The sequence below is a fragment of the Paenibacillus sp. N3.4 genome (genome assembly GCF_008017805.1).
Taxonomy (GTDB): domain Bacteria; phylum Bacillota; class Bacilli; order Paenibacillales; family NBRC-103111; genus Paenibacillus_E.
This window is the reverse complement of record NZ_VRTT01000017.1, coordinates 57672-111547: the sequence shown is the minus strand read 5'-3', so window position 1 is coordinate 111547 and position 53876 is coordinate 57672. Positions and strand designations below refer to the sequence as shown.

The following is a 53876-nucleotide window of genomic DNA, read 5'->3' as shown; positions in this document are numbered from 1 at the left end:
CCTCCTTGATGTATTGGGTTAAAACCCTTCGACAAATCCATCATACCGAGGCGCTCCTTTTTTGACAAAGCCCAAATCTTAGGCCTTACAGGAATGTTTAGTCTAATAATACACCTAAGTATACAGAGACATTAAAATTAATGCATTTGAGCGATACTGTCACATCTCATTTTCGAACCATCAATATTAAGCACTCCACATGCCCCGTATGCGGGAAGCGACCGCTTTGCCGCGCCATCTGTTACAATCGCTTAATATCGCATCGAATCAACGTTCTTACAGCCAATTATCTTTGTAATCTTTTTCTTTGGTATGCTTTATCTCGAGCACGAACTTAAAGTTTTCTTTGAGTTTCATTAATGGGCTAATCTATCATGATAATATACATGGAGGAAAAACTCTATGAAAAGGCGAATGGTCAGCTTGTTTTTAGCGTTGCTACTGAGCTTGCCCCTCCCTGCTGCCCATACAGCAAGCGAGAATACAAAGTCAGACTCTCATTAAGGGTTATGAGGATGGCTCATTTAAGCCCGATGGAGCGATTACAAGAGCAGCATTCGTGGTTCTGGTGAACCGGTCGTTCGGGTTAAATGACAAGTCAGAAGTGAAAGTTAAACGTTAAGGTGGGTGGAGATACTCTCGTTCGAGGCGGAGGCTTGCATCCTTTCTATATCGTAGGATCGACTCATGGCGAGGTTGAAGTAAATAAGTCTTCTGGCGATGTTAGAGTCGCGCTTGATGACCAGAGTGAAATAGATCATATTGTTACGTACTGCATACTGCAACACGACTTACATCGACAACCGCAGCAGAAGCGAAGGCAGCAGTATCACCACAAATCGCTAAGGAGCCAGTATTAAAAATATCAGCTAAAAAAGGAAATGGGCAACTTGCCCTAAAAGTATACAACCAATAGTTACAAATAAGAAAGTTACTGCTGCAGGAAGCAATTTGGAAACTTCAATTGAATGAATGATAATTCTCGTAAAATATGTTCAAATCACATAAAGGTCCTTCACGGTAAAGGAGTGAGTCTGATGCTGGTTCTTGGAAGAAAACCCGGACAATACATAGTAATCAACGAAAAAATTATCATAAAGGTAATTAAAAGTGAAGAGGGGCACTTACGCTTGGCTATTGAAGCGCCAAAAGATATCTCTATCGTTCGCGGAGAATTACTTTCAGAATTTTCTGACTAAATGATTCTGAAGATTTATGCAACACTAGTGACCCTTCTATTTACTTGCAGCTTTCCTTAGATATTGAAGGTATTAATTTCAACATTTTATTTATTTCAAATATGAATTGAATGGATTTGTAAGCCGAAGCGTCAGTCGATTCCTCTGGGATAGAATATAGATATTTTCCGGGTTTAAATTGTGGTGAATAAACCCGTTTTAATGCCGCTTTCTAAGCAACTTTACTAATTCCAATGCGATGGAGAAAAAAACGAAGATCGATTTCATTCGTTTTCATGAACGTATTTAAAGTCATCTCTTTGTTTTCTTCCAAAGCTTTTAAACCTCCATCTGGCATGGGTTGCTCATAGGTAATTCGGACAGTATTCATTATCTACGAATTTTACGGGCTTACTTCAGGTTCGATTTATAAAAAATTATTAATCTTGAATTACGAAAGTGCGACCTCATAAAAACATAAAAAAGTACCCTGATCTTTGGTACAATGGTGTTTGCGAAGACAACATCACAACAAATTTTGCAGGCAGTAAAGTCATCCTGGGCTTGATTGAAACCATCCGTTTCAATCAAGCCCTTCGGACCTTGGGACTAGCCAAAGCGGCAAACGCCATTTCCCCCACGCATTGCATCTTACAGTACCTGATCATCGGCTGGCTTTTGGGCTGCGAACGTCTTTTTCACTATCGGTCGCTGCAAGGCGATGCCTTAGTAGCCCATGCGCTTGGCGATAGGGTGCCTCATCACACGTTGTTAAACAAGGACTTGCTTCGTCTGGGCAAAGCCCGCCAATGAAATCGACCTGTTCTTAAAGCTGCTTGCCTACAATCTGTTTGAACGATTTAAGCAGCATTGCTGTGAGCCGATCCAACAATCCTATACCGTTCAGCGGTTCCCACGAGTGTTTTTCCGTTGTGCAGGCGCGTTTGTAAGTCACGCTCGTCAGATGACCTTAAAGCTGTCTGCATCATTCCAAAACCAGAGGGTCTGGCGGCGGATGGAACAAAAAAGTATTTTATTGGGATGAAAGAGTTTAATTCCAAAATTAGTCTTGGAAATCCCGTTGCCCCTTCATTTGGAGCGGCAACGGGACGGCTTATTTCATCCACTCTGGATTGAATCGCAAATATCGCCTCCATAACTGGATGAGATGCCCAAGCCTATTTTTCTCAAACTACTGATTCTATAAGCTTTCGTAATTTAGGTTAATAACTTTCAAAAAATTTTTTCGCAAAAAGACTAAACATTTCAAATAAATTGTCGATATATATATTAATCACATATTCGATTACTCATGGACGAGTAAATACGCATGTAGTTTCAAGGAGGAACATTTGAAACAGATGCCTATTTATTCGTCTTTTTGCTGTTTAAATGTAGTTTTTTACAATTGAATAATTATTAAATAATTACGAGACTTAGGATGAGCAAATGAGTCGCCGTCATTCTTCAGGAGGAAGAATGCCAGCGGTTTGTTTGCTCATTTTTTTATGTCAATTTACTAAGCGGGATAAGGGGATGAGCTAATGCTCGTGTTAGGGAGAAAACCCGGAGAATATGTACTGATCGACAACAACATTATGGTAAAGGTCATTAAGAGCGATGAAGGCCATTTACGTTTGGCGATTGAAGCACCAAAGCATATTTCTATTGTTCGTGGAGAGTTATGGGAAGAAAACAATATAGCCTTAGAAACGGCAAAAAAGGTCGAAGCTCCTGCCACTTAAGGACGAGTGGTGAAGTCAAGGAAGATAACAGTTTGACTTACAAATCCTTGTTTTGGATTAGCGCGCAATCCATCAATGACTTGTGAGTACAGGGTAGCGCTTCAAAGGATGCCAACGGATAGGCATTCAAAAACACACCACATGGAGGTAATGAGAAATGAGAATTAACCACAACATTGCAGCACAGAACACGCACCGCCAATTAGCAGGTAACACAGGAGCAGCAGGAAAATCTTTAGAGAAATTGTCTTCCGGTCTTCGTATCAACCGTGCGGGCGACGACGCTGCAGGTCTTGCGATTTCCGAAAAAATGCGAGCACAAATCCGCGGATTGGATCAAGCACAGCGCAATGCGCAAGATTCGATATCCCTGATTCAGACGGCAGAAGGCGCGTTGACCGAAACACATAGTATCCTTCAACGTATGAAAGAACTCGCAACGCAAGCTGCCAACGATACGAACACTGCCGATGACCGCGGCGAGATTCAGAAGGAAATTAACCAATTGACGGCTGAAATTAACCGTATTGGCAATAGACCGAGTTCAACACGAAAAAACTGTTAAATGGGGACATTTCAGAAAAATCCGGTGTTGTAACGATTGATAAAACAACTAATCCTTTCAATGCGGGAACGACGACTATTTCGAATCCGGATTTAGATAAGAACAGTTCTCTGAAGGCAGGAAATTATTCAATAGATGTTATAGACACTGTAACGAAATCCGCAACCCACACTGCTGATAATTCAATTAAAAACGTTAGCGTTGGGGCAAACTCAACTCTGAACGCCGGCGATTATGAAATTCGTATTGGCCAAACGCAAACGAAGAATGCATCGCTTACAACTCCAGCCGGCTCTGTAACAGGCGTTTCGATTGCTCCTACTTCTACTTTGGCTAACGGTACACATGAAGTAACAATTACAAGAACAGATTCTGTTGCAACCGGCGTATTCACCGGTGCCAATACAGGTCTTACGGCTGATGGTATTACGGTTACAGGTAACAACACAGTGTCTGGAAGCTATGATGTAAAAACTGTAGGCGTTTTAGGTGCGGTAAACAATGGTACTGTTGGCGCAGGTGCGGCTGGTGCCCTTACTTTGAGTTTGGATAATCCTTCGGCACTGAGCAATGGAGTAGGATATCAACTTGCTTATGCAGATGAAGGCAACGGTATTTTTAGTGTTCAATTAATGGCTACCGACGGTACTACAGCTTTAACAGACAAAGTTATTCTGGATAATAACGTACAAAATTATCAATTCAAGGCATTGGGAACATCTAATGACTTCGGTGTGAGCTTTAAAACCGCTACTGGGGTTAACACCACATTAACTGGAGCTAACGCAGCCGGAAATCACCAAACATTTGATGTAAGCAGCACGGTTACATTAAGTCAAGGCGGCAGCACTGTAGGTACTACATCTATTGCTGCAGGTGCTGCTGCAGGTAGTATAACGATTGGAAATTTCACGATTGCCCACGGCGTTGGTAACACAATTATAAATGGAACTGATAGCTTTACTGTCACTAATGAGCTTGCAGCATCATTTGACGGCGGACCTGCAGTAACCTTTACTGCCGGCAGCACAGTTACCTTCGCAAACGGAGTAAGCATTGATACACGTGCTGATAGTACAACGTATAGCGCTTCTAACACTTATGACCTTACCGTTGGTACCGCAAATGCTTATACTGCAACAGTCCACGATGCCAATGGCGGCGTTGTGGTTGGCACGCAAACCTTAACGTTTGAGAATGGCGGCACTTATAACCTGGGTAATGGCGTAGATCTTACTATCGGTACACTTACTGGCCCTACCACACATGGATTCAGCGTTACTGCCGCAACAACGAAAACCGCTAAGCTGACAAACACAACAACTGGTGATACGACTACGAAATCTGATATTGCAGCCAACTCCACGATCGATTTTGGAAATGGCCTCAAAGTAAATATTGGCGCAAACACGAATGGTCAAGCCGCTTTTACAGTTGAAGGTGGCGTTGAGGACAGATCCTTGTCGATGCAAGTCGGAGCAAACCAAGGTCAATCCTTGTCCATGAATGTTGCAGACATGCGTGCAAGTGCTCTCGGGTTAACTTCTTCTGATGCATCTGCAGTAATTAAAGATAAAAGTGGAAATGTGATTACGGGTGCTGCTTGGACAACTACGAAACAAACCAATAATGGCACTGATAACGTAAATGTTGAATACTCTCTTGATGTTTCGGATGCTACTAAGGCTTCTGCAGCAATCAAGGTACTAGACAATTCCATTAATGCTGTATCTGCCGAACGTTCCAAATTAGGTGCATACCAAAATCGTTTGGAGCACACCATTAACAACCTTGGAGCTGCTTCTGAAAACCTTACAGCCGCTGAGTCGCGTATCCGTGATGTGGACATGGCGAAGGAAATGATGGAGTTCACTAAGAACAACATTCTTACTCAAGCAGCACAATCTATGTTGGCTCAAGCCAACCAACAGCCGCAAGGGGTACTGCAATTGCTCCGTTAATTTCCCAAAATCCCGAAGGGGTTTTCCCAAAGGCCCATTTATAACTTTTCGGTTTCCACTTATTACTAATTTTTCATGTAAAAACAACCTCCATCCCCACTTTATCATAGGTGGAATTGGAGGTTGTTTTGCATGAAGTCTGGGATCCTCTCTCTCATACGAACACTTATAAACAGCCGTTTACGTTACAATACCCCTTAATACGAACGAAGTATTCATCGCTGCGATTGCGTATAAAGGCTCTCTGGTATCAACAGTGTGGATGCTTCACATTTAGATGCTGTCGTAGATGAACTTAGTTGGGCCTATCAGGATGCCAAGAACAATCCTTTTGGAACGCCTATGTCTACTAAACAAGATACCCAGAACGCCTGCCACGGATTTCGCTCTATTTATGATACGGTTCAGCTCACTACACGTAAGGCAGCTTGGTTCTAACCCTTCTAGCTGTACTGTGTTAGCGGCAGTCGTGGTCACACTCCCAACCTTAACGCTATGTTCTCGCTTGCAACGCACTTCTGGCAACCAGCATATATCCGGCCCCCCGAATCGTAATGATTCTCTCAGGATTGACAGGGTCAGCCTCGATTTTTTTACGTAAATTACTGATGTGTACAGCGACCGTTCTCGTATCCTCCAGACTCTCCATTCCCCAGATGAGCTGAAACAACGTATCGACAGTGACGACACGATTAACGTTTTGTGCCAAATAGGACAGTAGACTGAACTCTTTTTTCGTTAAAAAAATGGTTTCGCTACCCATGATGACGGACTGTGCGTAGTAATCCAGCGTCAAACCCGGTAACTCCAGCAGTTGTTCCCTTCTGCCCGTCGACACTCTGCGAAGGTGAGCCTTGATCTTGGCCATGAGTACTCCTGGACTAAACGGCTTGGTCACATAATCGTCGCCGCCATAGGATAATGCGCTGATTTTGACCTCGTCCTCCTCACGGCTGCTCAGAAACACGATCGGCGCATTCGTGTAGATACGTGCGTTCCTGCACCAATCAATGCCGTTTTCATTAGCCAACAATACATCCAGTACAATCAAATCCGGCTCGAACGACGCAAGCAGTTTCATGGCTTCTGCCCCGCTGTAGCTGTAGGAGCATATGAAGCCCTCACGCTCGCAATACACCTGAACAATCTCGCATATATTGGGATCATCATCGACGATCATAATTTTGTGCATGTCCATCACGCTGTCACCTTCTTTCTTCTACAATACAAGAATACAAGGAAGCGATACATAGAATATCGACCCCGTCTTGCCGTCGCTCTCCGCTCGAATCGTCCCTCCATGCGCTTGTACGATTTCCCTGCAAATCGCCAGCCCGAGCCCGCTGCCCTCTATACCCTTCTCCAGGCCCGGTCGATCATACCTGTAATTACGATCGAAGATTTGCTCGAGCTGCTCTGGGGGAATACCTGTGCCTGAATCTTGCACGCTAATGATTGCACAGCGGGTATGATCCTCTTCTTCAACAGCTAGTGCAATACGCACCGCCCCACTGCTAGAAGTGAACTTCATCGCGTTCGACACTAGATTAAACAATGCCTGCTCTAATCTTTGCGCATCCATTTCGACAACAGGCACGTTAGGGCGTTGATCTTCCAAATCTCTGAAATCCAGCGTGAAATCCAACCCTGCGTCACGCACAACTAGCTCATATTGTTCATAGAACCGGCGCAAGAAGTGAACCACATGAACCTGCTCCATTCGGTACGAGACTTGTCCCGTCTCCAAATGCGACAAGAAGGACAACTCCTCGATCATGCGGTTAACCCTTATCGTGTTATCCCGGATATACTTCAAGTACTGTTCATTACGTTCCGGCTTGACCCTGTCCTGCACAGCTTCTACATAACCAAGCATACTGGACAGCGGCATACGCAGATCGTGCGTTATATAGGCAAGGAGCTTCTTCCTCCCTTCCTCGGAGTGAAGCAACCGGTCATACGACGTGCGGAGATCATCATGAGCTGCGGATAAGGCCTGTGTGCGTTCCTGCACGGTTCGTTCCAAATTCATATTCATTTCGGTCAGCTTGTTGTTAGCGTCCTGCAGTTCACGTGCAATCCTCTCCTCGTTCGATGCCGCCCTCGTAAATCTCGAAGAAAGCAGAATCATCTGTGCGATCGTAAACACCAACAAACCAAGCGGAGATGTATTTCCGATAAGCGACCATTCGTTGTAATATAAAAAATCGTTGATGACAGTAACCAAAGCAACCACCGACACCAGCAGGAAAATCAGCGCTCCCTCCATACGCCGCACGGCTGCGTGGGCCAGCCCAACCATCAGATAAATCATATGGAGAACAACCATCACACCGATCATCAGTAATAATTTTGTATATATAAGTGCAGGGGTCACCACGACAACGATACAGAATGCGCCGGTTACGATCCGCGTACCAAGCTGAAACCAACGCGACACATAATTCGGAAAAATGCAATCAAAGTACATCGTGATGATGTATGTACTGCTGCAAAGAATCAGGTACTCGATCTTGAACTGCAAGCCCCATGGAAAAGCAGGCCACAATTGTGTGATCAAGAGTTCGCCGACCAGCAATGATCGGATACCGAACAACAAGGTGAACAGACCAAAATACAATGGAGCCCTGTCTTTGCGTCGCAGTATGAACAACAGTAGGTGATACACGCCAATCACCAGCAGGCTTGCGGTGATGAACATTTCAGCAGCGATTTTCAGATTTTTCCTGACCGTTAACACATCACTGCCGCCCAACTCGATATACTTGGTGATTCCGCCTCGCTTATGATGGAGGTTGGCAACTTGCATAACCAGCTCCACCTTGTCATTCTTGGGCTGGAAGAACACCAGCTTCGTTGCCAGATGCGGTGTCACGCTACTCTTGTCCTGACCAACCACACCAACTTCTGCCAGCAGCTCGCCATTAACCCATAATTTATACGCATGAAAGATGGTAGGCAGCCGCAGAGCAAGCCGCTCGTTCCGATCCTGCTCGCTAAGTTGGATGACCACCCGAAATGTTGCATAGCCTGTACCGTTCAGTTGCTGACCATCTAACCGATAGCCTAGCCAGGAGCTCGGGATGCTGATCCAGCGGTCATGATTTCCGTCCCTTGCCGAACGAGTCTGTATGTCCTCAGGCGACAGCAGCTCATGCCAGTAGAACGCCCACTCTCCTTTTAACTTTAGCGGATTCTCACTGACATGAACCTGCGTTAAATCCAGAAATCCTTCTTTACTTTGAAACTTAGGAGAGTCTGGTACAGAGATGACGGCATAGCTTGCAACCAAACCAACAACAACGGCAGCAATTATATGAAGCAAGATAGTACGAGAACCGAATCGGAGAATTCCCCTCATTATGAACCAAACCCCAATCTACAAGAGCACAATAAGTAAGTTGATTATCTAAATAATATCATCATTATAGGAAAATGTACCCTGCAAATATCTACGAGGCGTTGAACACAAACATCACGATGAGGTCCTTTTTTGAACGTAAGGAAAACCGTCCACCCCCGGACGGTTAATTAACGTGCAAACCCATGTTTTAAGCAAGAAGAATAGAAACGGGTAACGAAGCAGACTCAACGATGCAGATCATAGCGGTTAGATTCAAATACATTCGGACTTCAATATACAGGTAAATGCGGCTCTTAACTACTACTTCCTTACGAGCGACACACAGCACTCCACATGTGTTGAGTATTTACGCTCCCACTCGCGGACCTAACCAGCTTTTAAGACATATTCATGTATCGGACAACGTTTAACGTTGGCAAACCAAATTACACATTGCAAACCCCGTCGGTGCAGCTATCATCACCTTTTGATTGGCCCTTTAATTCCAGTTTTTGAAATTTCTTTTCTTCATCCCAGATCGAGTTCAGAGCATTTAAAAAAACTTCCTCAGACTGAGCACCTGAAATGGTATATTTGTTATTAAACGCGAAGGTAGGTACGCTTGAAATATTCAACTTTCTAGCCTCGGCGATGTCTGCTTTGACCGAATCTTTATAAGCGTCAGATTCAAGCATTTCCGCTACGTCCTGTTCATTAAGCCCCGCCTCTCTGCCTAAGGAAACAAGTACGTTGTGGTCGGCGATATTCATGGATTGCGAAAGGTAAGCGCGAATAAGGCGTTCTGTTAACTCAGCTCCCTTCCCCACTTTGGCTGCAAAATGAACCAAACGATGACCATCAAAGGTATTTGCAATAATAACTGAATCATAATTGACATCCAGTCCAGCTTCTTTTTTAATCATTTCAGCTACTTGTGCTTGTTTGGCTTTCAATTTCTCGACAGTCATTCCCTTTTCCTGGGCAAGTTGCTGGACACTAACCGTTCTGTTTTCTGCATAAGGATCAAGTTGGAAACTACGATATACAACTTCCACTTTATCCCCCATCGTAAACATGCCAAGAGCATTCTCAAGTTTTCTTTTACCTATCACACAAAAGGGACATCCAAAATCCGACCAAACATCTATTCTCATCGTCAATTCCCCCAATGATTTAATGATCTTTCAATTCTTGATTAAACGAATCCATCCATAGTAATCAAAAACAAAATTGATTTTCAAATCGGACTCGTCTTTCCACGCTTTTTCCCATATGGCTGCATTAAAAAAATCGTTCATGAGTATTCCCCACCCTTATGGTTTATGGATTTCCCTCAACGAACGGCCTGATTCGCCGCCTGTTCATGCTCCGGCGATTTCCCTTTACGGAGAAAGAGACCGAGTACGAGCGCAACGAGCGCGATGATGACACCGAACCAGAACGCATTGTTGATACCGGCGACGAGGCCTTTGACGATTTCCGCCGGAGCCTGCGGATCGCTCGCTCCACTCAAGTACTGCTTCTGACCGCCCGACATAATACTGATGTACAGGGCAGTACCGATTGCGCCAGACACCTGCTGCAGCGTATTCAAGATCGCTGTCCCGTGCGGGTGCAGATGGCTTGGCAGCTGGTTGAGCCCCGCTGTCTGTGCCGGCATCATGACTAGCGCGATGCCAATCATCAGCGAGATGTGAACGGCAACGAGGAAGCCGGTGCTCGTCGCTTCGTCGAATCGGGTGAATTGCCACAACGAGACGACGGCAGCGGCCAGTCCTGGGATGACCAGAACGCGAGGCCCAAACTTGTCAAACAGCTTGCCTGAGATCGGGGCCATGAACCCGTTCACAATCCCGCCAGGAAGGAGGATCAAACCGGACTTGAATGCCGTTACCATGAGCACGCCTTGCATAAACATCGGAAGCATGATCGCCGATGAGAAAAATGTCATCATAAGCACAAACATCAGCACTGCGACAAGCGCAAATGTCGGATACCGAAACGCACGTAAATCCATGATAGGCTGCTTTAACAATAGCTGCCTCCTGACGAACAGCAACAAGGAAACACCGCCCGCGGCGATCGTCCAGATGACTTCCGGTTCCGACCAACCGTGTTCGCCAGCACTGCTGAACCCATAGACGATTCCGCCGAAGCCGATCGTCGACAACACGATGGATAAGAGGTCCACTCGCGGTTTGGTGACTTCCGACACATTCTTCAGGACAGCGGCCCCTATAATAATAGAGAGCAGCGCAAACGGTATCACAAGGTAAAACAGCCAGCGCCATGAAAGCCCGTCAACGATTAAACCCGATATAGTCGGGCCAATCGCCGGCGCGAACATGACGACGAGCCCTAACATCCCCATTGCGCCTCCTCGCTTTTCCGGCGGATAAATGGTCATGATTACGTTCATTACAAGCGGCAGCAGCATTCCGGTTCCTATGGCTTGAATAATCCGCCCGACCAGCAGCACGCCGAATGCCGGCGACACCGCCGAGATGACCGTACCGACGAAGAACAGACTCATCGCTGACAGAAATATTTGCCGGGTCGTGAACCATTGCTGCAGGATTGCCGTCACCGGAACAAGCACGCCAACGACGAGCATGTAGGCGGTGGAAAGCCACTGGCCCGTTGCCGCAGACACGCCAAACGATTTCATCAATTCGGGAAGGGCATTGCCCATTAGTGTCTCGTTCAAAGCGGCGACGAACAGGCCGACAATTAGAGCAAGCATGATCGGACCGCGCTTAATATTATTTAAATCGATCATCCGTTTTTCCCCCAAGCCTCTGTATTCAGTTCATTGTTGATGACCGCGGCGGCAAATGCGCCCATAGAAGCCGCAGCTATGGCCTGATGCATTCGCGATGCTGCATCCCCGGCGCTATAGACGCCCGGAATGTTCGTTTTTCCGAATTCATCGACGACGATCGCCCCCCATTCCGTAATCTCGCATCCGATCGTTTGAGGCAAGTCCGATCCTGTAACCAGATCCGGTTTGAAAAAGATCCCCGTGCATGGAACGATCGTCTCGTCTTCAAGAATGACTTGCCGAACGGTCCCATCACTGGAGTCGATCTGCCGTATCGGCGAGTCGAATAGAGGCACATGATTCCGCTGGAGCTCTCGCGCTCGGCATCCGTCAGTTCATCAGGTCCATTCGTGCAGACGGTAAAACGGTTCGTCCATCCGGATATGAGTGGAGCGAAATGCATAAGCTCAGCCCCCTTCGTAATGATGACAAGCGGCTGATCCCTTAACTCCCAGCCGTCGCAATAGGGGCATACGAAAGCGCTTTTCCCGTATACTTCCGCCAGTCCCGGAATGCCCAGCGGCTGATCCTTCATGCCGACGGTAAACAATACTTTTTTGCTTGCAAAAGTTTGTCCCTGCTCCGTCTCAATTTGAAACTGACCGTCGGTTCCCACGATCGACACCGCCGTATCCGCCACGAATGATACGGAGGGATAGGCGCTGATTTCTTCCTTCGCAATTCGCCGAAACTCGCTCGGACTGATCCCGTCGCGGGTAAGAAACCCGTGGACCTCGCGAGTCACAGCGTTGCGGGGACGGCCTACATCGATCACCGCCACCTTTTTCCTTGCCCTACCAAGCACCAGGGCGCGTTCAACCCAGCTGGCCCACCGCCAATAATTGTCACATCGAAAAGTTGTTTTTCCATTACTAATATACACCTCCAAAGATCTATGATATCCATAATTAAGGCGCAAGAAGTGTATCACTTCTTGTTTGCCTCATGATTGCAACGCTTGAAAGCCTCATCCAGTAACGACTGGATCGTGTGTTCCCGCAAGTATTGGTGCAGATGCTGTTCCGCGCCCTCCATCACCTTCTCAACCAAACATTCGCTCTTTCCTGAACGCTCCTGATCCCGCTCCCGCTGGGCAGTCCCCTCTTCCGCTAACAACCGATGTTGTTGCGAATTCGAAGTGGAACATTCGAACAACTTCTGTCTTCCTTCAATCACTTGAATCACATCAAGAAACGTAATCTGTTCAGCCGGCCTGGCAAGCTCGTAACCGCCGTTCACCCCTGGCACAGCACGTACGATTCCATCCTGCCTCAGTTTGGACATGATTTTGGATAAATAGCTTTCGGAAACACCTAGTGCCCCAGATAATTCCTTGATCCCGACATTGTTGCAACGCTCCGAGTGTCCCAGATGAATTAAGGCATGTAGGGCATAATCTGTACTTTTAGAGAACTGCAAGTTTCCAACCTCCCTTCTCAAGATCATCAATAATATAGACCTGTAGTATCCATAATGAATGATCCAACTCCAAATTGCAATGACATTCTTGATCCGAACTTCGCTTCCAGTGGCGACGAAACTGGAAATCTCATTAACGGTGGCTGTCTCGCTCTCCGCTTGTTGTGCATCACAAAAAAAGTAAAGATACTAGGTTTTACCTACGGTTGCAGATGACAAGATCACCGAGATCGACATGATCGCCGATCAGGCTCGCCTTCGCCAGCTCGACATAGCAGTTTTGAACGATTAATACGCTAACGAGTAGCTGCAACAACACTAAAATAGAATACAAAAACATAGAAACACGCACTGTCGCGGTCGCAGACAATGCGTTTTTTGGTGCCTTATCAGTAAGACAATGATGATTCCACTGCATATATCGTGACAATACTTGCTGAACAAATGGGTTGAGACATTGGCCGAGGAAATCTCTCAACCAAGCGTTGACGAAAAACTGTTGTTGCCGCCACTCAAAAAAGTTCTTTACTTTTAATTAAAAAAGCATATCGGTGTCAATCGCTTCAGCGATTATTTTATTCCCAACGTCACCCGGATGGAGGTGATCGCCTGAGTAAAAAACTGGAAAAAACCGCGCAGGGTGATCCGGATCTCTCGATAATGCATCGAGATCGAATACGGAATCGAACTCTCCGCTCCGAATCCACTCGTTTACATGTTGGCGCAGTTTTCCCTTGACCTCCGTGTAGTAAAATTCGAACGGCGGCAACGTCCCGCCAATGATTCGGACGTTGCGGGCATGAGCACGTGCAATGAGCTGCCGGTAGCCCGCAATAAGTTCGTCAACCATAGGTGAAAATTCCGTAGGGGCAAAGGCCATGCCTGGCATACCAATGAATGTCGTTACTGCCTATAATCACAATCACGGACTTAACATTAGGTTGGTTAAGTACGTGAGAGTCGAAACGTGCCAACACATTGGTTCCTTTTATGTTGCGGAGTAAGCGGCCTCCCGATATCCCTGCATTGAGGACAGACATGTTACGTGATACAAGACGCTCAGCCAAGAAGTTCGTCCAACGCGAATTGGCATCCACGGTAGCAGAAGCACCATCGGTAAGAGAGTCCCCTATCGCCACAATGGTGCCAGTATTCATCGGTACATCAACTAATATTCGGGTCCAGCGTGAATGTTTGCCCTGCTGCAAAGCTTGCTGCGGGAGAGGATAAGAAGACGACCATTTCTGCAATCTCTTCAGGTTTAGCAATTCACCCTGCCGGAACATTTCCAAGTACAGTTTGGCGGAATTCCGGGTCATCCAGCCAATTTTTAATCATGGGTGTTTCCGTTAGTCCGGGCGCAACCGCATTTACGCGAATAACTTGCGAAGCATATTCGATACCCGCCGCTTTGGTTAACCCTACCACCCCATGTTTGGATTAGGTAGGCTTCTAATATGATAAGACTACCAAGGTAATTCCCCCGTCCCAGGCTCTACAAAACTACCTGAATTATGAATACCGGCCCTTTTGCACCAATCAAAAACTTTTTTTGCTGCTTCATTTGGCTCCAAATTGGCATCATAGGATGCGCAATTTGTATTGATTTTCCCAGGATGAACCGAGCTCACATGAATGCCCTTGCTCCTTAGCTCTTGATCCAAACAGAGAGTTAACATATTTTGTGCGGCTTTGGCCATTCTATAGGAATAGCTAAACCCGCCTTCATTGAACTCTCCCGATGCTGTCTTTGTCAAAGAGGCTAGTCTAGACGAAACATTAATAATTCTTGGTTTAGCTGATCTTTCGAGAAAGCTGAGTGAAGCTTGTACCGTACGAATGACGCCTAAGTTATGCACATTAAATAACGCACCCGTCTCATGCGTCGTAACCGTTGTAATTTGGTAAGCAATTCCCGGTATCCCTGCATTGTTGATCAAAATATCCAGCACATCCGTATGGGCGCTTAAAGCTGATTTCAAAATGTCGGTACATGTATCCTCAGCTACATCAGCTATAATTGGATGGCAATTGGGCATTTCGTTGAGAAGATTTTCAGCCGAAGTGTTTGATCTTACCAATGGAAACACACAATAATGATGCGCGTAAAATAGTTTAGTTAGCTCATAGCCAAGACCTCTACTTGCGCCCGTAATACATACTGTTTCTTTCACACGCCTACCTCCTTTTCGAAGCAGATACAATTAGAATCGACTCCATAAGTGAAAAAAAAGAAGAGCCGCCCTTTCGGAGCAGCTTCTCATCTTACACTTACTCAAACATGACAACTGAGCGACCTACATTTACACAATTGCAATCATGGAAAGAGTCTAGCGCGTTATTGATTTCATCTAGACTAATTTTCTCCAATATAAGTTCATCAAGCAGCAGCTTACCGTCTAAATAAAGCTGCGCCAAAATCGCTATATCTCTCAGCGGGTTAATATTCCCGTAAAGACTGCCCTTGAGTGTTTTGGCTTGACGATGAAACGCTTTTGCAGGAATATTCACTTCTTTATTCGGGTTGAACCATCCGACAGCAACTGTAGTTCCCCCCCTGCGTGTCCCAAGCCAAGCGCTAACGGTGGCGTTCGTGTTACCCGTCGCATCAATCGCGAAATCGACCCCATACCCGCCTGTTAACTCTTTTAACGCTTCAACGACATCCTCTTTACCGACATTAATTGTATGAGTTGCACCGTACTTTCTGGCAATCTCCAGGTTCTGATCTTTGAGGTCACAGGCTATAATCTTCGACGCTCCGACGATTCGAGCTCCTTGAATCGCATTGACACCAACACCGCCTATACCAAAGACGGCTACGGAAGACCCCGCTGTTACCCCCGCTGCATATACGGCTGCACCATATCCGGTTGCGACACCGCATCCAAGCAAAGCTGCTTGTGCAAATGGCATTTGGTCTGGAATTTTCACACAGGACATTTCTGATACAACGGCATATTCAGCAAAAGTAGATAAGACCGAATCGTGATAGACCGTCTCGCCGTCTTTACTTAACCGTGATGTACCGTCAAGCAAGGTACCGTCGAATATAGGCCCGAACGCTGTTTCGCATAAATGGACCTGGCCGTTCTTACAAAACAAACATACGCCGCAATACGGAATCCAGCTTAAAGCGACTTTATCTCCCACTTTCACACTTTTTACATTGGCTCCAATTTCAACGACGATGCCCGATCCTTCGTGCCCGAGAATGTTCGGTAAGCGAAGTGTTGGATCGTTCAAACTGTTCAAATCACTATGACACACACCAGAGGCGCCAATTTTGACCAACACTTCATTAGCTTTAGGAGGAGCCAAATCAACATAATCAATGACAAGTGGTTTACCGAGTTCTGTGCGTATCGCTGCCTTAACTTTCATATTACACTCTCCATCATTCATTTAGTTTAAGTTGACCCAGATCGATTTTACTTTCGTATACGAATCAAGCGATTGAATGCCGCATTCTTTACCCCAACCGCTTTCTTTAAAGCCGCCGAACGGACTGGCCAAATCGTAACAACCGTATTTATTGATAAAGACTGCACCTGCATCTAGCCTCGCTGCGATCCGATGAGCGCGAGTGATGTCTTTCGTCCATAGCCCTGCGGCCAAACCGTAGATAGTATCGTTAGCCATCTCAATGACTTCCTCATCATCGTCGAAAGGGATCACAACAAGCACAGGTCCAAAAATTTCTTCTTGCGCAACTCTCATGCTATTTGTCACATCTGCTAAAATCGTAGGTCTAACGAAATAACCATTTGCGTTCGAACCAGTCACATCCCGTCCGCCTCCAGCTGCGACACGTGCGCCTTCGGCTTTTCCGATTTCGATATACTCCAATATTTTCTCCATGTGCGATTTCGTACATTGCGCTCCTTGATCACTCCTCGGATCAAACGGATCTCCAAGTACATAGCGATCCGCCAACTCAGCAAGGCGCGTAACTGTATAATCGTATAAGGACCTATGAACGAAAAGCCGAGTCGGTGAGGAGCATTTTTCACCCTTATGGGTAAATAGCCCAGTAAACGAACGTTCAATCGCATACTCCACATCGGGTGGATCATTGAAAATGATGTTTGGCGACTTGCCGCCAAGTTCGAGCGTTACCGTCTTCAAGTTCGAATCTGCCGAATCGTGAACAAGCTGTTTGCCGACGGCTGTGCTACCTGTAAAGGAGACTTTATTGACCTCTAAATGACTGGAAATATAGGAGCCGGTTTTTCCGCTTCCCAAAATTAAGTTAATAACGCCAGGTGGCAGCACTTGCTCATCGTGTAATATTTCGAATAAACGAACGACGGAAAACGGCGTTGCACTTGATGGTTTGAGTACAACGGTATTGCCCGTAGCAAGTGCCGGGGCCAGCTTCCAAGTAGACATCAGCATCGGGTAATTCCACGGCACAATCTGACCGCATACGCCAACTGGCACACGCAGCGTGTAGTTTAGAAACTCTCCTTCAACCGGCATCGTTTCACCATGAATTTTATCTGTCCAACCTGCGTAGTATTCAAAAATATCAGCCGATTCTCCCAAATCGTCGTAATAGGCTTCCTTATATAATTTCCCATTATCAAGAGCTTCAAGTGTCGCTAATTCTGCACGATGTATACGAATAACTTCAGCAATTCGGCGCATGACATTGGCACGTTCTTTGCGTCCCATAGACGGCCATGGACCTCTTTTAAAAGCGCTCTGAGCGGCTGTTACAGCTTGATCAACGTCATCTCTCGTCGCTTCTTGAATATGACCGAGCACCTGACCTGTTGCTGGGTTTATCGAATCGATTTGACGATTGCTCGAGCTATCTTTCCATTTACCGTTGATGTAGAGCTGCTTAGTCGTTTCTAGCCATTCTTTGGCCCATTCCAGTTTTGGATTTTCCACGCTTATTCTCCTCCTTGTTGAACTAGTTCTTTAATGCTGATACCTTTTTTTCCCGCTTCCTTAAGCATGTTCGAAACGGTCGAATATCCTTCTTTTACTTTAAGCTCAAGAACAAACGGGATTGTACTTTCCGCATATTGCTTACAGCGTTCTTCGTTCACCGTGATTCCGTTGACACAGTCCGAAACGAAATGGTCGACAGCTTCTGAACACATGCGCATCGATTCGTAAATGTTCCATGCGGCTAGCCCTTCCCACACGTTCAAGTTCAATTCGCCATGCTCGTATGCCGCTTGTACGGTTCGGTCGAAGCCGATCATCTGAAAACAGCAATGAATCATCGTCTCCGGGACAACAGGGTTGATTTTCCCTGGGAAGAAGGATGACCCCGGCTGCACAGCAGGCAATTGCAGCTCTGCAAACCCTGCTTCCGGACCTGAGGACAGCATGCGGAAATCATGTGCGATTTTGCTTAGCGTCGATGCCAGTAACGCGAGCCGAGAAGAAACTTCCGCCAGATCATCAAAATTTTGAGCGGCATCGAACAAATTATCGCGCAAGCGCAAATCGAAGGAACCGGTAACTTCACGCAGCTTATCGACGACAACCTTCCGGTATGCTTCAGGTGCACTAATTCCAGTTCCGACAACGGTTGCACCCAAGTTAATCATGTTTAGCCTGTCAGCCGCACGATCGATTTCTTTCCTTCGCCGTTCAATGACAGCTGAATAACCGCTGAACTGGTTACCCATTGTGATTGTTGTCGCATCTTGAAAGCAGGTGCGGGCGATCGTCCGGATCGGCATAAACTCGACAGCCTTTTGATCCAAAGAACAAACCAGTTTGTTTAAAGCTCCGTCCAACTTCTTCCATAGCTCTATAATCGTCATGCGCATGGCCGTATGACATACATCGGTTGAAGATTGTGAGGCGCTGACATGGTCAACCGGATGAACGAGGTCGTAGACGCCACGCTTCCCGCCGAGCTGCTCGTTGCTGACATTTGCAATCACTTCGTTCATATTCATGTTAATTCCTGTACCGCCGCCACCGCACAAAATATCAACGGGAAACTGATCCTCATACTCTCCTGAAATGATTTGGTTGCACGCCGCTTCAATGGCTTCATATATTCGCTCGTCAACTACTCCGGCTTCATAATTTGCTTCTGCAGCTGCCTTTTTCACAAGTGCGAGTGAACGAATATAGGTCGGATAGGCACCTAATAGCCGCCCCGAAAAAGATAAATTACGAACTGTTCTTACAGTATAAATACCATATAAGGCTTCTGCCGGAACTGACACTTTCCCTAAAAAATCCTCTTCCGTCCGCATCTTCTCCATAGTTGTCTACCACATGTGAACTTGATTGATTTCATATTTGGCTAACATTTCTGTATCCAATTCGAACCCTAATCCCGGCTTATCAGGCGCAGAGATGTAACCATCCTTATCGACCCTCATCTTGTCAGCTTGAATGAAATCCCGGCGCTCCGGTGTCCAAGTCGGTGGATCATAAGGTACCTCGAAATAAGGACATGTACTGATCGCGCAAGTAAGTTGCAGGTTGGCAAGCATGCCCACACCGTTGCTCCAGCTGTGAGGCGTAAACCAGTGCCCGTTGGCCTGCGCCATCTCGGCTACTTTCTTAATTTGTGTGAATCCGCCTGTTAAAGCTACATCCGGTTGGTAGACATCCAATGAGCCATGCCGTATCATTTCCCTAAAATCGTACCAATTCCGGTTCATTTCGCCTCCGGCAATGCGAATGCCAACCATTTGACGAAGCTGTGCCATACCTATAAAATCATGACATGGTAACGGCTCCTCCAACCAAAGGACACCGAGGTTTTCGAGTTCCTTAGCTACTTGATAGGCTTGCTTTAAATCCCACGTTCTTTCGACATCCCAAGGCATCTTCCAGCCTTGATTGGCGTCAACCATAATTTCCAGTTTGTTGCCAACAGCCTTGCGAACGGCTTCCACGATCTTAATATCATCTCTAGGGTTCGCATTATGAAAGCGAATTTTAATCGCTTTAAATCCTTCTTCCACCAGGCCGATTGCTCGTTCAGCACGGACTTCAGGCGCAAGCATTTCACCCGTAGACGCATAAGCGAGCATCTTATCTTGACGGCCCCCTAACAGCTTATAGATGGGCTGGCCGGTCGCTTTGCCCATAAGGTCCCATAAAGCGAGGTCAAGCGGCCAGTTTCGGCCGTAATGCAAATCGATATTATCAATGATTTGTGAATGCCGTTCGATTTGGAATGGATCTTGACCGATAAACAAATTTTCATGCCCGGCGAAACCGACCATTAAATCCCCGGATGCGACACCCGTAATACCTTCATCCGTATGAACGGAAACAACCGTGGAGCCGAACTGAGTACGCGGTTTAGGATCCCATGATGCTCTAAATGGAGGATCAAGCGGAATACGATAATGTTTAATGTCAATCGATGTTATTTTCATTTTTTATTTCCTCCTAATTGTCCGGCAAAAAAACCGCCACGATATTGTTTGATGTCATGCGTGACCACAAAGGCATGCGGATCGACGTTCTCAATCTCCTGAAGCAGCTGACTCTGGTTTCGCCTTTGCATCGTAATCGACAGCAAAACACGTTCACCGTCCATTCCCTCTCCCATCCACTGCGTAATGCCATACCCTTTCTCACGCAGAATGGAAGATAACGAAATCTCACGGCTGCTCGGAATTACTTGCACATTAATGTAGCCGAGCGCTAGTTTCTCTTCCAGCTTCATGCCAACGAGAATGCCTATTCCATAGCTCACACAATAAACGACTAAACTAATGGGCTTGCTCAAATTATCAAGTACGATTTTCAAACCGATCGTATAAACCATAATATCGACCATACTTAATAGAGCCGCAAAGTAGCGGTAGCCCCTTATTGTTAAAATCATTCTGGTTGTCAAACTGGAGACATAAATGACTTGTATGAAAAATATGGCAACTAACGTCCACAAGGCAACTCAGCTCCTTATTAGCACGGCAATTCGAAAGCTATTTATTCGGAATCAATCCGTTTTCGGTCAAAAATTCCTTGGCAACATCGGCAGCTGTTCTTTTTTCTACATCAGCTTTCGCATTCAGCTTAGACATCGTCTGATCATTAATTTTGCCGGCTAACTTGTTGATCACTTGAACGGCATCCGGATATTTTTTTGCAAAATCCAAGGTGACAATCGGTGCGGCGTAGTAAGGCGGGAAGTAATTTTTATCATCTTTTAACGCTGCCAATTTCAAAGCTGGTATCCGTCCGTCTGTGGAATAAGCGACAAGAACGTCGATCTTTTTCTCAGCAAGTGCCGGAAATGCTAGAGGAATTTCCATCTGCTTAATATCTTTAAATTTATATCCATATTTCTCCGATAAGCCCTTGAGTCCATCCTGCCGATCATAGAATGTATTGTCGATGCCGAGCACCAAATTAGGTGCATGTTTGACAAGGTCAGAGAAGGTCGAAATGTTTAATTCTTTCATTTTTTCTTCTCTTAAGAGAATAGTGAACGTGTTCGTAAATCCAAGGGGTTCAAGCCAAGTGAAGCCGAATTCCTTCTCATATCCCTCTTTGACTTTCTTATATACGGTTTCTTTCGTATCTTCGGGCGCAAGTTTACCTTTCAAAACATTCAAAAAACCGGTTCCTGTATAATCGACGAATACATCGACCTTCCCATCTTTCATGGCCTGATTAATAAAAGAGGATGCGGCAAAACCTGATTCATTGATAGAGACATCATAATCGGTATTTTTCTGCATCAATTGACCGACTAGTTGAGCTAGCAAGTATTGTTCTGAAAACCCTTTTCCGCCTACAACCATCTTGATTTTCTTTTTGTCTAGAGCCGCCTTGTCCGGAGCCGAAGATGGTTGAGCATTACCTGCTGCCGGCACCGCTTTGCTTCCGCATGCAGAGAGTAATAAGACGACCAAGGACATTGCTACGGCTAACCATTTCATTTTTTTCATTTGTCGTATCCTCCTCATATTTTTATACTCTAGCGATTCTTTCCACTTTCTTTTTCAAACGCTTTGATTTTTGGGGGTTAGATTGTTTGTTAGGCGTTACCTTGATCTCCAAACGCTTCAATAAAAATTCTGTTATAACAGCCAGCAACGCCGCAGGCAAACCACCTGCAATAATCAGCTCTGTTCGCATAAGTGCCACGCCTCTAAAAACGATTTCGCCGAGGCCTCCCGCGCCAATAAATGCAGCAATTGTCGTTACCCCGATCGTCAAAACTGCGGCTGTGCGTACGCCAGCCATTAATACAGGTAAAGCGAGCGGCAATTCAATATTCCAGAGAATTTGCCAATTCGTCATCCCCATCCCACGCCCAGCATCGACAACGGACTGATTCACCTCAAGAATACCGGTATAAACATTGCGTACGATTGGTAATAGTGAATAAAGAACTAATGCTATGAGGGTCGGCTTAACGCCAATACCGACGAACGGAAGCATGAAGCCAAATAGAGCAATACTTGGAATTGTTTGAAAAACTCCGGTAATTCCAATAGCAACCCCCGCGATATTCTTCCTTCTCGTTAAAAAAATGCCAAGCGGAATGGAAATGAGAAGTGAAATCACCAATGCGGTTAACGAAATGTAAATGTGCTGCCATAATGCAGTAAGAATGATGCTTTTGTTCGTAATAAATGTGTTTACGAATAAGTCCAAAGCATTTGTCGATTTGTCCATCAGAAACCAAACCTCCTTTCTTAACTAATCCTCATCTCTACGCCTGATAGACCGCCGAGAATACTTTCCTTCGTTACGTAACCAACGACTTCTCCACGCATAGCAACAGGAAGTGCGTTAACTTTATACTCAAGCATCCGTGCTGCTGCCTTCTCCCAGCATTCATCAGACTCAATCATAGGAGCATTCCTGACAGTAAGCGATTCCACTCGATCGTCTGCCTTATTCAATGGATGTTGAAGCGCTTCCAATCGAATCATGAACTGAGCGACCGTTGCTTTTGAGTCAACACGAGGTACATTCAATCGCTTTTCCCCGATAAACTCGCTAACGAAGCGATTGACTGGTCGGCTTAATATATGTTTTGGCGTGTCCAGCTGTACAATACTCCCTTTGTTCATAATTGCGATTCGATCGGATATTTTTAAGGCCTCATCCATATCATGTGTGACAAACAGAATTGTTTTATTAATTTCCTTCTGCAGTTTGCCAAGTTCATCTTGCAGCTGCTCCCGACTGATCGGATCGAGTGCGCTAAACGGCTCATCCATTAGCACAATAGGCGGTTCTGCTGCCAATGCTCGAATGACGCCAATACGTTGCTGTTGTCCTCCGCTTAACTCAGACGGATAACGATTTCGGAATACTTTCGGATCTAGTCCGACCATATCAAGCAAATCATCGATTCGTTGTGAATAGTCCTTCTCTTTCCACCCTTTCAGCTTGGGTACGAGTCCAATATTTTTGCCGATCGTCATATGCGGCAGCAGACCGACTTGCTGAATGACATAACCAATATTGCGTCTCAGTTCCACTGCGTCTAATTTTGAAATATCTTCATCCTGGACAAAAATTTTCCCGGATGATGGCTCGATCAGCCGGTTGACCATACGCAGCGTTGTTGTCTTGCCGCATCCGCTCGGTCCGATTAAGGAAACGATCTCGCCATTCTGAACTTCAAAGCTAATATCGACCAACGTCTGCACTTCTGCATAAGCTTTGCTAACGCTTTCAAACCGTATCATTGTATCCCCCCCTAGAAGTTATATATTATTCCTCATTATTTATATAGCAAAAACCGTGCCAATTATTTTGCATACAAAAATACGGCTCTTTTCAGGAGCCGTACTTCAATCTGTGTAAAAACTCTACAATTCAGTTGTAGCGTTTTCACACACTGTATGATTTTTCTACTTTTTCTTAATTAAACCTGAATCGATTAAGTATTGTCTAGCGAGTTCGGTTACATCCTCATGCAGAACGTCTGCCTTGTAAAGAAAAGACATAAACTTGTCATGATCTATTTTTTTCGAGAGACCTGTTAATAACGTCTCCACCTGCGGTTGCTGATTTAACATTCGAGCCGTAACAACTGGTGCCGGATTATACGGAGGAAAGAAATGGCGATCATCCTCTAGCTCGACCAAGCCATAAGCTTTGATCCGGCCATCCGAGGCGAAGCCAACTGCAGCTTGGACGCGTGATTCTTTTACAGCCTGCGCGAATAGCTTCGTATCGGAAACGATAATATTCTCACGTGGAATATCCAAATTATATACCTTTTGAAATTGTTCCATGCCGTCATCACGAATAAGAAATTCACTATTGGTAGCCATATTGAGCGGCTTTTGTTCCTTCGCATATTTGCTTAAGTCGCTAATTGTCTTGATGCCATACTGCTCCTTCAGATCTTTCTTGATCAGCAGCGTCCAGGTATTGTTAATTTCGGTGGACATGGGCAGCCAATGCAGGCCGATCTTCTTATCTTCCTCCGCGACCGTGCGAAATGCCTCACTGGCATCGATAATGACAGATTTATGATGATAAAAAGGTATCGCCGTATTGGGATAATCCCAATATTGATCAATGACTCCGGCTTCAATGGCAGAACGAATGCTCGTACTCCCTTTAAAAATAATTTCCTTTACGGCAAACCCGTTTTCTCTAAGTAAAATACCGGTCATTTTCGTGAGCAGGTATTGCTCTGTGAAGGATTTGGAACCAATGGTAATGACAGGCTTCATGCTTGAGGACAAATCTTCAGCGATACTAGCTTTATCTTTCTTCCACATGTCGCAGCAGACAGAGATAGAACAATCAACAGCGTTATGATAGTTGCTGACTTCTTTTTCATCGTGTACTCTCCCTCTCCGTTATGGGGAATTTACACCTCATCGTAGTCCCCTCATCCACACGACTTTGAATTTGAAGCTCCCCGCCGTGCTCCATAACGATATCTCTAGCAATCGTGAGCCCCAATCCAGAGCCCTCCTGTTTCGTCGTGAAAAAGGGGTTATATAGCCATTCCATCGTTTGGTCGGAAATACCCGCTCCGGTATCTTTCACTTCGACAACGAAGTACCTTTTACCATCCTCCGCGCTCACCAATGTCCTTATGCTTAATGTTCCTCCATTAGGCATCGCTTCAATACTATTGATGATCAAATTTAAAAATACTTGCATTAATTTATTATAGTTCCCAATCATTGTAGTCTGCTGAGGCGGGTAATCCTTAATTGTGAAGATTTTGGCATCGCGCAGCTTAATTCTCAATAAATGCAGCGCCTCATCCAGCAACTTGTCCATCCGGATTAATTCGTCTATTTCATTATTCATCTTGGAAAAAGACAGAAATTGAGTGACAATACCATTCATACGTCTTACCACACGGTAAATGTCGTTCACCAATTCATCTATACTTTCTCCCCTAGGTTCAGAATCGACTTCTTCTTTTAGCAGCTCAGATGCGCCGGAAAGAATAGCCAGCGGATTTTTGATTTCATGCGCTATACCTGTGCTGATTTGTCCGATTAAGGCAAGCTTCTCGCTTTGCTTAGCATGTTCTTCGAGGAGTTTCAATTGGGTAATATCCTGTAATACAGCGATACTGCCAATATTCCCACCTTGAATATTATATAGTTTTGAAGTCGCTATCTTTACAACATGCTTTTGTCCATTGGCGTTCATAATGTAGGTTTCCGCATCCTCTCCAATGCGGTCGGAATTTAAAGTGTTCAATAAAACAAAGTCGGCATCCTTGTTTTTTATCGGAATTTCAGATAAAAGTTTTCCTATGATGTCATTTCTGGGATATCCTGTAATTTTTTCGAACTGCCTATTGATATGCGTAATTATGCCTTCATTATCTACTGTCAATATGGCATAAGGAATGCCTTCAATCATATCGCGCAAATATCGTTCATTATCCTCGACCATTTTCTGCTTCTCACGTAAGCTTAACGCCGTTGCCATCATCGTTTGCCATAGAACCCCAATTTCATCCTTGGATTGGCTCGATACTTTGGGTGTAATTGTGAGCGGGTCGTTACGTTCGATACTTCTGGCAAATTGGGTCAACTTCACGATGGGTTGTAATATTTTTTGTACACCGAGTCCAATAAATAGAAATGTTAACAATAGAATACAAATAAAAGTGCCTGTGATTGCCCTTGTCAGATCAGTCAATGGTTTAAAGGCATATCGATCCGGCACACCGAGGACAAGCCCCCATCCATCCCACATCGTTTTGTAAGCCATAATACTCGGCTCGTTAAGATAGTTGCCTTTCATCGAGCCTGAGGTATAACGTGACAACTCCATTGTAGCCGGGTGAGTAGACGTATTTATACCAATTTCAGAGACAACGGTAGATGCAATAACCTCACCATTACTGTCTACCAGAAAACTAAATCCATTGTTGGGTACACTATTGACACTTAATACTTCCGAAAGATGATCACGACTTAGCTCTGCAACCATAACGCCTATAAACTGTTCATTAATGCCTATAACCGGGATCGAAATACTTACGACCCGCTCTCCGCGAGGGTTCTGGTGTACATCGGAAACCGCATAATTTCTGCTCCAACGAACAATATCGAAGTTAGGGAAATTATAGGTCGTCATGACTGTATGCAAGGCAAAGGGCGCCTCAAAAAGCATTTGCTTTTGAGCATCAACCATTGTGATTGACTGAATCATCGAGCTGCTGGCAATGGTTTGCTTGGCTCGTTCATACATTCTTTGGGTATTGAGCTTGTTTCTTTCATCCACCTCTGCGATCAATTGCACTTGCAGAACCGCATCTGAGATTTCAGTATTAAACCGTTTCACCAAAGCATCCGCGCTTAGCATATTTTTCCTAACAATATCCTCTTCAACTACCCTATGGGTATAGTCAAGAATAATCGTGTAGATAAGGAGAACAGGAACAATAATAATGACAGAATAGATCATCAGATATTTCATCTTAATACTGCTGGAGATGGATGTGATCGGATGGTTATAAAACTTCGATGCCATAATGTCTGCCCATCCTTATTTTATTTTTTTCATTTTGTAGATAAGCGTGTGCCTTGAAATACCTAACAGATCTGCTGCTCGGGTTTGATTGCCGCCAACTTCCTCAAGTGCCCGGGTGATTAAGTCTTCTTCTACTTCTTCCAACACCTTTTGCAAACTCAGCTGCCCGGTACTTTTTTTACTCGTTCCTTTAGATTCTTGTTCTTGTTCTTGTTCTTGTTCTTGTTGCTGAGATCTAAATATTTCATCGGATAGGTCCTGAATATGAATGACACCCTTTGAATGTATGATATGCAATCTTTCCAGCATGTTCAGCAACTCCCGGATATTACCGGGCCAATCGTGAGAGGTGAGCTTTGCAACCGTTTCATCGGATAATATGACTTGCTTGTTGTATTTATCATTTAGTTTATGAATGTAGTTGGCGATCATTTGAGGAATATCTTCTTTCCGCTCTCTTAGAGGGGGAATTTCAATCTCCACCAAGTTCAAACGGTAATACAAATCTTGACGGAATTTCCCTTCTTTCACCAGACTCTTAATGTCTTTATTCGTTGCAGTAATAATTCTTACATCTACACTCCGGTAAGAATTGCTCCCAAGCTTCATGAACGACTTTTCCTCAATGATATGAAGCAGCTTAGCTTGCATAGCAAGCGGCATCTCTCCAATTTCATCGAGAAAAATGGTTCCGCTGTCGGCTGCTTCGAATTTCCCTGCTCTTGTCTCCGTTGCTCCCGTAAAAGCACCCTTCTGATAGCCGAATAGTTCACTTTCTAATAGGGAATCTGGAATCGCTGCGCAATTGATGGATACAAATGGATTGTCTCTGCGATTGCTGTGCTTATGAACCCACTTAGAGAGAGCGGTTTTTCCTACACCGCTTTCCCCTAAAATTAATATGGAAGCATCAGTCTCTTTAACTTTATGGAAAAGCTCGCGGATTTCTTTCATTTTTGTGCTTTGAAACACCAACTCCTCATGATCGCTCGTTGATGCTAGCTCTTTCTTCAACATCTGATTTTCAAGCTGAAGCCGCTTGCTTTCACAAGCCTTTACAACCACATCTTTAATTAATTCAAGCTCACTCGGCTTATTCAAATAATCAAATGCACCCAGTCTCATGGCTTTGACTGCGTTTTCCACATTTCCGTATGCAGTTAGCATAATCACTTCGATATGTGGGAAATCAATCTTGATCTTTTGCAGCAACTCAAGTCCAGTAAGGTCAGGAAGCATATAGTCCAGAATAATAACATCAATATCCTTCTCTGTAATCGTATGCAATGCGGCTTCTCCTGTTAAGGCATGAAATGTTCGAAAGCCTGACTTTTTCAACTTATGGGAAATAATACGACACAGATTTTCTTCGTCATCTACGGTTAATATTCCAAATGAATATGACATTTTTATTACCCCCAAACTGCTTATATTAGCTCATCCTCGCAACCGCGAGGATAAAATATTCATTTCTTCCCTATACTTCATTACCGTTCTGCGGGAAATTGGAAGGTTCTCCTTGTTCATAATTTCGGTAAGCTGCTGGTCAGATAAAGGTTTGCTTTTATTCTCACCATCAATTAGTTCTTGAATCCGACATTTAATCCGTTCAGCAGAAGCTGCTTCTCCACCCGTTGTCGAAGGACCTTTTGCAAAGAAGAATTTTAATTCATATATACCTTGCGGCGTCTGTACGACTTTATTCTGAATGGCTCGACTTACGGTGGATTCGTGGAGCTGCAGCCTCTCTGCTATGGTTTTCAAATTCAATGGCTTCAAAAAGAACGACCCTTTATCCATAAACATCATCTGCTCTTCCGTAATCGCTTCCAATACTCTAAAAAGGGTATGCTGCCTATCCTCTAAGCTCTGGATTAACCCCATTGCTGTTTGAACATGCTTCTTCATATATTCTTCAGCTTCCTTGGAACCGCTTTCAAGTATAAGCTGCTGGACTTGTTTATTTAAAGAAACTTTTGGTATTCCAGCCTGATTTAACGAAACTATATAACGATTCAAAAACTTTTGAATGACAGCGTCCGGTTTTATATCCGAGTTCTGCTGGTGCTTGTAGGCAAGTCCTGGCTTGGGATTCAGAGTGCGAATATAAGCGAGAGATTGCTTTATCCTATCTAATGGAATATTCAATTCACGATCCAAATACTTCCATTTCCCGGCACCTAATTCATATAAGTAGCAGCTGACTAACTTTTCGGCATAGGGATCTGCGTTTTCATCCCGCCGAATTTGAATTTCCAAGCATTCTTGAAGTGTTCGTGCGGCAATTCCTGCAGGTTCCAGTGCTTGGACTTTGGCCAAGGCTTCTGTTACTTCTTCCTCCGAAACATGCAGGCATTGCGCTGCTTCCTTAGGAGTAATTGTTAAATAACCATTTTCACTTAAGTTTCCAGCTAAAAATTTCGCAATTTTGTATTGACGATCAGAATGATTAGCCAGTCGAAGCTGGCTTACCAGCATCATTTCCAGAGTATCCTCTAGGTTCGCTGTAAGCTCCAACAAAGAAACAACAGTGTTTGATGATACCCTATTTAACTTGTTCTTCGTTCTACGGCTGCTTATGTTATCGGTCCATATTACATCTAGCAAAGGGTTTTCAGACGATTGCTCCTGCAAATAACTAACTAAATCGACTGAAGATAACTGCAAAACATGAATCGATTGTAAGATTTTCGGGCTTATTGCAAGGCTTTGGCTTTGCTGCAGCAATATAGTAGGACTTAAGTTCAACATTCTCACCTGCCCTTCGATTGTATAAATATTATACAGTAGCAGCTGGCAAATAAGAAGAACAAGATTCTTGTTTTTAATAATTTTAATAAATTGTAGATAAAATCAACAGTATAGAAATTGTTATAAGCCATTACGCTTTAACCGTGTTTCAAGTGTTTTTGCTGCGTCTACTTTAAATTTTATATTGCCTTTTTAGTGAAAATATAAGAAAAACCGTCAGGGAAAAACATCCTGACGGTCCTTTTGTGTGTAAACCCATACTTTTGTCCATGGGGAGGAATGGATGTGGGGTTCCCCGCCGGTGCCGGTATATTTCTTGACCGACAACTTAAATCCATCTACATTATTGCTGTTAAAAGGAAACCTTTTATCTAAATAAAGAACATAAAGCGTCCCCTCGTATACGGTCATCGACGTACCGAGTTCATTGGCATCATTGCTTTGATAGGGGCCCACGGGATAATTAATGGCCATGCCCCGCCAAGCATTCGTGTCTTCTGCTCCTGCCTTCACCGGCGCTTTTCCTAAGCGTCCGATGACGAAAATCCCCGCATGAACATATGCCTCTGCCCGAAAAGATCGGACAACCTGCCGCCCAACAAGAACAAACCGTCGAAGAAAATGAAAAACCTTCCTCCGCATTGCTAGCAGAAGGAAGGTCTTCTCCGATAATAATTATTGGGATTGATCGTTATCAATCAAATTGGCTTTTATCAGCATTCTCTGAACGATAGCTGCCGTCTCTGCTCTGCTAATAAAACTTAACGGCATCAATCGTCCTGCCTCGTCGCCTCTTACCAGCTGCTGAGTCACTAACGATGCGGCAGCTTGCTCCGCCCATACGCTCACGGATTGACGATCTTCAAAAGCGGATAAAGCCTGCGCCGTATCCCCGCTCGCTTTCTTTAATCCGACATTCTTCATGGCTCTAGCCATCATGACCATCGTTTCTTCCCGGGTAATAGGATTCAGCGGCCGGAATGTCCCATCCTCATAGCCTTGAATGATCCCGTATTCATAAGCTTTAACCAGGGCCCCAGAATACCAGTCGTCCGCTTTTACATCATTGAACATCGCAGTTTGCCCGCGATCGGACAAACCAAGTGCACGAACAATTACCGCTGCCAGTTCTGCACGCGTAATAGGAGCGTCAGGCCGGTAACTCTTCTCATCCACGCCATTCAGCACAAGGCGTGATGCCATATCGTTCACGGCGTTCTTCGCCCAGTGAAGCTCAACGTCCGCGAACGTCATCGGATGCCAGATCAGTGAATACGTGCTGTTCGTCAAGCTGTTCACAACGGCATACGCTTTGCCGTCGCGTTTCGTTACATAGGTCGGTACATGCCGTACCGTGCCGTCCTGCTCCAAGACGATGGCAGTCGTAATTTTGTTTGGATCCGCACCTTCCGGAAGCGGAATTTCGCGCTGCACATAGATTTGGAATTTGTCTAAGTGAACGGTCTCTCCGTTATAAGCAGCAGTTACCGTAAAATCGACCGGCGGAACAACTACGGTGAATCGTCCTTCGTTCGAAACGTCCTCGAGTAGCTGCACTTTGGCAAAATCGCTCTTCTTAATCTCAATCTTTACCACAATATCCGTAAGCTTTACTTCCTTGCCAAACTTGCTGGACAAACTTTCGATTGCCACTTCGGCAGCCGGAAGCCTGTAAGAGCCACTCGGCGTTTGGAGCTCTACAATGGCTTGCTTGTTTTCCAGCGCCTTTACAGACTCGCCTGTCAGTGCCGTTATCACTTTGTCGAATGGTTCCATCACAGGTACGATGATGACCGGCTTATCTCCCTCATGGGCAAGGCGGTTATTCAGCTTGGCGTTGTCCACATTGACTTCAAGCACCGTTTTTCCATTTTCTTTTACAGGTGTGCCTACTGCAATTTGTTCATCCGTCTTACCGTTGACATAAACACGGAATCGAGATTGACTTTCCGGTTCGGGGATGACGGTTTCTGTCGGTCGTTCGGTGGTCGGTTCTGACTCTCTTGTCACAATGACCGTGTATGACCGGTTCGTAACGCCATCCTGGGCCGTCACCAAAACCGTGATCACATTCCGGCCTGCTTGAAGCGCGATAGGACGGCTGGCTTTTCCGCTTGCGGTAGCTAATCCGTTAATTTTTAATGTTGCATAGGTGTCATATACCAACGCTGTCACTGTCATACTGCTTACTCCGCTGCCGACTCTCGTCTCATAGTTCGTCATGTCCGAGCTGAAGCCCGGAGTCAACGTGCCGTGACTTAGCAGCAAATTGTCCAGCTCCGCGTTAGGGGATATTTCCGGTTCTCGGACAACCGTTATCGTATACAGCCGCGTCGTGTCATCTTGCGCGGTTACCAGCACAGTGATCGTATTATCGCCAACGATCAGTCCAATCGGTCCGGTCGCTTGACCGCTTGTCGCAGTCTTGCCGTTTATCGTCAATGTTGCATGTGAATCGTAAACGGACGCAGTAACGCTGACTTGATCGACAAAATGGCTTACAACCGTCGTATAATCCGTCACTTCTTTTGCAAATCCGGGAGTAAGCTCCCCGCTAGACAAGCTTAAAGCGACCAGGTAAGCATCACCGCTAAAAGCCTCCCATTTCGCAACTACTGTCACATTGCCTGTGATCGCAGTATTGAAATCGAACGCGGTGTCGTTTTCCGTGTACCAGCCTTTAAACGTATAGCCCGTCTTCATCGGGTCTGCCGGCTTCGTCGCCTTGCCGCCATGGTTCACGCTCTGGCTAAACGCCGTAGAGCCGTTGTTCGGATCGAAAGTGACCGTGTATTCGCTGGCCGTCCACTTCGCGTACAGCGTGGTCGCTGCCGTCACTTTGTCCGTGGCGAAGTTCCACGCGTTGGTTAATACTGCTTCCTTGTACCAGCCTCCGAAGAGGTAGCCCGTTTTGGTCGGGGCACTCGGCTCTGTGGCCGTCGTGTCATAGCTGGCGGTAATGTCCGACACCGCGCTGCCTCCGTTGGCATTAAAGCTCACCGTGTATTCGCTGGCGGTCCACTTCGCGTACAGCGTGGTCGCTGCCGTCACTTTGTCCGTGGCGAAGTTCCACGCGTTGGTTAACCCTGCTTCCTTGTACCAGCCTCCGAACGTATAGCCTGTCTTTGTCGGATCGGCCGGCTTCGTCGCATTGCCGCCATGGCTAACAGTTTGGGTAATCGCCGCAGAACCGTTGTTCGAGTCGAAAGTGACTGTGTAGCTGTTCGACACAGGACCAACGGGTATGCTTTCAACACGCCCCCCTACTAAATTACCGGTTGCCGCAACGGGCGAAACCTCAAAGCTGATATATTTGTCCAAATCATCCGTAGTCAACGTATACGTTTTACCAGTCGCATCCGCAATCGCGGATTTACCGTTGCCTGCTGCATCGTTGGAACGGAACCATTTATACACGCTGTTCCCTTCCGCATCACCTTCGGCGTCACTGTAAGTATACCCGCCGGTCAACGTTTGGCCGACTTTCGTCGTTCCCGAAATCGTGACGCCGGCTGCTATCGGCTTTTGATTGACTGTTACTTTCCCATTGGTATGATGTTTCACAAATTCTATATAATTTCCGTCATCGTCCATCAAATCTTCGTTAAGAAAGCTGTACTGATCATGGCCAGCATTGATGGTCACAGGCTTATCGCCCGGTGTTGCATTGTTCTTAATCGCGAATTTTATAGTGAATAGCTTCCCGCCTGTTTGAATCGGACCGTTCTCCATATCCGCCCAAGTCGCATTAATATACCCTTGATTGCTGTATAGTTTGTATAGAAATGACTCGCCAGCTTCCCCCTCAACGTCCACCACATCCAGGAAGTCCTTGTCATATTGGATTTGGATCCAATATGCGCTTATACCGGCTGAAGCTTGCTTGATCGAAACGGGTACCGAAACCGTTTCCCCTTTTTCTCCAATAACGCTTCCGACTTCGACCGTTACCTCAGGCGTTGTATCGAGTGCCGCAGCTGCTGCTATGTCTGCCCGAAATACGGAAAGCAGGAGACTAAGAACAAGTATTACCGATATCCTCGCCATATACTGAGATTGCATTATCTTCATAATCATCAAAAGGACCGCACCTTTACATCGAATTTTCTTGCAAAAGCTTCACATCTTCCGCATTCAACAGCCCGTCATTATTCATATCTGCCGCGCGCTTTTGTTCGTCCGACAGCTCGATCTTGTTTTTGATAAAATTGTTAAGCATAATAACATCCTGATTCGTTATTTTTCCGTCGCCATTAATGTCGCCTTTCACGCGCCAGGACAGCTCTACTGTGGCGGCTGCTGTTGAATATAGATTGTGATCGCTCCCTTGAAAGGTAAAGCTTGTCTTGCCGGTCCATTGCGCAGGCGGATAGAAGACCAGATCGGCCAAGTAGACAGCGTCGATTTCGTCGCCTGCCAACACCGCTGCGGAACCAAGCTTCAGAACGCCTTTATCCGGCAGCGAGACGATACGAATTCTGGCCATTCCCGAGCCGTTCGCCCCTAGAAAATGATCCCTGAAATCCTTAGCGGCGAACATCATTTTGCCGCTCCCGTCGCCGCTTCCGATCGCGAATTTGGTGAAATCCGAAACCGCCGGCGGTGCCGACTGTACTTCCGTCGTAAAGCTCCATGCTGTTGTTTCCTGTATGCCGGCATATACGTTATGCTCCGCATCTTCAAACGCGCCGCGGTCGATCAAGACATAATACCCCGTGCCGTAATCGAGCGCAGGCAGCGTAATCGTAACCGAAATGCCGGATACGTCGACTTTGGAAGTATCATTGCCAGCGCGGCAAACACTTCGCTATCGTCCGTAGCTTTTTTCACGACGATGGACTTACCGGTTGCCGTTACATTCCCTTTAAACCGGAGCGTCAGCTTCGAATTGACGGCGGCATCGGCAGTATCGTCGGACGGCGTCGAAGCTTCGGCCGCAAAACGGTAATACGCCCGGTAAACGATATTGCCTGTCACCTTAACAGCCATCACCTGATTGCCGGTCAGCTTAGTCACGCCTCCGTCGCTGCTCCAGCCCTCAAACGTATAGTCGCTTCCCGCCGTTATGGATGGAACGGATACGGGATAGCTGCCGGAGACAACGTTCTCCGTTCCAGCGCCGCCAAGCGAGCCGTTGGCGCCAGAATCGTACTTGACCGTATAGGTCGAAAGCGGCTCCCACACCGCGTACAGAGTAACGTTCTGGTTCCCCATTGCAAACGTATCTCCCTGAACGTATACCGTTCCGGTTCCATCCTGATTCTCGCTCCAGCCTTTAAATAGGTAGCCGATACGCTTAAGGCCTCCTGTATTGGCCAATACGGCAACCGGCTTTCCTTGCTGATAAGCTCCGTTGTCTGTTGGCACCGAACCTTCGGTGCTGCCGTTATCGTCGTAAATCACCTTATAGGTCGTACTGTCTTTAACAGTGACGGTAAGCATCTGGGTGTCGCCATCGTTGAATTTGAACTGCAGAGACGTCGTGCCGACCGGCTGTAAGGCGAGGTAACTTTTTTTGATCGTCACGACGCTGCCGGATACGGTATAGTCCGTTCCGGAATTCAACGACACTCCTCCATTGGAGATGCCCGCAAACGTGTTTCCGTTTAATGTCATCGTAATATTCAAGTCGGATTGGGCCGACGGTTTCTTGTCAAAGCTCGCTGTGGTCGGACTGATGGTCGGCGTCGTATTGCTAATTTGGATCGTAAGCGTCCGGGGCAGCGCGCCGACACTAAAGACGAAGACCAACTTCGTTGTTCCTACCGGTTGATTTGCCAAATAGCTTTTATTCACAACCACCGTGCTGCCGGATACGGTATAATCGATGCCCTGCACCAAAGCGATGCCGCCGTTATCGATCCGGGTCAGCGTATTGCCGTTTAACTGCATTGCGATCGTGAGGTCGCTCTGAGCCGAAGGCTTCTTGTCGAAGTTCGCCATTGCCGGGCTGATCGTACTGTTCGCGGGCACCGGATTGCTCTGGTAAATCGTTCCGCCTTGTCCGACAGCCACATAGGTGTTGTTTCCGTAGATCACCCCGTAGAATCCAAGTATGCCGCTATTTACGGGGATACGTCTGCTCCAGGTTACACCGTCTAAAGATGTGAGCACTTTTGCGTTGTCCATGCTGGAGGTATCAATACCGGAGACCACATACATACCGTTATCAAAAATAACATCCAAAAGTGTACCCGTTGAAATCCCGCTTTTTTGCTTTGTCCATGTTTTCCCGTCAGAGGATGTCATAATCGTAGGACCGTCCCCTACAACCACATAGCCGCTGTCGCCATAGGTCACGCCGTTAAAATATCTGTATTGTGGGAGAAGGCCCGTCGCTCGCGTACTCCATGTAACTCCATCGCTGGACGTCAGAATCGTGCCGTCTCTTCCAACCGCAACGAATTGGTTATTTCCGTATGTTATTCCTATCAAATCCACCGTTACGCCAGAAGAAGAGCTTGTCCAAGCACTCAAATTGCTTGAGGTGATAATCGTCCCTTTGTCTCCGACAGCCGCATAGATGCCCTTTCCGTTAGCCACATCCGAAAGAGCTTCCGTCTTTCCGGACGAGCGGCTCGTCCAACTGCTGCCATCGCCTGATGTCAGTATCGTTCCGCTTTCTCCAACCACCACGAAATTGTTATTGAGGAACCGGATGCGTTTGAGCCACTTGCTAGTTCCGGAGTTGACGAATGACCAATTCTTTCCATCAACAGACTTAACTAGGAGGCCGCAATAGCCAACGCCCACGAAATTACCTGCACCATAGCTTACTCCGTACAAATCGCTCGTAGGGCCTGTATTGCGCCTGATCCAGCTAACCCCGTCGGATGAGGAGAAAATGGCGCCGTACCATCCAACAGCTACATACACTCCCTTACCGTACGACACGCCGTATAGACGATCGCGCATGCCGTTACTCAGGCTCTGGCGCGCCGTCCAAGTGATACCGTCGGGGGAGGTAACGATGGTTTGATTACCTACCGCAACAAATTGATTTCCTGCATAAACGACGCTGCGCAATGCTTCCGTTGTACCCGACATTCGAACCGTCCAGTTGGTCCCATTGCTGGAAGTTTTGATGTTCCCTCTGTCTCCTACCGCCGCAATTATACTGCCGTTGGAAGCTGCGCCATACATGATTATTGAGTCTCCAAAGTAGTCTTGCGTCCAATTCGTCAGGTTGGAAGAGTACGAAAATGAATTATAGCCGACATTGACATAGTTGCCATTGGCATATGCGAACGCGTTGCCGTGCATAAAAGTCGTTACGGTTCCAGCGGATTTTGTCCAAGTTTTGCCGTCATCGGATGTAAGAATGTAAGTTACCCAATACACCTGAGCGATGTATTTCCCGTTCAGGTAGGACACCGCGCTAATCGTTGTCTGTGTGAGCGAATTGCTGTTGGTAAGTGTCCAGGTGATACCGTCGGTCGACGTTTTGATCACGCCGCTATTCCCTCCGGCTACAAAGAACCCATTTCCAAACGTAATCGTTTGGAAATACTGACCGCCATCATCCGTCACCGACCAAGTGATACCGTCAACAGATCTTCTGATTTTCCCGTCCCCAACAGCAACGAACACATTGTTCCCGAAGCTTATCGATTTGGCATCAATTCCGGTGGGCAGCGGACTCCTCACATTCCATTGATCCAAGGGATCGGCGGCGGCGCGCGCGGGAATTGTTTCCGCAAACAGCAGCAAGATGAGCAAACCGCAAGCAATCAGCTTCGCCATCCCGCCCGAAACGCGAAATATTTGCCGAATTGTCATCCACACCGTATGAAAGTCCGGGTTTCCGGCAGTAATTTTACTCTTTTTCAACATGTAACCTCCTGTCTATTCAAGTTCTGCGACAATAAATGCGCGATTCTGATACTATTCTACAAAACTGTTCTCTCAAAATACTCACAAACTATTGCTTGTCGAAGTTGATGGTATTGAAAAGGCAATAACAAGCATGAAAAAGCCGGCTAGATTTTGTTCAATCTAACCGGCTTTAACGTCATTATTTTATTGTGAGATGAAGGTGAACAAATTTGTTATTCGATATTAGTGGAAATAATATTATTTAAAAAGGAGCTGTTAATAATGACATTGCGTTTGCCCCCCCTACTTGATGATGAACGGAAATGCAAAGGAAGCCATTCAATTTTATGAAAAATTATTAAGAGCTCAAGTTCTCTTCATCCAATCTTTCGGAGAAATGCCTGAAGACCCTAACTTCACTTGGAAGATGAGCCTCCCATGACTGAAATGGATTCTTAGTGTTTATGCGTACCATTTCCAGTATAATATCCTACAGTTTATTCATGGCATCCACATCGGTAAGAGCAGGAAACAGCTTTTTGAGCCCAGGACTTTGAAGGAACAGAAATGGGATCATGCAGAGACACATCTTTGCGCGTTTTCTTCAATGAACGGAGATGCATAAGTATCTCATTCTCGATACAACGAGCAGCGAAAGTTGCAAGCTTCGTCCCTTTGTTCGGCGAGAATGATTCGATGGCTTTAATCAATCCGATCGTTCCGATCGAGATCAAATCCTCCAGATCTTCTCCGGTGTTGTCGAATTTTTTGACGATATGAACACGAAGCAACGTAATTTTCCTCTACAACACTACAAGATAAAGAAGAAGTATGTTACGGAAAGAAACTTGCATAGACAATGAATGCTAAGTAGCCTCAGTCCAGTGGAACACTTGACTCAGGCTACTTAGTGGGTTTTATTCTATATATTGTCTTTTAAAAAAAGGATTATCCTTGTATGATTAAGATGCAATGCTATTCAAATCTCAAGTGGGACTAGTTTCGTTTGTCTCATATAACACCCAAGCTCTAGGTCTACAAACACAAGATAACCTTTATACTAAATCTATTGTCGGTAGTTCATTAAGAGCCGTTGTCGACTGTATAGCTTGCCCATTGGCACGGACCAATGTGTAGTACTCATAGTTACCGATTACTGTGAAGTCTGCCTGCATGACGCCAGGGTAGGCCCGATTTAACGAGTACACCTGACTCTTATGTGCTTGTAAAGCCTGCCCCTTGTGGATTCGGTAATCGCTAATATCTACTTTACCTGTGATGAGGCATCTATTTTGGGGCCCCGAGTCCTGGCAATGGTCGTAATAGTGAGGAATAGACGTATAAAAAAACTTTGGAAGTTGAGATGAAGGATACTCATCTTCCGCGGAAATGACAGCCTTTTCTGTAGCCCGTGAAATCGCAATATGATCAGGGTGTCCAGTTACCCCATCCGGAGGGAACGTCAGGATCACATCAGGCTTTAGGTCTAAAATCGTCATTTTGATTCTATTCGCTAACAAATCAATGTCCTGTTCAATTAAAGTCCCATCAGCAAAACGATATAAAATTAAATTAGAAATTCTCAGAATTGAACTAGCTTCCCGTAATTCTTCTTCACGATGCATGATCAGTTGCTCTCGGGAGTTGAATTGAAACTCTCCAGATCTTCCCTTACATCCCGAAGTAGCACAAACCAGAGAGACCTCATGTCCAAGGTGGTGAAGCTTAGCTATGGTTCCACCCGCGGCAAATGATTCATCGTCAGGATGGGCAAATACGAATAATATTTTCTTCTTCAGTCACCCTCAACACCTTTCCTTCAATTTCTACCGAAGGCCTAAACAGTTGATTTGAGATAGGATATTCCCATTGCCATTACTCCGTAAATAGGTTCTTTCTTTGCTGTTTCCAATTGAACCAACGGGGTAAGTTCGATAAGTTTTTGGACTAACGTATCACCAACAAGGTCTTCGTTTTGCAAGACGCCACCCTGTAAGATTATTTTAAAAGGTTTATCTTCAAACTTCAATTGTTTTATTACTGCACGGACACAGAGAAATAATTCATGACCGGCAGCAGTAAGGATAGTTTCCGCTACGTTATCTCCCTCCAATGCGGCCAAGCTCACTAAACGAGAGAGTTCGCTTAATTTCTCCACAGAATAATCAGAACTATATATCCAATTAAATAATTCTTCCTCATTGTTCATACCCAAGTGGGGAAATATCCACTCCCCCATTCTTGTGGCTTCACTTCTTCCGTCATATGCCTTAAGGATAGCCATCACCGCTTGCTTGCCTATCCAATAGCCGCTTCCCTCATCACCGACCCGATGTCCCCATCCACCAGATCTCGTTGTTTCACCCTGCCCATTGATGCCGAACACGATAGACCCAGTTCCGGCAATGACGAGTATACCGGGTTCTCCAGCAGTTGCCCCTAATAATGCGGCAAATCCGTCATTATCCACAACTAAATGCTGCACTTGAATATGCAAGTACTCTAGAACCTCGCTCACCAAGCCCATAATAATTTGCCGATCATAAGCAGTATCCAATCCCGCAAGACCAAACACGGCGCACTCAATTTCAATGTTCGAATACTTCGTGAAATCTTCAGAATCTCGCCCTAAATCCACAATCGCCTCTTGAATTCCATGAATTAATTCCCTTACAGCTGCGTCCCTGCCAATTCCTTGATAGTTACATGAACCGCCTTTTCCTTGCCCTAGCATATTGCCCTCTAAATCCATGAATACAGCAAAGCATTTGGTGCCTCCACCATCAATTGCAAGTAAAGGAATTTTAAGGGTTTCCATCAGACATCGCCCCACTCATGAATCACTTTATCTAAATGTTCAAGAGCATGTTGATTCTTCTCACGAGCTTTTTGCAGCCATTGAAGATGAGACGCTCGCTGTTTATTCCGGTCTTCAATCATTCGCTTCATTTCTATAGGACTCGGCCCCCCAGGTAAAGAACGAATCGTAACAAAATGAACAGGATCCAGTGCCTTACGAAGCATATCCTCCTGTAAAGTTACATCCCGTGCAATAACTTGCTGAGCAATTTCATTAACTAAAGGCAAGGTAATCTCATTGGCAGACAGTCCTTCGGAAATCGCCTTTTTGACAACCCCACTGACAATATGATGTGCCTTTCTAAAAGATAAATCATCCGTTCTTACTAATGTATCCGCAAGCTCCGTAATGGTTGCAAAGCTTTTCTTTGTACGCTCGAGGAGAGCTTCTTTGTTTACTTCCATCGTTCCGATGACCGCAGCTAACAGACGATACATTTTATCCATAATTTCCATACTCTTCCATGCATACGGCTGCATATCGTCTTCGGTATCTACAATATCCCCAAATGGCGTATTATGGATCATCGTCAAAACAGTGTTGGTATTTCCTACGCAGCTAGATAATAACGCACGCATATGCTCTAATGAAACAGGGTTCCTTTTTTGAGGCATAATAGAGCTGATCTGAACGTAAGGAGCTGCTACCTTTAATACAGCAAATTCTTGCGTACACCATAATAAAAAATCCTGTACAACCCGTCCTAAATTAATGGCAGACAGTTGAATAGTCGTAGCCACTTCACCCAGATAATCGGCTCCCCCTATCGCATCATACGAATTCTCGATAAGCTCATCAAATGCCAACAACTCCATCATTTTTTCACGGCTAACGGCAAAACCCGATGTCGTCAGCGCCGCAGCGCCCATGCTGCTTCGATTACAATTATTGTAGGCCGCTATCATACGTCGAATATCCCTATTTAAGGAGTCTACTACTGCCATTATATAATGAGCCATTGTCGTAGGCTGGGCTTGTTGCGTATGGGTATATCCAATCATCAACGTCTCCACATGATCCTCAGCAAACAATAGCAGGTGTTCCTTTAAATAAAGGGCAGACGAAAGAGTAGTTAATAGCTTCTCTCTCAATACCATCCGATAGATAGAAATCCCCATGTCATTTCGGCTTCTAGCCAGATGTAAATTACCGGCAACATCACCTGCAAGTTCTAGCATATGATGTTCTACTTGAAAGAATAGGTCCTCAAATTGTCCTGTATAGCTGGAACTACGCAAATCCTCCAGATTTATCCCTAGGATCGCTTTAGCTATTTGCTTGGCATCCTCTTCAGTTATTAAACCTTGTTCCACCAGCATGATTAAATGAGCCTTATTGATTGCCATCATAGGGCCTAATAAATGTTCCTTCGCCTCATTGAATGCGGGCTCCAATACGACTTCTGTGTAGGTTTTGCCGGGAAAGGAGGTTCCTTCCGAACTCATCAAATTTTCACGATATCCCATGCTGTCTATCATCCTCTCCGTTTTTCCCTTTTCTCATTTCAAGCCAATTTTTTATTAAAAGATTCATATTTTTTACGGCTTCTTCCACAATGAAATGCCCCGCCTCCAGAGAAGTCTGCTGAATCCTCCCTGTATAGCCATCCCAATTGTCCGGCGTCCCTTCCACCAATACATAAGGCAAGGAAGATAAAGGAGGGCATGATTCTAACTCCAAATCTGATTCCTGTACGGAAACCAATTCTGGACAAAAGGCTTTTACGGCAGACATTTCGTAGGGACCACCGTGCCCTCTCCCCGTTGTTCCTTGAAAAATACCCACTTGCTCCGAAAATTGAATGGTTGCCATCTGCCACCAATTGATTAAAAGAAAGCTTGCATCTCTATATTTGCCAGTAACCGCCTCTGCAACCGTTCGGGAAGGACCTATATTGGCATCATGGGCATTTAACAAAACGATATTCCGTATACCCAACTGACAAATCCCCTCTACGATGTCTGACAAATAGTCAATAAAGACAGATGGACGAACAGAAACCGTACCTGAATAGTCTTGGGTTTTTCCGGGACAAGCAGTGAACGCAATTGTAGGATATATTAAGGGCCTGAGTACAGGATCAATCCGTTCTGCAAAACCATTTGCCAAAATAACATCCGTCCCCAATGGGGAGTGTGGACCGTGGTATTCCACAGAACCTAAAGGAACCACCGCAAATTGAATCTCACCCACAAGCTTGTCGATATCTCGCCCGTGAACGTTTATTACATTCATACCCTAAATCCCCCATCTAGGTAAATTTAGAGGACCCTTAGAGGGTCCTCTAAAAGACTTGGCTACTGCTTTTGACTAATCATATTGACGAACAACCTGATGGAGCCAGGAACAAGATTTGGAATTTCGCGATACCAAACCAACGAACTGTAGGTATATATTCCTTTACCATAAGGTGCTGTTAAGAAAGTACCTGTAAATTCTTTTTCACCTGGATCACCGTTAGAAATAAGTTCTGTATACTCCTTGCCCCATTGGGCAGGATTGTACGCAGAGCGGTCTTGAATCCAGCCATCCCAATCTTCAGCCGTAATCTTGTTAGGGTAATTGAACATAGGACTATCTGGAGCCAACACGGTGACTTTTGAATTTTCATCCGTTACACGCCATTTAATGAGCGGTTCTCCAATCTTGATAGGGAATGGAGCCAGATTCGGAGTCCACTTGTCTTCCGGCTTGTGATATTGAACTACAAGGTTCCCGCCATTTTCTACATAGTTAAGCAATCTTTGGTTGCTTGGGATTAACTCCGGACGGAAAGCATAAGCGCGTATACCGAGCACAATAGTATCGTATTGGGATAAATCTCCAAATTGTATATCTTTTGCTTCCAGTTTAACAACATCAATGCCCAATTGACGTAAATACTGATCAATGTTGTCAAATCCACTGGAAACATAACCCACTTTCAGGTTTTTAGGAATAGTTAGATCGAAAGCCTGGATTTTGAGTTCCGCAGGTTGAATCAGGTATGTTTTTCCGATGTGCGGATATTCAATGACTTGAGCTCCTTCAGTGCTTACGATATCCCCGTTCTTAGCTACCGCCGATACCGTGTATTTACCTACCGCTACTTTCGAAGAGGCTTTTACCGAGAACGATACAGACTTTGTCTCGCCCTTAGATGCGAAGCTTAACTCTTCTACTGCAGGCTCAACCGACCATCCTTCCGGTACATTCAATGAAATCGACGCTTTAGATGCATCCGGTGTATAATTGCGAACCGTCACCTTCACCGGAACGGGTTCATCGCTTTTCAATGTATTCAATACGGTTGCGCTCGGACTTAAGGACATCGAATACGCAGGAAGAATTGCAACCGCCGTTTGTGGGACTACTTTGAGCTTAGTTGACGTACCAAAAGCTTCGTATGTAACATTTGCACTTAGAATTGAAACATCATAAGGCTTAAACTCTGCTGCATTTTTAGGTATTGTCACATCATAAGTTGTCGAAACCGTCTGATTGTACCTTAATTGCTCAAAGCTTGTTGCACCCGTTGGTTTCGCCGTCCAGCCTTCTGGTACATTCAGATTCATATTTATTTTGTTCAATTCCACTGAACCACCGCTATAGGCAGTAACAACCACCTTCGTAGTCTGGCCCGCTACTAATTCACCAGTAGCAGGTTTAACTTTAGCAACTACAGAGGCAGCTTCCATACTGGCTTTATTCAGCTGCTCTTCTTTGACATGAAGGCGATATAAGAGGTCCTCTTTTGTTGCTTTTTGCAAATCAGATGCAGTTACATCCGTTAAAGCTGTTTGCAGATCTGCTTTCATTCCATGCACTCCACGTGCCACTTTAGCAAAATTAGGATATGCTGCAATCACTTCATCCGCATCTTTGTGAAGGGATCTTAAATCTTTAATAACTTTGTTATCCTTGCCCTTCGTTTCGACCTCTTTGGCCAAATCTTCGAACGAATAAGCTATGCCATCAAAGAAATCCTTTTCTTTATCCGCGGATTTGCAGTAGTAGCTGTTGCTCCCAGCTTGTAGTAGCTGCCTGAAGGACCTTCATCAACAAGCCTCCCCATACCTTGGCTCTTATGCATAAACCGGGATTCTTCCCCAAGCTGCACGTAAGAAGCCCCATAGATTTCATCGTAATCGCCGGTAGGAACGAGAACATTGTAATCTTTATTGTCAGCCGGCAGATACAGCTTCTTTACTTGCCAAGGCTGCAGATCCTTTTTGAGATGTTCAGGAAATATATTCGGATCGGCCGCGTCCTTAAACGCGCGAACGGTAATGACGTTGATGGCTCTATGATGCCCGTGCGTAGATTCCTCGTTTAAGAATGCAGGAATGATGACGTCGGGACGCATTTCACGTATTTTACGAATTAATCTTTCGTATACGACGGAATCCCCCCACTTTGTCAATGTTTCATCTGGACTTTTGGAAAATCCGAAGTCAAAAATTGCGTCATCGATTTTTTCACTCAGCATGCCTAAAGTAACATTGGTAATTTTCGAGGCTTCTTGCAATTCGCGAGTTCTGATCATCCCTAAGGCGTTCCCCAATTCGCTGCCAATTTCATTTTGCCCGCCTTCCCCACGATTAGCAATAACGCTGAAGGTATTGACACCTTTTCCTAAGGAAAGATAGGCCAGAGTTGCACTGTGCTCGTCATCCGGGTGGGCCCCTGTATTCATGGCGCTTGCAATAGTTGTTAGCGGTTTGATCGACTTCCACAGATCAACAATTCCTCGATCTGCATAGACAGGCTTGGCTGCTATCATAGGAAATACTAAAGTTCCTGTCATTGCCACACTCAGGGCAACCTTAAACCATTTGGGGGTCGATATCCTTGTTTCCATCTAACTCCTCCTCTAGTCAACCAAATGTTATTCATCTGCAGGAAATGGCCATTTCCCGCTTATATCATGACGTGGATGTGAACTCCTTAGCTTTACTTATAAAGCAAGCTGCCTAGGATAGCTCTTAGGATGTTCCCACGATATGACCAACATTTTACAATGCTGTACCGGCCTTATCACCCGTGATTTTTCTGGAGATGAATAGAACAATGATGATGAGGGTAATTTGCAATACACCATATGCACAGGCTGTGCCAAACTCAAAGGAATACATTCGCTGAAATATTTCAACCGAAATGGGTGTGGTTTTCCTTGTGAATAAGAGAATTGAGGCGACAAATTCGCCAATGCCTTGAACAAAGGCCAGCAACGCCCCAGCTAGAATTCCGCTTAAGGCCATCGGAAACACAATCCGGCGGAAGCTATACCACCACGAAGCACCCAAGTTACGTGCCGCTTCTTCCACTGAGCTATCCATTTGCATCAAAGTAGCTGACGTGGAACGAAACACTAAGGGCAAATGACGAACGAAATAGGCAAGCGGCAGCATCCAGAAACTGCCTATTAATACTTGGTTAAAGGTGAATACTGTGGGCTCACTGAATGCGGTGATCAAGTTCACGCCCACCACTGTTCCCGGCAAAGCCCACGGGAGCATAATTAACACATCCAGCACTGATTTGCCTTTAAATTTCATCCTCACCATGGCATAAGCGGCAGCCACACCAAAGATAATATTTCCAAACGTTGCGATTGAGCTCATTTTAAAGCTGTTGGCAATCGGACGCCAGGTCTTACTGTCGGTAAACAACTCCACATAGTGCTTAAATGTATATTCCGGTGGAAGAATCTGCGTTGTCCAGGTTCCGTCCGTTGAGAAAGATATTAGAACCAAAACTAGAATAGGCAGCAGCAGAATTACAACACCAAGGAAAGAGAGAACCATTGCTGCGTATTTACCTAACGCGCTTTTCACTTCAGTTCGGTGAACACTTACCCCTTTACTCAAGTTCTGATAATTGCGCAACCCTTGATACCAACGCATAACCATTAAAAAAACGATGGAGACCACCGACAAAATAGTCGATTGCGAAGCAGCCATGTCTAAATTTCCATTCGTTCTAGATAAGTAAATTTGCATCGTCATCGTACGCTCAATTCCAAAAATAAGCGGGGCGGTATAAGATGCCATTGAAACCATAAATACGAGCAAGGATGAAGCAACCATAGCAGGTGTCAGCATCGGCAGAATAACTCGCCGCCAGACATACAAACGTCCTGCCCCAAGACTCGCAGCGGCTTCCTCTAACGAAGGGTCAAGTCCTTTGATGGCTGATGAAGCTGTCATATAGAAATAAGTGTACATCGTGAAGGTGTGGACCATGAGAACGCCCCAAATACCTTTGAGGGAAAAAGGAACATGATCCAGATCTAACAACAGTTTTAAGGACCGAGGAATAATTCCACTCTCCCCATACAAAAAGGTAAAGGATAGCACGCCAACCAAAGGGGGAAGCGCCATGGGAACCATCACTAGAACGGTAAGCACCTTACGTCCTGGAAACTCATAGCGTTCCAGCAAGAAAGCCATCGTGACACCTACGATTGCACAAGTAATTACACTCAGAATGGATATATAAATACTGGTCCACAAGGCTTCCAGATTGGATGTGTGTTCCAAACTAAAAAATCTAGCGTAATTTTTCAAGGAGAAATGCTCTTCCACCTGTATACTTTGAACAAAGGTCTGGAATAAGGGATAAACCACATAAGCCAAAAGCACCAGAAATAAAGGAGCTACCAAAACGTAGACGAAATTTCGTGATCTCGTTATAGCAGTCCAACGATGAATAGGCTCGGTTGACGGTGATTTCACAATTGGTTTCACGTTCGTCCTCCCACCTATTCTATGAAATAGATGCTTTCTTTCGGAATAAAAAAGGAGATCTCTTCTCCGCCATGGCGAACTTGATGCCCTTGATTAACAAACATGGCTTTAAGTTGAACAGGACCAATTTGAGTTATGTAATTTACACTTACTCCAGTAAATTCAGAAATCGCGACTTTCCCTTTCACAACATTTTGCTGATTTTGTTCATCAGAACGTACTTCAACGACCGATTCTGGACGAATAGAGGCAGTGATACGTACACCTTCTACTATTGTACATGTAGGTGATGCATGGTCGATCCGACCACGTAATAACAAATCGGGCGCAAAACGCACAAGGACTTCGTGACCTTCGATTCGTTCCACTATTCCATCCCATAAATTGGATTCACCTATAAACGATGCGACAAAACTATTCACCGGTTTATTATATATTTGTTCTGGACTTCCTATTTGTTGGACAACTCCGCCCTGCATAACCATGATTCGGTCAGACATCGACATCGCCTCAGACTGATCGTGGGTTACATAGATCGTTGTTATTCCAAGTTCCAGTTGAAGTCTCTTAATTTCCAATCTCGTTTCTTCTCTTAACTTAGCGTCTAAATTCGATAAAGGTTCATCTAGCAGTAGAATTTGCGGCTCAATAACGAGAGCTCTAGCCAATGCAACCCGCTGTTGCTGGCCGCCTGATAATTGATCGATCCTACGATTTCCATATCCCTCTAAGCGCACTTGTTTTTGCGCACGCTCAACCCTTTCAACCATTTCCGGCTTTGAAACTTTTCTCACCTGAAGACCAAAAGCAATGTTTTCGAATACAGTCAGATGGGGAAATAATGCATAGTTCTGAAACACCATTCCGGTATTACGCTTATTGGGGGGCAAATTTGTTACATCCTTATTGCCAAATAGAATACGTCCAGCACTAGGAAAATAAAAACCTGCTATCATACGAAGTGTTGTCGTCTTTCCACACCCGCTGGGCCCCAAAAAAGTAAAAAATTCGCCAGGTTTAATCTGAATATGAACGTCTGAAACTCCCTTAACGTTTCCAAACTGTTTACTAACATTATCCAATGTTACATCAATCAAGCACGCTTCCCCCCCTCATGAATGACCCGGCGGAGGAGTCCCTCCGCCAGGATGTTAATTATTTGGAGCCTTTCCCTTTAATGCTTTCATCCCAATACTGCATCCATTCTTTCTCTTTATCCGCCATTACTGTCCAATCAATTTTCATTGGCTTTAACTCTAATCCCTTTAACCAAGCAGGAAGTGTAGTTATATCCGTACGGGTAGGAATTTGGAACAATTTCTCCGCCAATTCTGTACGCAGGTTGCTCTCAAAGAGGAATTCATAGAATTTCTTAGCTGCATCCATGTTTTTAGCGCCTTTGACAACACCCACGCCGTCCACCAGAATAGGAGCGCCACTAGTAGGATAAATAAAGTCAAACGGTTGTTTCTGCAATTCCTTTTGAATCATGATGTCCTGTAAATTCCAAAGCGACAGCGTACCTTCTTCACGTGCTAATTTAAGATACAAGTTAGTTGGATCCTGTGCATATTCCTTCGTATTAGCGTCTAGCTTTTTCAACCAATCATAGCCCTTCTTGGGATCAGCACCGTCTTGGCGGAATATCATCGACGAATAAATCGTTCTCATAGTTCCTGAAGCTAATACACCTCGGATAATAATTTTCCCTTTATACTTGGGATCCAATAGATCGTCCCAATCCTTAGGTGCATCTTCTTTCTTCATCACTTTAGAATTGTACATGATGACTTCCGGCAGAAGCATTTCGCCATACCAGCGGTCCTGGGCATCTTTATAAAGAGCAGGCACTTTATCGGCAAAGCTAGGTTTTACACTTTCTAAAAGACCTTCATTGGCCGCCGTCATAAGTCCCGATTGGGTTCCTCCCCACCAAAAGTCGGCTTGAGCGTTCGCTTTTTCACCACGTACCCGCTCTAAAATTTGTTGGGCCCCCATAGTAAGAACCTCAGCTTCGACCTCCGGGTGTTTCGCCTTAAACTTAGGCATAATTTCATCCACCACATTCTTATCCCTTGCCGTGTAAATGACGAGCTTTTGTTTCTCTGCAGGTTTCTCAGTAGGTTTCGGAGATTCAACTGCCGGCTTTACCGAAGCAGGATTCTGAGTGCTACTGGGGGTCGAGCCACCACAAGCTGTTACTGCCAATGCCACGGTACTAAGAACCAAACCTGTCATCCATGCTGAACTCTTTTTTGATAATTTCTTCATATCTTAACTCCTCCTTTTTAATTTCACCTCTGGATTAAGCGTTGATGGCAGCGCTTCCAATACACTATGAATTGCACCTATGATCCCAGCATGATCTCCTAAACTGGCCGTCTTAAGCTGAGGAACAAAAGGAACCAACTCGGTTAGCATTTGATGAATCGTCTGGACTCCGTTAGCACCGATATGTATCATTTCTCCACTAAGAATGAATAAGCCAGGATCCATCACACTTACTATGTTGGCAATTCCATATGCCCAATGTTTGTAAATATCATCGAGAAGCGACTGCGCCTCGACAATCCCTTGATTTGCTTGCGTTACGATCTGTTTAATAACGCTAGTGTCTTCTTCCATAGACTTAAGGAGCAATTTCGCTTTCTCTCGGATTGCCGTTACAGAGTAATTGTTTTCAAATGCTCCATACTCCCCTTGGGCTCGATTTCGAATAGGCCCAATTGTCATATAACCGATTTCCCCACTAGCTTCCCTAACTCCCCGGTATAACTGCCCATCTATTACAATTCCAGCACCAATACCAGTGCCCACATACATATAAACCAAATTAGAAAAGCTTTTGCCTACTCCTTTATGGAATTCACCAAGAGTCATTAAATTGACATCATTATCTATAATTACGGGTAAACCTAAGCGGTCTTCAATTTCCTTCTGCACAGGCAAGCCCATCCATCCTGTACTAGGTGAATAACTTACCGTACCCTCTCTACGCTGTGTAATCCCAGGTAAACCCAAACCGATTCCGAGCAGCCTGCTTTTATTAAATCCGCTTTGTGTCAACAACGCCGCAAGCCCTCTCTCGACAATTTCGATGGCTTCTTGGCCATCCTTCTGATGAGATAAAAGAGTCTTGTATTGAAATAACACTTCACCTTTTAGATCAGCAATTGCTAATTGTAAGGTACTCCCTTCGAACACGGCACCAACCACACCATAAGCTTGGAAGTTGTATTCCAATAAGATTGGCTTTCTGCCGCCTTTAGACTCCCCCACTCCAACTTCACGAATTATTCCTTCTTGAATCATTTCATCAACTAATGAGGAAACACAAGGTCGACTTAACTCAGTCAATTTTGCCAAGTCTGCTCTAGACATCCCCGTTCTCTCTTTCAATTGATGAAGTATGCCTTCACGGTTAATTTGTTTAACCAACTTGGTATTGCCTGTTTGACCGCGCCCTATCAATTGGATATTTCACCCCCTTAATTAGTTAAAATGATTAACAAAGTCATGTTACTTGAATTATAAGTTAAACGCTTACATGGTGTCAACCAGTATTTTCCTATACGTCCCAAGCCCATAAAGATCAATGGTTTGTGGTGCTGCATAGCCTCGATTCCCTTCAACGTCTGTTCTGCAGTGCGAAACGTTTTGAAACCAAGCATCGGTTTTGTGATTTTCTTTATGAACCGATGATCTTGTTCTACTATGTTGTTTAGGTATTTTGTCTGTCTTATCAAAGTTTCTTTTGGCAGGGTTTTTTCATTATTAATTCTTGTATGGCTGGTGGATATTCCGGGTTTTTATCCAAAGTGATCACACGTGGTATTTGATTATGTGGCGAGGCCAAAGCTTTTGTAAAGAAGCGCTTAGCTACCGGCATATCTCGATTTTCAGATAACATAAAATCAATCGTTTTCCCTATAGAATCAACCGCTCTATATAAATACTTCCATTGACCTTTGACTTTGATGTACGTTTTGTCGGTTCTGTACGAATCATTTGTGGGTTTTAAATAGGGGCGGATTCGTTTGTCTATTTCGGGCCCAAACTCATGAACCCATCTCATGATCGTCGTATGGGAAATCTCTATTCCCCGCTCGCTCATCATTTCTACGATGTCTCGTCTCGATAGCTTAAACTATATTTTAAATACCATCTCACTGTGAGTAAAATGACTGCTGATTCATACTGCTTCCATTTAAATAAATCCAAGTTGGCTTCCATAGTAAGCTGCTCCATCCCATGACTTCATTATCAGTTACGTTATCATGAATTAGAGCTTTGCACCACAACCCAATGACGGTTCTCCTGGCAACAAAGATCAAAGAGACCACTCTCGCAACCATTCAGGAGGGTGGTCTCTTTCATGCAATTATTATACTAGATTCCAGTACATAACAGTATTAGCTACAGAAATCATTGTGAATAAAATAGTATTTAAAAATGCAGCAAGCCATACGTTGTTTGTCTTCTCAAATACCTTGCGGGCATATATCGCCGCCAAAATCAGACACGGAATCAATGCGAAAAGCAGGATACCATTCAGCGACTGCCCTGGGTAAAGGGCAACACCAGACATAAAATCTTTGCCATACTGGGCTACTAACCACAAGATAAGTCCACCGACATTCAGAATAATTGACAGAACGTACCCGCCTTTTTGCCCACGTGTATTCGCATTCAGTGCCACAGTACTGATAAAATAATAGATCAGGAAGAACGGAATGTACCGCAATGCAGTAATCACATGCTCCATATCAAAGGTACGTACCGCAAGAACCCAAATACGGAAGTCTGTGCCAAAAACTGACTGTACAGCGAACAGAATGAGATAACCGACGACCACTGCAGCAATCGCTGTACAAAGACTAGAGACAATGGTCACAGCGTTCAGGCTGATGCCATAGTGACTGAATTTCGTACCTGCATCCTTTTTAGAGAAGTAATGAAAAGCATATGTCACGAATACAGTGATCAATGCCGAAACGATGGCCCAATAAAGGATCTGATTCGTTGTAGGCTCATTAAAGAAATGACTGAGCGGGAAAAAATAAGTGGCATTTTTAAAAATCAACCAGAGCACTAGGGCAACTAACGCCAACAACGTACTGCCTGTGCCGATATTCTTCATTTTTACGCTTACCTCCGCATTTGCCTTATTGGCTTTCGCAGCAATGAAGCCGATTATAGCTGCGGCCACGAACAAAACCAGCAAAGTGATGGCAATAGTGCTAAGAACGTTCAGACCACCGGCCTTTTTATCCATAAGTGTCGGGAATAGTATGGCAGGGATTAGCGTACTGAACAATATGGCTATCAAGTAGACCGTTTTCTGCTTGCCAGTTGAGGGTGCAGATACGGTCGCAATAGATTCCGTCACAGCCCTTTTCAAGAAGGGGACCTTGAGTAACAGACTGATCAGTGGAACAATCATAAGAAAGAAGCCGATTAAGGCGATGAAGTTGAAAGCTTCCTTCAGCCACCAGATTTGACTACCTGAACCAAAATCCACTTGGGCCTGGTTAGGAGAAGTTACTCCTTTAAAAGCATAAGCATAAAAATCAATCAAATCTGCTGTAGTCGTTGTGGAAATGTGGTTCCAAGGATGGGTCTCATTAGGCGTGAATATAACACGCTCGCCAGTCTGAAATGGGCGAACCACCTTGTCTTCCAAACGCAATTCGCCGGTTTTCACTTGATAGAACTTGCCGGCCTCCCCTGCTTGAACATCTGCCGATAAGCCAAGGAACGACTTGCCTGATAAAGTGGACACGAAATCCTTGCTTGTAACTGAGCCCAGTACTTTCTTCTCTGCAGCGCTTTTCTCCGCGTCCGACTTATTGAAGAAGAACTCATCATATTTTCCAGCAACCATCCCTACCTTACGGTTACCAAATGCTGCTTGCAATTGATCCTGAGGAACAATTGCAGAAGAGATGGAGTAATCTGCCCCCACTGGAATCCCTGCATAGATCATCCGATTGCCGGTTTTCAAGGAATTTAGCTCGTCATAATACATGGCCATTATGGAAGAAAACCCGCCCATAGAGTGACCGCTTACAGCAACATATGCGTTGCCTTTATCATCCTTCTTGGTGTAATTCTGCTGGTAAATATACTTCGCAGCGTCAAATTGGGAATAGAGCCAGAAGGTGAAGAAAATATCCTTCACTGGTGTTTTGATATTCCAACGGGAATCTCCATGATCGTACTGATCTAGATCTAGGACGATGTAGCCCCGTCTAGACATTTCGATGGCGGGAGCATCTTGCATTTCTTTCGTATTCAAATAACCATGCGTTGTAATGATGACCGGACGCGGATCATTCGCTCCCGCTCCCTTGGGCATGTACAGAAGCCCTGATAGTGTGCCATGATCAGCCTTAAAATTAATTTTATTCACATTCACCGAGTAAAACGATGTGTTAAACATTTGCGCAAAAAAGCTGCCGATTATAATGAGTACCAAAGATAAGGCTAGCAAACCTTTCGGCTTTTTCAAGAATGAATAAATTTTTGTCATATCGGTCTCCTTTAAATAGATTTTCATTAAATGATAACGCTATCAATTATTTACAATGCGTCGTCAAGAGAACCAACGCTATGTTTGCTGGCTAACGCTATTCTTTTTTACTTCATTGCATTTGAAACTCATTGAAGTCAACATCCCTAGCATAACTCCCTGCATTTGGATAACCCAGTGACTCCTAGCGGTGCCTGTACGTCCCACTTTCGTCTTATCTTTTGAC

Annotated in this window: 43 protein-coding genes and 6 pseudogenes; 9 read left to right on the top strand and 40 right to left on the bottom strand. The window is 45.1% G+C overall.

Going from position 1 to position 53876, the window contains the following annotated elements; translation table 11 throughout:
• Nucleotides 1-457: 457 nt before the first annotated feature.
• The 3 genes from FU659_RS38780 to FU659_RS11320 all read left to right on the top strand — a co-directional run bounded on the left by FU659_RS38780 (nucleotide 458) and on the right by FU659_RS11320 (nucleotide 1199).
• Nucleotides 458-622, top strand: a complete 165-nt coding sequence (locus FU659_RS38780) for an S-layer homology domain-containing protein (RefSeq protein WP_147947681.1) — start codon at nucleotides 458-460, stop codon at nucleotides 620-622.
• A gap of 1 nt (nucleotide 623) precedes the next feature.
• Entirely contained in the window at nucleotides 624-860 is a 237-nt protein-coding gene (locus tag FU659_RS35380) for a hypothetical protein (protein ID WP_187274080.1), read from the top strand.
• A 177-nt stretch (nucleotides 861-1037) separates the two neighbouring features.
• Nucleotides 1038-1199: a carbon storage regulator gene (locus tag FU659_RS11320; protein ID WP_147947669.1), complete on the top strand. Its 162-nt coding sequence runs from the start codon at nucleotides 1038-1040 to the stop codon at nucleotides 1197-1199.
• A gap of 211 nt (nucleotides 1200-1410) precedes the next feature.
• On the opposite strand, the gene FU659_RS35375 is transcribed toward FU659_RS11320, so the two are convergent.
• Nucleotides 1411-1569, bottom strand: a complete 159-nt coding sequence (locus FU659_RS35375; protein ID WP_187274079.1) for a hypothetical protein — start codon at nucleotides 1567-1569, stop codon at nucleotides 1411-1413.
• Nucleotides 1570-1637: 68 nt separating this feature from the next.
• On the opposite strand from FU659_RS35375, the gene FU659_RS37060 reads away from it, so the two are divergent.
• Nucleotides 1638-1991, top strand: a complete 354-nt coding sequence (locus tag FU659_RS37060) for a hypothetical protein (protein ID WP_147947668.1) — start codon at nucleotides 1638-1640, stop codon at nucleotides 1989-1991.
• Nucleotides 1992-2004: 13 nt separating this feature from the next.
• Here FU659_RS37060 and FU659_RS37055 read toward each other — a convergent pair whose 3' ends face one another.
• Nucleotides 2005-2133: a hypothetical protein gene (locus tag FU659_RS37055; protein WP_261807761.1), complete on the bottom strand. Its 129-nt coding sequence runs from the start codon at nucleotides 2131-2133 to the stop codon at nucleotides 2005-2007.
• Between the two features lie 589 nt (nucleotides 2134-2722).
• Here FU659_RS37055 and FU659_RS11305 point away from each other — a divergent pair.
• The 4 genes and pseudogenes from FU659_RS11305 (at nucleotide 2723) to FU659_RS11290 (ending at nucleotide 5887) form a co-directional block, all read left to right on the top strand.
• Complete coding sequence (locus FU659_RS11305) at nucleotides 2723-2923, top strand: carbon storage regulator (RefSeq protein WP_147947667.1); 201 nt, start codon at nucleotides 2723-2725, stop codon at nucleotides 2921-2923.
• A 157-nt stretch (nucleotides 2924-3080) separates the two neighbouring features.
• Nucleotides 3081-3503: pseudogene (locus tag FU659_RS11300) on the top strand (flagellin N-terminal helical domain-containing protein); the annotation flags it as partial.
• A 314-nt stretch (nucleotides 3504-3817) separates the two neighbouring features.
• Nucleotides 3818-5449 (top strand): flagellin, encoded by a 1632-nt coding sequence (locus FU659_RS38260; protein WP_315971305.1) that lies wholly within the window; start codon nucleotides 3818-3820, stop codon nucleotides 5447-5449.
• 258 nt (nucleotides 5450-5707) lie between these two features.
• The gene (locus FU659_RS11290) at nucleotides 5708-5887 is read left to right on the top strand and encodes a hypothetical protein (protein ID WP_147947666.1); all 180 of its coding nucleotides are present in this window, start codon (nucleotides 5708-5710) and stop codon (nucleotides 5885-5887) included.
• 55 nt (nucleotides 5888-5942) lie between these two features.
• Here FU659_RS11290 and FU659_RS11285 read toward each other — a convergent pair whose 3' ends face one another.
• From FU659_RS11285 to FU659_RS11165, 26 genes and pseudogenes are all read right to left on the bottom strand, one after another.
• Nucleotides 5943-6647 carry a response regulator transcription factor gene (locus FU659_RS11285; RefSeq protein ID WP_147947665.1) on the bottom strand — a complete coding sequence of 235 codons (705 nt, stop codon included), beginning with the start codon at nucleotides 6645-6647 and terminating at the stop codon, nucleotides 5943-5945.
• Between the two features lie 21 nt (nucleotides 6648-6668).
• A complete protein-coding gene (locus FU659_RS11280; RefSeq protein ID WP_261807760.1) occupies nucleotides 6669-8774 on the bottom strand; it encodes a sensor histidine kinase in 2106 nt (701 codons plus the stop codon).
• A gap of 464 nt (nucleotides 8775-9238) precedes the next feature.
• Nucleotides 9239-9946 carry a DsbA family oxidoreductase gene (locus FU659_RS11275; protein ID WP_147947663.1) on the bottom strand — a complete coding sequence of 236 codons (708 nt, stop codon included), beginning with the start codon at nucleotides 9944-9946 and terminating at the stop codon, nucleotides 9239-9241.
• A gap of 179 nt (nucleotides 9947-10125) precedes the next feature.
• Nucleotides 10126-11571: an MDR family MFS transporter gene (locus tag FU659_RS11270; protein ID WP_147947662.1), complete on the bottom strand. Its 1446-nt coding sequence runs from the start codon at nucleotides 11569-11571 to the stop codon at nucleotides 10126-10128.
• Nucleotides 11568-12483: pseudogene (locus tag FU659_RS11265) on the bottom strand (NAD(P)/FAD-dependent oxidoreductase). Before FU659_RS11265 ends, FU659_RS11270 begins: the two are co-directional and overlap by 4 nt.
• Before the next feature lie 57 nt (nucleotides 12484-12540).
• Nucleotides 12541-13032 (bottom strand): RrF2 family transcriptional regulator, encoded by a 492-nt coding sequence (locus tag FU659_RS11260; protein WP_147947661.1) that lies wholly within the window; start codon nucleotides 13030-13032, stop codon nucleotides 12541-12543.
• 535 nt (nucleotides 13033-13567) lie between these two features.
• Nucleotides 13568-13882 (bottom strand): SGNH/GDSL hydrolase family protein, encoded by a 315-nt coding sequence (locus FU659_RS36330; protein WP_222708530.1) that lies wholly within the window; start codon nucleotides 13880-13882, stop codon nucleotides 13568-13570.
• Nucleotides 13875-14300 carry an SGNH/GDSL hydrolase family protein gene (locus tag FU659_RS36325; protein ID WP_261807759.1) on the bottom strand — a complete coding sequence of 142 codons (426 nt, stop codon included), beginning with the start codon at nucleotides 14298-14300 and terminating at the stop codon, nucleotides 13875-13877. The genes FU659_RS36330 and FU659_RS36325 overlap by 8 nt, the downstream gene beginning before the upstream one ends.
• A gap of 1 nt (nucleotide 14301) precedes the next feature.
• Nucleotides 14302-14460, bottom strand: a complete 159-nt coding sequence (locus tag FU659_RS37050) for an SDR family oxidoreductase (protein ID WP_261807758.1) — start codon at nucleotides 14458-14460, stop codon at nucleotides 14302-14304.
• A gap of 38 nt (nucleotides 14461-14498) precedes the next feature.
• Complete coding sequence (locus FU659_RS11245; RefSeq protein ID WP_147947660.1) at nucleotides 14499-15206, bottom strand: SDR family NAD(P)-dependent oxidoreductase; 708 nt, start codon at nucleotides 15204-15206, stop codon at nucleotides 14499-14501.
• Nucleotides 15207-15303: 97 nt separating this feature from the next.
• Entirely contained in the window at nucleotides 15304-16416 is a 1113-nt protein-coding gene (locus FU659_RS11240; protein WP_147947659.1) for a Zn-dependent alcohol dehydrogenase, read from the bottom strand.
• 21 nt (nucleotides 16417-16437) lie between these two features.
• The gene (locus tag FU659_RS11235) at nucleotides 16438-17931 is read right to left on the bottom strand and encodes an aldehyde dehydrogenase family protein (protein ID WP_261807757.1); all 1494 of its coding nucleotides are present in this window, start codon (nucleotides 17929-17931) and stop codon (nucleotides 16438-16440) included.
• Between the two features lie 2 nt (nucleotides 17932-17933).
• Nucleotides 17934-19274 carry a lyase family protein gene (locus FU659_RS11230; protein ID WP_147947657.1) on the bottom strand — a complete coding sequence of 447 codons (1341 nt, stop codon included), beginning with the start codon at nucleotides 19272-19274 and terminating at the stop codon, nucleotides 17934-17936.
• A 6-nt stretch (nucleotides 19275-19280) separates the two neighbouring features.
• Nucleotides 19281-20405 carry a mandelate racemase/muconate lactonizing enzyme family protein gene (locus FU659_RS11225; RefSeq protein ID WP_147947656.1) on the bottom strand — a complete coding sequence of 375 codons (1125 nt, stop codon included), beginning with the start codon at nucleotides 20403-20405 and terminating at the stop codon, nucleotides 19281-19283.
• Nucleotides 20402-20923 (bottom strand): DUF2179 domain-containing protein, encoded by a 522-nt coding sequence (locus FU659_RS11220; RefSeq protein WP_147947655.1) that lies wholly within the window; start codon nucleotides 20921-20923, stop codon nucleotides 20402-20404. The genes FU659_RS11225 and FU659_RS11220 overlap by 4 nt, the downstream gene beginning before the upstream one ends.
• Nucleotides 20924-20960: 37 nt before the next feature.
• Nucleotides 20961-21929: an ABC transporter substrate-binding protein gene (locus tag FU659_RS11215; RefSeq protein ID WP_187274076.1), complete on the bottom strand. Its 969-nt coding sequence runs from the start codon at nucleotides 21927-21929 to the stop codon at nucleotides 20961-20963.
• A gap of 22 nt (nucleotides 21930-21951) precedes the next feature.
• Nucleotides 21952-22662, bottom strand: a complete 711-nt coding sequence (locus tag FU659_RS11210; RefSeq protein ID WP_147947653.1) for an ABC transporter permease — start codon at nucleotides 22660-22662, stop codon at nucleotides 21952-21954.
• A 20-nt stretch (nucleotides 22663-22682) separates the two neighbouring features.
• Entirely contained in the window at nucleotides 22683-23687 is a 1005-nt protein-coding gene (locus FU659_RS11205) for an ABC transporter ATP-binding protein (RefSeq protein WP_147947652.1), read from the bottom strand.
• A gap of 165 nt (nucleotides 23688-23852) precedes the next feature.
• Nucleotides 23853-24734 carry an ABC transporter substrate-binding protein gene (locus FU659_RS11200; protein ID WP_147947651.1) on the bottom strand — a complete coding sequence of 294 codons (882 nt, stop codon included), beginning with the start codon at nucleotides 24732-24734 and terminating at the stop codon, nucleotides 23853-23855.
• A gap of 58 nt (nucleotides 24735-24792) precedes the next feature.
• Nucleotides 24793-26964 (bottom strand): sensor histidine kinase, encoded by a 2172-nt coding sequence (locus FU659_RS11195; RefSeq protein WP_147947650.1) that lies wholly within the window; start codon nucleotides 26962-26964, stop codon nucleotides 24793-24795.
• Nucleotides 26965-26979: 15 nt separating this feature from the next.
• Nucleotides 26980-28371, bottom strand: coding sequence for a sigma-54-dependent transcriptional regulator (locus FU659_RS11190; RefSeq protein ID WP_147947649.1), 1392 nt, complete (start codon nucleotides 28369-28371; stop codon nucleotides 26980-26982).
• A gap of 30 nt (nucleotides 28372-28401) precedes the next feature.
• On the bottom strand, nucleotides 28402-29691 hold the full coding sequence (gene rpoN, locus FU659_RS11185) for an RNA polymerase factor sigma-54 (protein WP_222708528.1): 1290 nt from the start codon (nucleotides 29689-29691) through the stop codon (nucleotides 28402-28404).
• Nucleotides 29692-29931: 240 nt separating this feature from the next.
• Nucleotides 29932-30357, bottom strand: coding sequence for a hypothetical protein (locus tag FU659_RS11180; RefSeq protein ID WP_187274075.1), 426 nt, complete (start codon nucleotides 30355-30357; stop codon nucleotides 29932-29934).
• Nucleotides 30358-30390: 33 nt separating this feature from the next.
• Nucleotides 30391-33792, bottom strand: a complete 3402-nt coding sequence (locus FU659_RS11175; RefSeq protein WP_147947646.1) for an InlB B-repeat-containing protein — start codon at nucleotides 33790-33792, stop codon at nucleotides 30391-30393.
• Between the two features lie 16 nt (nucleotides 33793-33808).
• Nucleotides 33809-34417, bottom strand: a complete 609-nt coding sequence (locus tag FU659_RS11170; protein ID WP_187274073.1) for a dockerin type I repeat-containing protein — start codon at nucleotides 34415-34417, stop codon at nucleotides 33809-33811.
• A complete protein-coding gene (locus tag FU659_RS11165) occupies nucleotides 34414-37548 on the bottom strand; it encodes a X2-like carbohydrate binding domain-containing protein (RefSeq protein ID WP_147947644.1) in 3135 nt (1044 codons plus the stop codon). The genes FU659_RS11170 and FU659_RS11165 overlap by 4 nt, the downstream gene beginning before the upstream one ends.
• A gap of 292 nt (nucleotides 37549-37840) precedes the next feature.
• On the opposite strand from FU659_RS11165, the pseudogene FU659_RS37045 reads away from it, so the two are divergent.
• Nucleotides 37841-37948, top strand: a pseudogene (locus tag FU659_RS37045) (VOC family protein); the annotation flags it as partial.
• Between the two features lie 148 nt (nucleotides 37949-38096).
• Here FU659_RS37045 and FU659_RS11155 read toward each other — a convergent pair.
• The 12 genes and pseudogenes from FU659_RS11155 to FU659_RS11095 form a co-directional block, all read right to left on the bottom strand.
• Nucleotides 38097-38318: pseudogene (locus FU659_RS11155) on the bottom strand (sigma-70 family RNA polymerase sigma factor); the annotation flags it as partial.
• 267 nt (nucleotides 38319-38585) lie between these two features.
• Nucleotides 38586-39317: a PIG-L deacetylase family protein gene (locus FU659_RS11150; RefSeq protein WP_315971304.1), complete on the bottom strand. Its 732-nt coding sequence runs from the start codon at nucleotides 39315-39317 to the stop codon at nucleotides 38586-38588.
• A 50-nt stretch (nucleotides 39318-39367) separates the two neighbouring features.
• Nucleotides 39368-40348: an N-acetylglucosamine kinase gene (locus FU659_RS11145; protein ID WP_147947642.1), complete on the bottom strand. Its 981-nt coding sequence runs from the start codon at nucleotides 40346-40348 to the stop codon at nucleotides 39368-39370.
• The gene (argH, locus tag FU659_RS11140) at nucleotides 40348-41856 is read right to left on the bottom strand and encodes an argininosuccinate lyase (RefSeq protein ID WP_147947641.1); all 1509 of its coding nucleotides are present in this window, start codon (nucleotides 41854-41856) and stop codon (nucleotides 40348-40350) included. The genes FU659_RS11145 and argH overlap by 1 nt, the downstream gene beginning before the upstream one ends.
• On the bottom strand, nucleotides 41843-42625 hold the full coding sequence (locus tag FU659_RS11135) for a creatininase family protein (RefSeq protein WP_147947640.1): 783 nt from the start codon (nucleotides 42623-42625) through the stop codon (nucleotides 41843-41845). Before FU659_RS11135 ends, argH begins: the two co-directional genes overlap by 14 nt.
• Before the next feature lie 62 nt (nucleotides 42626-42687).
• Nucleotides 42688-45176 (bottom strand): annotated as a pseudogene (locus FU659_RS11130) (NEW3 domain-containing protein).
• 208 nt (nucleotides 45177-45384) lie between these two features.
• Nucleotides 45385-47109: an ABC transporter permease gene (locus FU659_RS11125; protein WP_147947679.1), complete on the bottom strand. Its 1725-nt coding sequence runs from the start codon at nucleotides 47107-47109 to the stop codon at nucleotides 45385-45387.
• A 23-nt stretch (nucleotides 47110-47132) separates the two neighbouring features.
• Nucleotides 47133-48215: an ABC transporter ATP-binding protein gene (locus FU659_RS11120; RefSeq protein ID WP_147947639.1), complete on the bottom strand. Its 1083-nt coding sequence runs from the start codon at nucleotides 48213-48215 to the stop codon at nucleotides 47133-47135.
• Between the two features lie 58 nt (nucleotides 48216-48273).
• The gene (locus tag FU659_RS11115) at nucleotides 48274-49389 is read right to left on the bottom strand and encodes an extracellular solute-binding protein (protein ID WP_147947638.1); all 1116 of its coding nucleotides are present in this window, start codon (nucleotides 49387-49389) and stop codon (nucleotides 48274-48276) included.
• Nucleotides 49390-49392: 3 nt separating this feature from the next.
• Nucleotides 49393-50589, bottom strand: coding sequence for an ROK family transcriptional regulator (locus FU659_RS11110; protein ID WP_147947637.1), 1197 nt, complete (start codon nucleotides 50587-50589; stop codon nucleotides 49393-49395).
• Between the two features lie 17 nt (nucleotides 50590-50606).
• Nucleotides 50607-51351: pseudogene (locus tag FU659_RS36320) on the bottom strand (IS6 family transposase).
• Nucleotides 51352-51502: 151 nt separating this feature from the next.
• On the bottom strand, nucleotides 51503-53650 hold the full coding sequence (locus FU659_RS11095) for an alpha/beta hydrolase family protein (RefSeq protein ID WP_147947635.1): 2148 nt from the start codon (nucleotides 53648-53650) through the stop codon (nucleotides 51503-51505).
• Nucleotides 53651-53876: the final 226 nt, after the last annotated feature.

Excerpts from the sequence above, each read along its gene's own strand:
- FU659_RS11320 (WP_147947669.1), top strand. The coding sequence starts at position 1,038 with ATGCTGGTTCTTGGAAGAAAACCCGGACAATACATAGTAATCAACGAA.
- FU659_RS35375 (WP_187274079.1), bottom strand. The coding sequence starts at position 1,569 with ATGAATACTGTCCGAATTACCTATGAGCAACCCATGCCAGATGGAGGT.
- FU659_RS11305 (WP_147947667.1), top strand. The coding sequence starts at position 2,723 with ATGCTCGTGTTAGGGAGAAAACCCGGAGAATATGTACTGATCGACAAC.
- FU659_RS11285 (WP_147947665.1), bottom strand. The coding sequence starts at position 6,647 with ATGGACATGCACAAAATTATGATCGTCGATGATGATCCCAATATATGC.
- FU659_RS11275 (WP_147947663.1), bottom strand. The coding sequence starts at position 9,946 with ATGAGAATAGATGTTTGGTCGGATTTTGGATGTCCCTTTTGTGTGATA.
- FU659_RS11270 (WP_147947662.1), bottom strand. The coding sequence starts at position 11,571 with ATGATCGATTTAAATAATATTAAGCGCGGTCCGATCATGCTTGCTCTA.
- FU659_RS36330 (WP_222708530.1), bottom strand. The coding sequence starts at position 13,882 with ATGGTTGACGAACTTATTGCGGGCTACCGGCAGCTCATTGCACGTGCT.
- FU659_RS11240 (WP_147947659.1), bottom strand. The coding sequence starts at position 16,416 with ATGAAAGTTAAGGCAGCGATACGCACAGAACTCGGTAAACCACTTGTC.
- FU659_RS11230 (WP_147947657.1), bottom strand. The coding sequence starts at position 19,274 with ATGGAGAAGATGCGGACGGAAGAGGATTTTTTAGGGAAAGTGTCAGTT.
- FU659_RS11225 (WP_147947656.1), bottom strand. The coding sequence starts at position 20,405 with ATGAAAATAACATCGATTGACATTAAACATTATCGTATTCCGCTTGAT.
- FU659_RS11215 (WP_187274076.1), bottom strand. The coding sequence starts at position 21,929 with ATGAAAAAAATGAAATGGTTAGCCGTAGCAATGTCCTTGGTCGTCTTA.
- FU659_RS11210 (WP_147947653.1), bottom strand. The coding sequence starts at position 22,662 with ATGGACAAATCGACAAATGCTTTGGACTTATTCGTAAACACATTTATT.
- FU659_RS11205 (WP_147947652.1), bottom strand. The coding sequence starts at position 23,687 with ATGATACGGTTTGAAAGCGTTAGCAAAGCTTATGCAGAAGTGCAGACG.
- FU659_RS11200 (WP_147947651.1), bottom strand. The coding sequence starts at position 24,734 with ATGTGGAAGAAAGATAAAGCTAGTATCGCTGAAGATTTGTCCTCAAGC.
- FU659_RS11195 (WP_147947650.1), bottom strand. The coding sequence starts at position 26,964 with ATGGCATCGAAGTTTTATAACCATCCGATCACATCCATCTCCAGCAGT.
- FU659_RS11190 (WP_147947649.1), bottom strand. The coding sequence starts at position 28,371 with ATGTCATATTCATTTGGAATATTAACCGTAGATGACGAAGAAAATCTG.
- FU659_RS11180 (WP_187274075.1), bottom strand. The coding sequence starts at position 30,357 with ATGCGGAGGAAGGTTTTTCATTTTCTTCGACGGTTTGTTCTTGTTGGG.
- FU659_RS11175 (WP_147947646.1), bottom strand. The coding sequence starts at position 33,792 with ATGATTATGAAGATAATGCAATCTCAGTATATGGCGAGGATATCGGTA.
- FU659_RS11165 (WP_147947644.1), bottom strand. The coding sequence starts at position 37,548 with ATGTTGAAAAAGAGTAAAATTACTGCCGGAAACCCGGACTTTCATACG.
- FU659_RS11145 (WP_147947642.1), bottom strand. The coding sequence starts at position 40,348 with ATGGAAACCCTTAAAATTCCTTTACTTGCAATTGATGGTGGAGGCACC.
- argH (WP_147947641.1), bottom strand. The coding sequence starts at position 41,856 with ATGGGATATCGTGAAAATTTGATGAGTTCGGAAGGAACCTCCTTTCCC.
- FU659_RS11135 (WP_147947640.1), bottom strand. The coding sequence starts at position 42,625 with ATGAATGTAATAAACGTTCACGGGCGAGATATCGACAAGCTTGTGGGT.
- FU659_RS11115 (WP_147947638.1), bottom strand. The coding sequence starts at position 49,389 with ATGAAGAAATTATCAAAAAAGAGTTCAGCATGGATGACAGGTTTGGTT.
- FU659_RS11095 (WP_147947635.1), bottom strand. The coding sequence starts at position 53,650 with ATGACAAAAATTTATTCATTCTTGAAAAAGCCGAAAGGTTTGCTAGCC.